Raw genomic sequence first — 57671 nt, 5'->3', positions numbered from 1 at the left:
TCGCCACCGCACTGATCACCTCCTCACTCGCCCCGCTGCTGCTCGGCGCCTGCCTCAACGGCCTCGCCACCGGCACCGCCGTCGCCACCGGGCTCGGCACCGTCAACGGCGGGGTGCCGCCCGAGCGGCGCGGCGAGGCGGTCTCCGCGTTCTTCGCGATCCTCTACACCATGCTGTCGGTGCCGGTGGTCGGCGTCGGCCTGCTCATCCGGGCCACCGACCTGCGGACCGCCGGGGTCGTGTTCAGCGCCGTGGTCGCCGCCCTGGCACTCGCCGTCGCAGCCGGGCTGGCCCGCCGGACCCCGGCCGCCCAGCCAGGCGGACAGCCGGGCGCCACCCCGGCAGCGGCCCCGACCGCAGCCCCGGAAGCCACCTCGAACCCCGCACGGAAGGCATGAGAGGATGACCCCGGCCGACCAGACCCCGCGTGAGGACCCCAGCACCATCACCAGCCAGCCCCGCCCCGCCACCACCGGCACCCGCGCCACCAGCGGCCGCCGCAGCGAGGCCGCACGCCTGGCCGTGCTGAACGCCGCCGACGACCTGCTCGTCGAGCACGGCTTCGAAGCCCTCACCATCGAGGGCATCGCGGCGGCGGCCGGGGTCGCCAAGCAGACCATCTACCGCTGGTGGAAGTCGAAGGTCGACATCCTCTTCGACAACCTCGTCCTGGACGCCGAGACCGCGCTCGCCTGGCCCGAACCCGCCGACCTGCGCGCCTACGTCCACCGGTACGCCCGTTTCCTCGCCGAGCAGCCGGCCGGCCAGGTCCTGCTCGCCCTGCTCGGGCACGCCCAACTCGACCGCCGTACGGCCGAGTTGTTGCACGACGGCTTCCTCGACGGGCTGCGCGCCCGGGACGTCACCCAGGTCCGCGAGCTCCTCGGCCTGGACGAGGAGGCCGCCGCCGTCCTCCTCGACGCCCTGCTCGCGCCGCTCTACCACCGCGTGCTCGTGCTGCGCCGCCCGCTCGACACCGACTTCGTCACCGCCGTGCTCGACACGACGCTCGACCAGCACCTGCCGCGCTGACCCTCCTCCCCTCTCCTTCCGGCCCGTGATCACCCCGGGCCCACCCCAGGAGTCACCATGTTCCGACTCAAGCGCCCCATGCACGACGTGGAGCTCAAATCCGTCGCCCCGCTCACCAGCACCCTCGTCCGGCTCACCCTGACCGGCCCGACCCTGTCCACCTTCGCCATCGAATTCCCTACCCAATGGGCGAAGTTGGCCATCCCCGGCGGCCACTCCCGGGCCTACACGCTGCGCCGCCACCGCCCCGACCGGGGCGAGCTGGACCTGGACGTCGTCCTGCACGGCAACGGCCCGCTCTCCCGCTGGGCCGCCACCGCCCGCCCCGGCGCGCCGGCCAAACTGAGTGCGCCCCGCGGCCACCGGCCCTCCTTCGACGGCGCCGCCCGCATCCTGCTGGCGGCCGACGAGAGCGGGATCCCGGCCGCCCTCACCATCCTCGAACAACTCCCGCCCGGCACACCGGTGGTGGCCCACTTCGAGATCGCCACCGCCGCCGACACCCTCCACCTCGCCACTCGCGCCGACGTCACGCCTGTCTGGCTGCCACGTGAAGGCGCCTTCGCCAAGGGCGAGTTGCTCGCCCGGTCGGTCAGCACCGTGGAGCTGCCGCCCGGGTCCGCGGCCTGGCTCGCCGCCGAGGCGACGGCCGTCGACACCGCGCGCCGCCACCTGCTCACGACGGGGGCGGTGTCCCGCGACCGGCTGCACGCGAAGGGCTACTGGCGGAGGGGCAAAGCCTCATGACCGCGTCGGTGTAGAGCTCGTTCGTCACCTCGCCCTCGTCGACGCCCAGTTCGCCGAGCACCCGGCGGACGGCCGCCAGCGCCCCGGCCAGTTCGGCCGCGCCGTCCGCCGCGGTCTCCACCTCCAGGAACACCCCGTCCAACCGCGGCACCCGGACCAGGGTCACCAGGAACCGCCACCCCTCGCGCTCCAGTTGGTAGTTCCGGCAGCGCTTCTCGAAGACCAGCCGGGGCGCTAGACCAAGGCCGCGCACGATCGCGTGCGCGGCCTCGGCGTCCGCCACCGCCGTCTCGTGCTCGGGCTTGGACCCGGAGGCCTGGTCCACCCGGGCCTCCTTGTAGGTGAGCAGCGCCCGCCGGCTCCCGTCCGCGGACACCACCTCGCGGATCCGCAACTCCCGGTCGCCGCCGAGCAGTCGACCGTCCGGCGCGTCGTAGTAGGTGTCCCGGTACACCTCCGCCCGCCCGGGCCCGCACGCGCTCTCCAGCCGCCGCAGCACCGCCCCGGGTTCCCGCACCCGCGCCTTCAGCTCCGCCTCGATCATCACTCCGCCCTTCCCGGACCGACCGGCGTGCATCATCCCGTATCCGGGGTGGGGGGGGGGAGGGCGGCGAGCGGGGGGACGGCGGCCGGCACTCGTCCGGCGGGTTGCGGTTCGCGGCCGCACCGGCCCGGGCGCGGTCCCGGACGGCGGGGGTGCCACCCCGAACGGCGGCCCGATCCCGCACGGCCCCGGCGCGGCCCCGGACGGCCGGGGCGGAGGGAACCGACCACCGCCCGCCGACGGCGGGTCAGTGTGCGGGCGGGGCCGGGGTGAGGCCGGTGCAGCCGCGCAGGCTGTCGCGGCGCTTGAGGGCGGCCTCGGCGGCGGCGCCGGTGACGGGAACGGGGACGCCCTTGTCGTCGATGGTCGCCGGGGTGAAGGCCTCGCCGGTCACCTTGCCGTCCCGGGTGAGGGTGAGGGTGGTGACGCCAGTCTCGTTGGAGAAGGCGTAGTTGGAGGTGCCGTACCAGAGGAAGTTGCCGAAGCCGTAGCCGACGTAGGTGTTGCCGAGCATGCCCGAGCCGACCATGGTGTGGGCGTGGGTGCCGACCACGGCGGTCGCGCCGGCGGTGGCGAGCTTCTTGGCGACGGCGGTCTGGGCGCTGGTCGGGCAGGCCTTCCCCTCCTCGCCCCAGTGCAGGTAGACGAGCACGACGGGCGCCTGCTGCTTGGCCGCCTCCACCGCCTTGACCAGCGCGGGGACGTCGAGCGCCGAGGCGATGCCCGGCTTGTTGGCGCCGGCCCGCCACTTCTGGTTGGTGATGTCCTCGACCTGGCTCGCGGCCACCACCGCGACCTTCACCCCCCGCACCGTGGTGACGTACGGGGCGTACGCCTCCTTGGCGTTGTGGCCGACGCCGATGACCGGGATGGGCGAGGAGTCCTTGGCGGCGAGGGTGTCGGCGAGGCCGTCGGCGCCGAAGTCGACGGCGTGGTTGTTGGCCATCGAGACGATGTCGACGCCGGAGTCCTTGAGCACCGAGAGCGCCTTGGGCGAGGTGCGGAAGGTGTACGTCTTCGCCTCGGGAGCGCCGCGCCCGGTGATCGCGGTCTCCAGGTTGAGCACGGACAGGTCGGCGTCGGCGAGCGTGCTGGAGATCGCGCCGAGCGCCTGCTCGGGCGGCTGGACGGTGAGCCGGGCCTCGGTGCGGCCCTCGAAGTGGACGTCCCCGGCGAACGCGACGGTGATGCTGCCGTCGGGCCGGGGCGCGGCCGGCGTGGTGGCCGGGGCCCCACCGGGCGCCGCGCCGGGGGTGGACGGCGGCGCCGCTGCGGCGGCGGACCCGGGATCGGCCGGGGCGGCGGAGCCCGGGGCGGCGGCCGGCGCCGGGTCGGGGTCGTCCGGTCCGCAGGCGGCGACCGTGGTCAGGCCCACGAACAGCGCGACGGCGGCCGCGGCACGGCGCATGAGTGTTCCCCCCGAGGTTGATACAAGAGCAGTCAGCCTACGCCACGGCTTCACCACTCCTCCGCCCAGGATCCACATCAATACGGACACAACACGACACAACCGCGCGGCCAGCACCGCCAGCCCCACCAGCCCTACCAGCACCGGCCACCCCGGTAGGACCTCCCGTCCCGGTCGCCGTCCGGACCCGGCCACGGCGTCCCCTCCGCCCCGCTGCGGGCGCGCGCAGCGGGGTGGAGGGGCAGGGTGGAGGAGGGGGTGGTGGCGCGGAGGTGTTCTCGCCGGAGGTGGTACGTCATGGGCAGCAACGAGCCCGTCCCGATGGTCGGCACCGGGCCCGTCCCGCGCCGGGTGCACCGGATCGTGGTCGGGATCGACGGTTCGGCGCCGTCGAAGGCCGCGTTGCGCTGGGCGGTCGGCCAGGCCGTCCTCACCGGGGCGTCGGTGCACGCGGTGGCGGCGTGGGAGTACCCCTCGCTGTACGGGTGGTTCGCGCCGACGGTGGACGACGGCTTCGAGCAGGCCGCCCGGCGCACCCTGACCGCCGAGGTGGACGAGGTGGTGGGCCGGGAACGGCCGGTGGAGATCGCGGAGAGCCTGGTGCTCGGCCACGCCGCCGAGGTACTGCTGGCGGCCTCCGAACAGGCCGACCTGCTGGTGGTGGGCAGCCGGGGCCGGGGCTCCTTCGCCCGGACCCTGCTCGGCTCGGTGAGCGCGCGCTGCGCGGTGCACGGCAGCTGTCCGGTGGTGATCGTCCGCGCCGACGGGACGGCCGTCCCGCCCGGCGCGCAGGCCGAGGCCGAGGCCGGCGCCGAGCCGGAGGCCGTCCGCACCAAGGACTGGCAGCTCAGCCTGCACGTGGTGGAGGACCGGGACACCACTCGGGTGCACGCCGTCCTGGACGCCGACGGCGACGTCCTGCACAGCGACGCCCTCGCCCGCCGCAACCCCCGCGACACCCCGTCAACGGCCGTCGGCGACGAGTTCGCGGTCGGCCGCGCCCTGGTCGACCTCGGCCACCAGTTGCTGCGCGCCGGCGTCCACGGCGCCACCGGCCCCGCCGAGGACTGACCACCCGGACAGTGGACCCGACTGAGCATCCGAGCCGAGCACCCGAACTGGGCACCCGAGCAGCGGACCGCCGGGCGACCGACCGGGCCTCCCGCCCGTGCGCCATGCTGGAGCGCCGACCCGCGACGCACCCCGGAGCCGCACCCGACCATGGACGAACCCGACAACCCCGACAGCCCTGACGACGCCACCCCCGACCACACCCCCGCCCCCACCGAGGACTTCACCCCCGCCCAGCGCGCCCGCGGCCGCGCGCTGCGCCGGGCCCAGCTGCCGTGGGCACTGGGCGGACGGCTGGCGGGCCTGGCGCTGTCCCTGCTGCTCGGCTTCACCCCGGCCGGCGCCCACCTGGTCACCGTCACCGGCGGCTGGTTCGGCGGCTCCCGCACCGCGCAGGTGCTGGCGGGCGCGGCCGCGCTGGTCGTGCTCGGCCAGGCGGTGCAGCTGCCGTTCGGCGCCGGGGTCAGGGTGGTCCGGTCCCGGTTCGGGCTGGTGACGCAGGGCTGGGCCCGTTGGGCGGTGGACGCGCTGCGGGCCCTGGCGCTGGGCCTGGCCCTCTTCCTGCCGCTCGCGCTCGGCCTGTTCGCGCTGACGGCCTGGTCGCCGCAGCACTGGTGGCTGCCCGCGGCGGGCGCGGCGGCGCTGCTCACGGCGGCGTTGTCGTTCCTGTACCCGCTGCTGGTCGAGCCGGTGTTCAACCGCTTCACCCCGATGGCGCCGGGCCCGCTGCGCACCGACCTGCTGGGGCTGGCCGAGCGGGACGGGGTGCGGGTGCGGGACGTCCTGGTGGCGGACGCGTCCCGGCGGACCACCGCGCTGAACGCGTACGTGTCGGGGCTGGGTGCGACCCGCCGGATCGTCGCGTACGACACGCTGCTGTCGACGGCCGAGCCGCGCGAGGTGGAGCTGGTGGTGGCGCACGAGCTGGGGCACGTCAAGCACCGGGACGTGCTGACCGGCACCCTGCTGGGGGCGCTGGGCGCGGCCGTGGCGGTGGCCGTGCTCGGCCTGCTGAGCACCTGGGAGCCGCTGCTGGCGGCGGCGGGGGCGACGGACGCGGCCGATCCGCGGGCGCTGCCGTTGCTGGCGGGGTGCGCGGCGCTGCTGGGCGCGCTGTCGGGGCCGGCGCAGTGCGCGGTGAGCCGCCGGATCGAGGCACGGGCGGACCGGCACGCGCTCGAACTCACCTCGGACCCCGAGCAGTTCATCGCGATGCAGCGCAGACTGGCACTGGCGAACGTGTCCGATGTCGACCCGCCCCGGCTGCTTGAGCTACTGTTCGCCACTCATCCGAGTGCGAGCCGCCGGATCGCCGCCGCCCGCGCCTGGCGGGCGCGGGGCTGATCACGCGGCGGTACTCGCACGGCAGTACTCGCGGGGGCGGCACTGACGGGGCGTCCCCGCGGGGCGGCACTCGCGGGGCCGACCGCGCGCGCGAACCATCCGGAGATCCGTTGTATAGTGCAACAAAATCCCGAGGAGGTAGGACCGCCGTGCCCGGCCGCGAGTCGTCCATCGACACCATCCAGCGCGAGCTGACCGCCTTCGCCCGCCGTGCCCGGCACAAGGCCTCCCAGCTGCACCCCGACCTCTCCCTGGTCACCTACAGCATCCTCGACCTCATCACCGAGCGCGGCGGCTGCCGGGCCGCCGACGTGGCCGCGCACTTCATGCTCGACAAGTCCACCGTCAGCCGCCAGGTCACCGCCCTGGAGAAGCTCGGCCTGCTGCGCCGCGAGGCCGACCCGGACGACCAGCGCGGCCAGATCCTGCGCGCCACCGAGGCCGGGCTGACCCTGCTGCGGGACGCCAACGAGCAGCGCCGGATCGCCTTCACCGCCCGCCTCTCCGACTGGTCCGACGAGGACATCGCCCGCTTCGCCGACTACCTCACCCGCTACGGCGCCGAGGGCTGACACCCGCGGCACGGCGGGCCCCCGCCCTCGGGGTGCGCCCCACCGCCCCCACGGTGTACAGAGGAGAGGTGCCACCTCGGCAGCGTCCCCGTGACCCACGCCCCCGCGACCGCCGCCGGCCGTGGCGGACCGACCGCCGCATGCTGACGGCACTGCCGCTCGCGCTGATCGCCGTCATCACGGTCGTCGACATCGTCTCCCCACCGCAGATCCACCTCGGCCCGCTGCTGATCGTCGCCCCCGCCCTGACCGCCTCCTTCGCCGGCGCGCGGGCCACTGCCGGGGTCGCCCTGCTGGCCCTCGCCGGGCTCACCGTCATCGGCCTGGCCCGGGACGGCCTCACCACCGCCAACCACGAGACCCAGCTGGGCGCGCAGATCGTCGTCTCGGTCCTGATCGTCGCCCTGCGAGTGCTGCGCGACCGGCACGAACGCGAACTCGCCCGGGTCCGCTCGGTGTCCGAGGCCGCCCAGCGGGTGCTGCTGCGCCCCCTGCCCGACCGGATCGGACCGCTGCACCTGGCCTCCGTCTACCTGGCCGCGGAGGCCGAGGCCCAGGTCGGCGGCGACCTGTACGCGGCCGCCCGCACCACCACCGGCACCCGGCTGCTGGTCGGCGACGTCCGCGGCAAGGGCCTGTCCTCGCTCGGCGACGCGGCGCTGCTGCTCGGCGCCTTCCGCGCCGCCGCCCACCTGCACGCCGACCTGCCCGCCCTCGCCGCCTACCTGGACGGCAGCGTCTGCTGGGACCTCGCCCAGCTCGGCGAGCAGGCCCGCAGGAACCGCCTGACCACCGGCGACGGGCCCGAGGAGGAGGCCGCGCCCGACGACGCCGGCGAGTCCTTCATCACCGCCGTCCTGCTCGACATCCCGGACGACGACTCCGTCGTGCGGCTGATCGACTGCGGCCACCCGCCCCCGCTGCTGCTGCGCCCCGACGGCATCACCACGCTCGCCGCCCGCCACCCGGCGCCGCCGCTCGGGCTCGGCGAACTGGCGCCCGCCCGGTACGAGGTGGAGGTCGTCCCGTTCCGCCCCGGCGACCGGCTGCTGATCTACACCGACGGCGTGATCGAGGCCCGCGACGCCCGCCGCCGCTTCTACCCGCTCGAGGAACGGGTCGCCGCCTGGCAGTCCGACCGCCCGGCCGTCCTGCTGCACCGCCTGCGCCGCGACCTGCTCGCCCACGTCGGCGGCCACCTGGACGACGACGCCGCGATGGTCGTGGTCGAACGCCTGCCGGCGGACGGGTGACGGCTAGCGGTGAGGCGCGGGCCGTCCTCGTCACGGCTCGTCCGGACGACCGACGCGCCACCGCCGTCACGGCTCGTCCTCACGGCTTGTACGGCAGCTGCGGCACGTCGAAGCAGGTGGTCGTCATCGACGGCACCTGGGTGACCCAGCCGCCCCTGCCGTCCTGCGCCGAGTCCTGCCAGCGGGCGGCGTTCAGGCAGGCCCGGGTGGGGCCGCTGGGCGGCGGCTGCGGGACGAAGGAGGCGGGCAGGATCAGGCCGTGCGCGTCGTACGGCTCGGCGCGGTTCATGAAGGCCTCCACGCAGGACCGGGTCAGCTCGGCGCCGCAGGAGTCCATCGCATCGGTCAGCCACTGCGCGCCCGCCCAGCCCTCCAGCTCCCAGGCCGACAGCTGCGGCCCCCGGTCCGGGTAGTAGCGGGCCATCGCGGTGCGGAAGTCGTGCACCGCCGGGTACTGCTCGTCCTCGTAGTTGAGGCTGGACGAGGTCGCCCACAGCACGTTGCGGCAGTTCGGCGAGGACTGGTAGTCGGTGCGCACCGCCTCCGACCAGTTCTGCACGTTCGTCACCTTCGCCGTCACCCGCGCGCCCGCCTCGTCCAGCGCCCGGCACAGGGCCGCGTTGCCCCGGGTGTCCATGGCGTCGAACAGCAGCTGCGAGCCGTCCGCGCGCACCGCCGCCGCGACCGCCTGGAAGTTCGGCAGCGCGAAGTCCACCGTCTGGAGCAGCACCCGGTAGCCCTCGGCCTCCAGCCCGGCCTTCAACTGCCCGGCGTAACGCGCCGAGTCGGCCTGGTTGTAGGCGACCACGGCGGCGCTGGTCGCCCCCAGTCGCTGCTTGAAGAACCGGAACACCTCGGTGCTCTGGTAGAGCGTGCCGTTCCAGCCGACCGCTCGCCCGTCGCGCGGAGCGCTGTTGCCGTAGATCTCGTACAGGTGCGGCCAGCGGTCGTACGCGGTGCCGATCGGCTGCCCGCCGACGTCCGGCACCGCCTTGCCGCTCACGTACGGGGCGCCCGCGTAGTCCAGGACGCTGCCGCTGACGAAGGCGAACACGTGCGCCTGGTCGATCAACCGGTGCACGCAGTCCTGGTTGCCGATGCCGCTGCCGCCGTCGTCGCAGGTGACCAGCCGGACGGTGCGGCCGTGCAGGCCGCCGCGGTCGTTGAGGGCCTGGAAGAAGGCCAGCGCGCCGTAGCGCGGGCCGCTGAACACCTCGCTGCCGACCGGGCTGGTCAGCGAGGTGACGATGCCGATCCGGATCTCACCGGCCGTGACGCCGGTGTCCGAGGCCGGGTTGCCGCCGGCGGGCGCGCTGGAGGCGGGTGTGGCGGAAGCGGGCGTGCCGGCAGGGCGACGGCTGCCGAACGCGCTGTCCGGCAGCCGGGTGCCGCAGCCCGCGAGGGCCAGCAGCAGCACCAGCACGAGCAACGGCACGAGGACCGGCACCGGCACCGCCGACGGGAGTGCCGACGGGAGCGGCGCCGACCACCCGCGGCCGGGCCGCCGACCCGCGGGGGTGTCGGCGGCCCGGCGCAGCGGTCCGGCCGTCAGCTGCATCCGGGGATCGGGGTGCCGCTGGCGCCGCCGGCCTGGGTGAGCAGGCCGCACAGGGTCGAGCGGGACACCTTCCAGGTGCCGTTCTCCAGGACGGCCTGGCCGGTCGCGGCCGGCTCGACCACGGTGCCCTGGAGGGAGAGCGAGTAGGTGACGGTGGCGTCGGTCGGCGAGGTGAACATGACGTCGGTGACCTTCGCCTGCACCTGGCCGACCCGCGGGTCCTGCGAGAAGCCCTGGAGCACCGGGAGCAGCGCGTCGCCGCCCTGGAGCACCTTGGCCTTGTCGGCGATCGGGGTGCTGGGGTCGAAGAACTTCTCCCAGTTGGTGGTGATCTCCGTCTTGGCGGCCGCCGGGTCGGCGGGCGCGGTGCCGGTGGCGCTGGCGCCGCCCGTGGCCGTCGCACTGGCGGCGGCGCTGGAGGCTGCGCTCGCGGCGGCGCTGGCGGCACTGCTGACGACGCTGGCGGCCGAGGAGGCCGTGGAGCTGGACTTGCTGCTGCTGCACGCGGCCGCCGTGCCCGCCAGCAGCAGGGCGAGCAGCACGCTCACCGTCCGCAGGACCGGGCCGCCGCCCTTGGGGGTGCCGCTCTGCGTCACGTGCATGGTGTTCCCTCTCGACTGCGCCGTCCGGGGCCGTCCGGGCCGGTCTCCCGGTCTTCCGGATGCTGTTCCAGGCCGATCCTGGAAACGTCTCAAGTGACACCATGAAGGCGGATCCATGGACGAATCGCAATCCGGCGGAGAAATCACCCGCGACGCCGCGAAGGGTTCCCCCGTCCGGCGCGGAGCCCGCCTGCTGCGGACCGCCCGGGGTGGACGCGACCGGGCCGGGCGTGACTGGGCCGGGCGTGACTGGGCCGGCTGGATCCTCACCGCCGCCGGGGCGGTGCTGTGCGTGCTCGGCTGGTACGGGGTCTCCGGCGAGCACTTCGTCGAGCAGCAGGTCCCCTACCTGGCCTCCTCGACCATCCCGGGCGCGGCGCTGCTGCTGGCCGGCGTGCTCCTGGTCGCCCTGCGCCCGCCGCCGCCGGCCGGGCGCGACGGTCTGACCGACCAGCGGGTGGCACGGCTGTACGAGCTGCTGGTCGAGCCCGACGGGCCGACCGCCGATCCGGCCGGAGCCGCGACGGGGGCCACGGGGTGGCGGGCCGTCCCCGAGGGGACGCACTACCACCGGCCCGACTGCCCGCTGGTCGCCGGGAAGGCGCAGGCCGAGCCGGTCGACGCCGAGGCCGTCCGGGCCCGGGGACTGACCGCCTGTCCGGTCTGCGAACCGCCGCCGCCGTCGTCGCCCTCGCCCGATCAGGGGGCGGGGCGCGGCACGCAGCCCGAGTCACCCACCCGTCCGGGCGAATCCGCCCCGCCGAACGGGTGACCGCACCGTGACCGTCACCATGGCCGGCCCCATGACCGGCGCCGTGACCGCCCTGGCCGGGGTGACCGCCCTGGCCGCCGGGGTGGGCGCCGCCGCCCCCGACTCCCTCACCGTCGACCTCGCCCTCGCCGGGCTCACCGTCGGCAGCGCCGCCGCGCTCAGCGGCATCGGCCTCGTCGTCTGCTACCGCGCCACCGGCGTCCTCAACATCGCCCAGGGCGCCCAGGCGATGGCCATCGCCTACCTGCTGCGCGACCTCGTCGTCGTCCGGCACTGGCCGGTCTGGCCCGCCGTCGCCTGCTGCCTGCTGCTGGTCGCCCCCGCGCTCGGCGTGCTCCTCGACGTCCTCGTCTACCGCCCCCTGCAACGGCGCGGCGCCGGGCCAACCGAGACCATGGTCGCCGGGCTCGGCGTGTTCGTGCTGCTCATCGGCGTGGCCGTGCTCCTGTGGGGCGGCGCGCCGCTGGCCGGCGCCCCCTCCCCGCTCGGCGGCACACCCCTCCGCCTCCCCGGCGGGCACACCCTGCGGCCCGACACCGTCGCCCAGCTCGCCGCCATCCTCGTCCTCGGCCTCACCGTCGCCGCCGTCACCCGCTGGACCCGGTTCGGCCTCCAGCTACGCGCCGTCGTCGACGACCGCCGCCTCGCCGCCCTGGCCGGCGTCGACGCCGACCGGGTCTCCGCCGTCGGCTGGGCCTTCGGCAGCTTCACCGCCGGGCTCGTCGGCGTCGCCCTCGCGCCGTACCTGCTGCTCGACCCGTACGGGCTGCCGCTGCTCGTCATGGAGACCATGGCCGTCGCCGTCGCGGCGCGGCTGCGCAGCATCCCGGTCGCCGTCGTCACCGGCCTCGGCCTCGGCATCGCCCAGGCCGAACTCACCCGGCTCCGCCCGTCCGGGCAGCTCCTGCCGCTCGTCCAAGCCGTGCAGTCCAACCTGTTCGTGATCGCCCTGCTCGCCACCGCCCTGCTCGCCGGGCCCCACATCGGGGGCCCGCACCCCGTCGCCGGTGAACGGGCCGACGCGCCGCGGCTGACCGCCCGCCGTACCGGGCGGGGCGGGCGTCTGGCCGGTGCCGTCTGCCTGGTCCTGCTCCTGCTGCCGCTCGGCTTCCGCGGCAACGACCTGCGCAGCGCCCTGTTCGTCCCCGCGCTCGCGCTCGTCCTGCTGTCCGTCGTCGTGGTCACCGGCTACGGCGGGCAGATCTCCCTCGGCCAGGCCGGATACGCGGGCCTCGGCTCGCTCGGCACCGCCCTCCTCATGTCCGGACGGATCCCCGGCATCCCGCCACTGCCCGCCGTCCCCGCCCTGCTGCTCGCCGTCCTCGCCACCGCCCCGCTCGGCCTGCTCACCGGCTGGCCCGCCATCCGGCGCCGCGGCCTCGCCCTCGCCCTGGTCACCTTCGCGGTGGGGACGGCGATGAGCCGCTTCGTCTTCCAACAGCCGTACGCCACCAGCGGGCTCACCCTCGACCGCCCGTCCTTCCTCGCCGGCGACCGCGCCTACTACCTCGCCGAACTCCTGCTCCTCGGCCTCGGCCTGCTCGCCGTCCGCGGCCTCCACCGGGGCCGCCGCGGCCGGGCCCTCACCGCCATGCGCGACCACGAGGCCGGCGCGGTCGCCGCCGGCGTCGACGTCCCCGGGCTCAAGCTGTTCGCCTTCGTGGCCGGCGCCGCACTCGCCGCCCTCGGCGGCGGCCTCATGGGCCTCGCCGGGCGGGCCTTCGACGCCGCCTCCTTCGACCCCGTCCGGGGCCTGCTCTGGTTCGCGGCCGTCGTCGTCGCCGGCGCCGACAGCGCCCTCGGCGCCGTCCTCGCCGCCGCCCTCCTGATCGGCCTCGACGCGGGCACCGTCGCCGGGGTCTCCGCCGTCGCCGTCGGCGCCCTCGCCGCCACCATCGGCCGCCTCCCCGGCGGCCTCGCCGCCCTCACCACCCGCCGCCCGGCCCCACGGCCCGTCCCCCCGCTCCCCCCGTCCCACCTCACCCCGGCCGGCCACCGCACCCGCACCCTCATCGCCGCCCGCCGCACCCGCACCCGTACTCCCGCTTCCGGGGACCGGCCGTGACCACCCCAGCGTCCCCAGCGTCCCCAGCGCTCCCCGCCCGCCTCACCTCCCACGGCAACAGCGTCCCGGGCCCGACCACCCGGCCCACCGCCACTCCCGGGACCCAGCCATGACCACCCCAGCGCCCCCAGCGCCCCCCACCCGCCTCACCGCCCGCGGCATCATCCGCCGCTACGGCGGCATCGAGGCCGTCGGCGGGGTCGACCTGGTCGCGCCGCCCGGGCGGATCACCGCGCTGATCGGGCCGAACGGGGCCGGCAAGAGCACCCTCTTCGACTGCCTCGCCGGCACCGTCCGCCCCGACGCCGGCCGGGTCCTGCTCGGCGGTCGGGACGTCACCCGGCTCGCCGCACACCGCCGGGTCAGGCTCGGCCTCGCCCGGACCTTCCAGCAGATCGCCGTCTTCCCCACCCTCTCGGTCGCCGACAACGTCCGTGTCGGCGCCGAACAACAACCCGGCCGCCCCGACCCCCGGGTCGTCACCGAGCAAACCGCCCGCGCCCTGGGCCTGTTCGGCCTCCAGGACATCGCCGCCGAACCGGCCGGCGCCCAACCCACCGGCGTGCTCCGCCTGGTGGAACTCGCCCGCGCCCTGGCCGGCCGGCCACGGGTGCTGCTCCTCGACGAACCGGCGGCAGGCCTCGACGCCACCCAGACCGCCCGCCTGGTCACCGTCCTACGCGGCCTCGCCGAACGCGGTATGGCCCTGCTCCTGGTCGAGCACGACGCCGAACTGGTCGCCGAACTCGCGGACTCCGTCTACGCGATGGCCAACGGCAAGGTCGTCGCCAGCGGCCCGACGACCACCGTCCTCGCCAACCCCCGCATCACCCAAGCCTGGGGCGGATCGACATGACCCGGATGCGCCGCCTGGTACCCCAACTCCGGGCCTCCCGAAGGGCGATGGACATGGAGGTCACGCCGCCGACGCCTCGGGCACTCCCCGCCGCGCACCCGCTGGCGGGGCGCGGCGGGCCAAGGCTTCTGGTCCCGGCGCTGGGAATCCGGCGAAAGGGGGAGCCGGCGCTGCTGGGCGCGGCCGCGGGTGGGGTGGTGGGGGCGAAGGTCGCGCGGTGGAGGGCGCGGCCTCGGGTGGGGGTGGGGTGATGGGGGTGGAGGTTGCACTGCGGGGGGTGCGGGTGCGGTACGGGCCGTTGGAGGCGTTGCACGGGGTGGACCTGGTGGTGCCGACGGGGGCGGTGACGGTGCTGTTGGGGCGGAACGGGGCGGGGCGGACGAGTGTGTTGCACGCGGTGGCCGGGGTGGTGCGGTTGTCGGGTGGGCGGGTGGTGTGGCGGGGGCGGGATGTGACCGGGCTGTCGGTGCATCAGCGGGTGCGAGCGGGGTTGGCGCTGGTGCCGGCGGAGCGGGGGGTGTTCGGGTCGTTGACCGTGGCCGAGAACCTGGGGCTGGGTGGTGGGCGGGGGGCCCGGCCGGGGGCTGCGGTGGCGGTGTTTCCGGAGTTGGCCGCGCTGTTGCCGCGCCGGGCCGGGGAGTTGTCCGGTGGCCAGCAGCAACTGGTGGCGGTGGGGCGGGCGTTGGCGGCGGATCCAGGGTTGCTGTTGCTGGACGAGCCGGAGCGGGGTCTGGCCCCGGCGGTGGCCGCCCGGCTGCACGCCGCGCTGCTGGCGCGGGCCGCCACGGGCCGCACGGTGGTGCTGACCGCGCAGGTGTTGCCTCGGGCGCTGGCCGGGGAGGTGTTCGTGCACATGCTGCACCGGGGGGAGGTCGGCTTCTCCGGGGAGCCGGGCGAGCCGGTCCCGGGAGAAAGCGGGAGCGGCGGCGGCACAGGCGGGACCGGGGCGTCCGGGTGACGGCCCCGGCTCGGCGGTCACTGCGCCAGGTAGCCGCCGTCCACCGGGAGGACGGCGCCGGTGATGAAGGAGGCGTCGTCGGAGGCGAGGAAGAGGACGGCGGCGGCGACCTCGGCCGGGGCGCCGAGGCGGCCCATGGGGTGGAGCTTCTCGATCGCGGCGAGGTACTCCGGCCCGCCGGGTTCGTCGCGCAGGCGGATGACCCGTTCGGTGGTGATGGTGCCGGGCGCGACGGCGTTGACCCGGATGCCGCGGTCGGCCCATTCGACGGCGAGGTGCTTGGTCAGGCCGGAGGCGACGAACTTGGCGGGCCCGTACACGGCCTGGCCGCGCTGGCCGGCCTCCCCGGAGATGGAGGAGACGCAGACAACGGCGCCGCCGGGCGGGTCCTGGGCGGTCATGGCCTGGATGGCGTACTTGCAGGTGAGGAACATGCCGCGGCCGTCGACGGCCATGACCTGGTCCCAGTCCGCGGCGGTGGCCTCGGTGATCTCCATGAGGGGGAGGACGCCGGCGTTGGCCACCAGGACGTCGAGGCGGCCGTGGCGTTCGACGGCGGCGTCGATCATCCGGCGGGCGTCCTCGTCGCGGGCGACGTCGCCGACCACGGTGCTGACGGCGTGCGGGAGTCGGCCGGCGAGCCGGTGCAGGCCGTCCGCGTCGAGGTCGGTGGCGATGACCGACGCGCCTTCGCGGGCGAAGCGTTCGGTGACGGCGCGGCCGATGCCGCTGGCCGCGCCCGTCACCACGCAGGACCGTCCGGCGAGTCGGCCGTCCGTGGTCCCCGTCCCCGTGCTGTTCGCAGTCGCCATGGCGCCCGACTGTAACCGGCCGTATGCCGTATTCCCGGACATGACGCCCGTTCGGGTGACCTGGGCTCCGCCGAACGGAGCACGATCCGTCAGACGGTGAGCACGATCTTGCCGCGCAGGTGCCCGTGCTCGCTGAGCCGGTGCGCCTCGGCGGCCTCCGCCAGCGGGAGCACCCGGTGCAGCGGCAGCCGCAGGGTGCCCGCCTCGTGCAGGGCCAGCGCGGCGGCGTAGGCGCGCTGGTGGTACGGGACGGTCTCCGCGCCGCCGGTGAACCGGACGCCGTGCTCGGCGGCGCCCACGAAGTCGGCGATGGTGAGCACCTTGTCCGGGCTGCCGGTCAGCTCGACGGAGAGCGGCAGCACCCCGCCCTGGCCGGCCGCGTCGAGCGCCCGGTCGATGCCGCCGGGCGCGGCCGCCCGGATCCGCTCGGCCAGCCCGGCCCCGTAGGTGACCGGGCTGGCGCCGAGGTCGCGCAGGTGCGGGTGGTTGGCCTCGCTCGCGGTGCCGACGACCGTGATCCCGCGGGCCCGGGCGAACTGGAGCAGCACGGTGCCGACGCCGCCGGCCGCGCCGTGCACGAGCAGGGTCTGGCCGGCTTCGACGCCGAGCAGGTCCAGCGCCCGCTCGGCGGTCTCGGCGGCGACCGGGATCGCCGCGGCCTCCTCCCAGCCGAGCGAGGCCGGCTTGCGGGCCAGGTGCTCGGCCGCCACCAGCGCCTGTTCGGCGTAGGCGCCGCCCATGACCGCGGCGAACACCTCGTCGCCGGGTGCCAGGCCGGTGACGTCCGGGCCGACCTCCTCGACCACGCCGGCCAGCTCGTAGCCGGTCACGGCCGGGAAGGTGACCGGGAACATCCCGGCCATGGCGCCGCTGCGCACCTTGTGGTCCAGCGGGTTGACGCCGACGGTGCGGACCGCGACCCGGACCTGGCCGGGGCCGGGTGCGGGCAGCTCGATGTCGACGGGGTGCAGCACGTCCGCGCCGCCGTACGCGGAGAAGGCGATCGCCTTGGTCATGGGAATGTCCTTGCCGTTTCCGGGGGTTGGTTTCTTCCGACGGCTCCATCGTGGGGTGTCGGCGAACACCGGCGAGCCCTCCTTTCGGACGGTTCGACCTGTCCGAAAGGCCAGGCACCCGCGCAGGTCCCGGAACTAGGCTGAACGGCATGGAGGAGAGGGAGGAGATGGAGAAGGCCGTGGACACCGTGGAAAGCGCGGAGACCGGCGAGACCGGGTACGGGCAGTGGCAGGACGCCTGGGGCCGGCCGCAGGACGCACTGGCGCGGGCGGTCGAGGTGCTGCGCGCGCCCCGGCCGACCCTCCTGCACCGGGTCTCCGAGGTGCTCGCCACCCTCGTGCCGCACGTGGCGGTCGCCCAGCTCAGCGGCGTCTGCACGTACTCCCCCGCGAACGCGTACGGTCCGCCCGGGCTGGCCGGGCAGGTCGGCAGCCTGGAGCTGGCCCGGCTCGCCGAGACCGCCGCCGTGACCACCGCGACCGGGCGGCCCTGGCAGGGCGAGGCCGAGCTGGCGGGCGAGCGCCGCCCGGTGGTGGTGGCCGCGGCCAGCGTCACGGCCGCGGCGGAGACTGCGTCGGGGACCGCGACGGAGACCGCGGAGCACCACGACGGCGGCACCGCCGTGCTGGTGCTGGTGCTGCGCGGTGCCGACCCGGTGCCGGACGGCGCGCTCGCCGTGCTCCAGCGGTTCTGGGAGCTGGTCACCCTCCACTCGCACCACCGCTCGACCGACGCCGCGCCCAAGCACGCGGCCGCCTCCCGCGCCTCGGCCGGCGCCCGGGCCCGTGCGATCGCCGAGTTCACCGGCACGCACAGCGCGGCGCTCACCGCGATCCTGGCGCCGCTGCGCTCCCCCGCCCTGGACGACGCCACCGCCCGGGCCGCCGCCACCGAGCTGGCCGTCACCGCCCTGCTGAACGTGCGCAAGGGCGCCGAGCTCGACCGCGCGCTGAGCGAGGAGCCCGCCGACACCGCGTTCGCCCGGCTCGCGGACGAGCTGCGCCCGCTGCTGCGGCACTCCCCGGTGCGGCTGGACCTGGCACCCCCGGCGGAGGCGGCCCGGTCCGTCCCGGCGGACACCGCCCACACCGCCCGGGACGCCGTCCGGGCGGCCGTCCTGGTCATGCTGGCGCAGGACGGCCTGGCCCGGCTGCACGTGAGCTGGCGGTTCACCGGGGCCGGCGACACGCTGCGGGCGGTGGTGCGGGACGACGGCCCGGGCCTGCTCGCCGCCGACGCGCTCGCCGTCCACCGCACCGCGGACCGGATCGCCGCGCTCGGCGGCCGCTGCGCCGTCGAGGCGGTCCCCGGCTGGGGCACCACGGTGACCGTCGACCTGCCGCTGACCGTGCCCGAACCGGCCTTCGCCACCGACCCGTTGGACGGTCTGCAGCCGCGCGAGCTGGAGGTGCTGAACCAGTTGGCGTCGGGCCGGCGCAACCGCGAGATCGCCGAGGCGCTGCACATCAGCGAGTCGACGGTGAAGTTCCACGTGGCCAACATCCTGGCGAAGCTGGGCGTGGGCTCGCGCGGGGAGGCGGCGGCGCTGGCCCACCGGGCGGGGATGCCGGGCACGGCGGGGCTGCGGGTGGCGTCGTGACCGGCGGCGCCGAAGAAGACAAGGGAGGCAGCGGAAGCAGCGGCGACGCCTGGGACCCGGCCGCGCCCGGCGTGCTGCGCCTGCCCTCCGGGCGGCTGGTGCGCGGCCGCGGCCTGCGCCGCCCGCTGCCGCCCGGGCCGCGGCCCGCTTTCGGGCTGTACCTGCTGGGCCGTCCGCCGGAGCCCGTCGCGTGGCCGAGCCGGTGGCTGCGCTGGCCCGACTTCCGGCTGCCGGCCGACCGGGCCGACGCGGCGGACGCCTTCCGCGAGGCCTGGGAGCGTTCGGCCGTCGAACGCGTCGAGGTGGCCTGCGCGGGCGGACGAGGCCGCACCGGTACCGCGCTCGCCCGCCTCGCCGTGCTGGACGGCGTCCCGGCCGCCGAGGCGGTCGCGTACGTGCGGGCGCACTACGACCGGCACGCGGTGGAGACGCCCTGGCAACGGCGGTACGCGGAGCGGCCGGAGGGGCGGCCGGTGCGGCGGCCGGTGCAGCCGCCGGAGGAACGGCCGGAGGAGCGGCTACCCTAGCCCGCATGGGTGGGGATCCTCGGCCTGTGACGACGAACCGGGCCCAGAACGTGGAGGTCCACGGGGACCTGTACCAGGCCGGGACGATCGTCCAGCGGGCGGAGCAACCTCCGGTCACCGCCGAGTCGGTGGCGGCCGCGTGCGCGGCGTACGCGCGGCGCGTCCGGGAGACGTACGGCCGGCTGGACCTGGAGGTGCTCACCCCGCTCTCGGAGCAGGGCGAGCACCCGGTGGTGGAGCTGCGCGAGGTGTTCGTCACCCCGCAGGTGCGGGAGGACCCGCCGCCGGTCGAGCTCCCCCGCGAGCTGCTCCAACGCCTGGCCGCCACGGGCGAGTCGGAGGGTCTGCCGCCGGGCCTGCGGCGGGCCACCGTCGACCGGCTGCGGGCCGAGTACCTCAGTCGGCCGACCGAGGACGTCCTGACCGTCCTGGCCGGTCCGCGTGGCGAACGCGCCGTGCTGCTGGGCGATCCCGGCTCCGGCAAGTCCACCCTGGCCCGCTACCTCGCCCTCACCCTCACCCACGCCTCGACCCACACCCTCACCCACGCCTCGACCCACACGGACGCCCACGCCGACCCCCACGCCCGCGCCCACGCCGACGCCCACGCCGACGTCACCGGCCCGCTGGCACCGCTGGCCGGCCGGCTGCCGCTGGTCGTCGAGCTGCGCCAGTACGCCGAGGAGCGGTGGCGCGGGCGCACCTTCGAGGAGTTCCTCGACCACCTGCACCACACCACCGGGATGTCCGTCCCCGGCCCGGAGCTGCACCGGCTCCTCACCGAGGGGCGGGCGGTGGTGATCTTCGACGGTCTCGACGAGCTCTTCGACCCGGGCGTGCGCACCGCCACCGCCACCGGCATCGCCGCCTTCGCCGCCCGCTACGACCGGGTCCGCACCATCGTCACCTCGCGCGTCATCGGCTACCAGCGCGGCCCGCTCGGCGCGGCGGGCTTCACCCACCTGATGCTCCAGGACCTCGACCCCGGCCGGATCGCCACCTTCGCCTGCCGCTGGTACCGGATCGCCTGCCCGGCCGACCCGCAGCTGGCCGCCCGGCTCGTCGAGCGGATCACCGGCGCCGTGGCAGCCTCCCGCCCGATCCGCGAACTCGCGGGCAATCCCCTGCTGTTGACCATCCTCGCCATCATCGGGCGGCGCCAGACCCTGCCGCGCGACCGGCAGGGCGTCTACGAGCACGCCGTCCGGGTGCTCGTCGCCCACTGGGACCGCGACACCAAGCACCTGCGCCCGGCCGTCACGGCGTCCGTCGCCGAGGCGCTGGACCTGCTCGACGACCGCGAACGCCTGGAGCTGCTGCGCCTGTTGGCCCGCCGCATGCAGGAGGGCACCGGCGGCATCGCGGGCAACCACATCCACGCCGACGAGCTGGAGGCCGTCTTCCGGGACTACTTCGGCCAGTTCGGGCTACCGGTGCACCAGTCGCTGGCCGCCGCCCGGGCCCTGCGCGACCAGCTGCGCGAACGCAACTTCATCCTGGCCCGCTACGGCGGCGAGGTGTACGGCTTCGTGCACCGGGCGTTCCTGGAGCACCTCGCGGCGGCGGACGTCGTCCACCGGTACACGGTGCGGCGGGAATGGACGCCGGAGGAGCTGATCACCGGGGTGTTCGCGCGCCGGGCCGGGGACCCGGCCTGGCACGAGGTGCTGCTGCTGGTGGTCAACCAGCTGAGCGAGCCGGATGCGGCCCGGGCGATCGACCACCTGCTGGACCGGCACCAACTGGCCCCCGAGGAACCGGACATGCTGGTGCTGGCGCTGCGCGCGCTGGCCGAGGTGCGCAAGATCGGGCTACTCACGGCGCAGAGCGACCGGGCGGTCGACGGGGTGGTCTCCTTCCTCACCCGGCTGCACAGCCACCCCGGCAACAAGCCGCTGCTGGCCGCGCTGCCCGCACTGGCCGGCTTCGGGGCCGGCTGGTCCGGGCGGGAGCGGTACCTGCGCTGGTACCACCTGCGCGGCCAGTTCCTGCCGGCCGCCGAGGAGGCCACCTCGATCGCCTGCACGCTCCACCACGACGTCGGGCGCGCCGTCGCGCTCGCCCGGTACGCGCTCAAGTCGGGCACCCGGGCCGCGGCCGTCTCCGCCCTGGCCGACCGGTGGAGCACCGACCCCGACGTGCTGCCGCTGCTGCTGCAACTGGTCGACGACGGTGTCGCCTCCGTGCGCTACGCCGTGGTCGAGGAGCTGGCGAGCCGCTGGCCCGAGCACCCGGCGGTGCTGCCGCTGCTGATCCGGCGCACCGTCCAGAGCTCCGACGGCTTCCTGCGGACCGTCACGCTGAACGTCCTGGCGCAGCGGTGGCCGAACCACCCGGACGTCTTCGCCGTCCTGCGCGACCTCGCCGTCCACGAGCGCGACAGCCTCCCCCGGGCGGCGGCGCTGACCGGGCTCGCCACGTACTGGCACACCCATCCGGAGGTGCTGCCGCTGATCCTGGAGCGGGCCACCGCCGACGAGGCGTCCAGCGTGCGGGCCGCCGCGCTCACCCAGCTCGGCCAGCGCTGGCAGGAGCACCCGCCGGTGCTGCCGCTGCTGCGCGAGCGCGCGGTCGCGGACCTGGCCGAGTACCCGCGCGAGATCGCGCTGGGCGTGCTGGTCCGGCGCTGGCCCGAGCGGGAGGACGTGCTGACGCTGGCCGCCACCCTGGCGATCGACGGCCCGGCCACCGTGCGGGCCGCGGCGCTGCGCAACCTCGCCCGCTACTGGCTGCACCACCCGCAGGTGCTCCCGCTGCTCCTCGACCGCGCGGTCCACGATCCGGCCGACTTCCCCCGGCAGCAGGCGCTCCGCCAGCTGGCCGCCGATCTGGGCGAACACCCGGACGTGTTGGCCCTGTTGCGCGACCGCGCGGTCAACGACCCCAGCCCGAACGTCCGTTCCACCGTCCTCGAGCAGCTGGCCCGGGTACGGGCGGCGCGGCCGCCGCAGCCACCGGTGCTGCCGCTGCTCCTGGACCGCGCCGCCGCCGACCCGGACGACTCCGCCCGGGGCACCGCGATCCGCGAGCTGGCCGATCACTGGGGCGAACTCCCGGACGTCATACGGCTGTTGCAGGACCGCGCGGCCCACGACCGGGGCGAGTCGACGCGCCGGCACGCCCTCCAGGCGCTCGCCGACCGGCAGCCCGACGACCCGAGCACCGTCGCCCTGCTGCACCGCGCCGCCACCGACCCGTGGTCCACCCGGCTGCGGACGATCGCGCTGAACCTGCTGGCCGAACACGCCGGACGGCACCCGGAGACGGTCCGCTTCCTGCTCGACCGCGCCGCCACGGACCCCGACCACGAGGTCCGCTGCGAGGCCCTGAGCGGCCACGCGGTGCTCGCGGCCGACGAGGACGCCCGGGCAGCCGTCCGGGCCCGCGCCGCCACCGACCCCAGTCCGCTGGTCCGCCGCCAGGCCCTGACCATGCTGGCCTGGCAGTGGCCCACCCATCGGGAGACCGCGACCGCCCTGCAACGCGCCGCCGACGAGGACCCGGAGGCCCGGGAGGCCGCCGAGGCGGCGCTGCGGACGGTCGAGCTCCTCGTCGACTGACCCACCCCGCTACCATGCGCGAATGATCGAACTCCTCCTGGTCGACGCGGCGGACGGGCAGCCGTTCGGCCGCTCCGAGCTACCGGCCGAGCAGCTCCCCGACTCCTTCGCACCGCACATGCAGCTCGACCTCGGAGACGGGGTGTGGGAGGTGGTGAGCGCGGAGCCCGCCGACCGCAGTGGCTACCTGGCCGCCGGGCGGCTGGTGTTGACGCTGCGCCGAGTGCCCTCGGTGGACCCGCAGGACGTCGGCTTCACCCTGCCGACGCTCTGCGCGGAGTTGCCGCCGCTGTCGCCCCCGGACGACACGGCGGACGACCTGGTGCTGCACGAGGACGAGTGGCGGCAGGCCGAGCTGGTGGAGCGCGGGCGGCGGGCCGAGGTCGAGGCGGAGCTGACGCAGATCCGGCAGGTCTTCGCGGAGCACTCCCGGACCGTCGGGGAGGGCGAGGCGGCGCTACGGGTGTTCGAGCAGCTGCACCTGCGGGAGCGGCCGGCGGAGCCGCTCCTCGGGGCGCTGACCCGGCAGCGGCTCTTCGAACTGCTCCCGGCCGGCCGGGAGTTCACCGGGGTCGCGCTGCGGGACGGACAGGGCCGGGTGGCCGACTCGTTCGCCGCCGAGGTCGGGCCGGTGACGGTGTACGGGCGGTGCACCGACGGCGTGGTCACCGCGCTGGGCGTCACCCCCGCGGCCGCCGCCACGGTGCCGGGCGTGCCCGGACTGGCCGAGCTGATGCGGGAGTTCGACCTGCTGCTGGTCGCCTGGTGCTCGCTGCGCTGCGAGGAGCCGCCCGCGTAGCGGCGGGGGGAGCGGCGGTCGCGGCGGTTCACGTGGCGGCCTCAGTCCTCCCGGACGAGCGTGAACCCCGCCCGCTCCCCGACCATGGCGCAGCGCAGCGGCGCCCCCGCCTCCTCGGGCCGCCAGCCGGCGTCGAGGCCGGCGCGGACCAGGTCGGCGGTCAGGGAGGGGGTGACCGGGTCCAGCTGGAAGAGTTCGCCGACCCGGTCGGCGGGGGCGGTCAGCAGTTCGCCGAAGTGCAGCCAGGGGTCGTCGAACTCCCGGGTGACGACGAGCTGTCGACCCGGGCGGCCCGGCCCGTCGAGCCAGATGCGGACGGCGACGTGCCCGCAGTCGACGTGCCGGACGACCCAGCGGTAGTCACGGTCGTCGACGCGGATCCTGCGCGGTGTCCTCAGTGCCACCCGGCGACGATACGCCCGACGAGGGGGCGCCCGACGACGGGGCGCCCGGAACGCCGTGGGCGAGCAGACGCTCGCGGTCGCGCCAGGCCTGCTCCCACTGGCGGGTCAGGCCCGGGTAGATGACCAGGTACCGGAAGGGCGCGATGAGGGCCATGTAGATCCGCCCGAACCGGCCGTTGGGCTTGACCAGGACGGCCATCCGCAGCTCGTACCCGCCGCTGCCGTTCGGCGCCCACCCCAGGTGCATCAGGGTGTGCACGGTCCGGTTGGCCAGTTCGCCGACGGCCTCGTCGGCGAGCTCGTACACCGGGGTGAGCGGCATGCCGGGGTCGGCGACGCCGTCCACGGTGTCGCGCAGTTCGCCCGGGAGGCGGTCGCGCAGCGACTCGACGCGGGCGCCGAGGCCGGTGGCGGGGTCGTCCCAGCCGAACAGGGCGCCGAGCTTCCAGCGGACCGCGAACAGGAACCGGGCCGCCGGGCCCTGCTCGGCCATCCGCGCCCCGGCGCGCAGCGCGGCGTACATCACGCGGAAGTCGTCCGGCCCGGCACCGGGGGTGCGGTAGGACCAGACGTCCTCGATCCGGAAGTCGCGGGTGTACTCGTGCACCCGCCACGGCTGGTCGGTGTGGGTCGTTCGTGGCAGCCTCATGGCCCCGCCCCCTTATATACGCTGGCGTACAACAATCAGGCTAGACCGGATATACGGCCCCGTATATTCGATTCGAGGCACGAGTGAGGTGGGTCACACCGTGGGCGCTGCTCGCACACCGCGCGACAGATGGGTCGAGGAAGGACTCCGGGCCCTGGCCGAGGGCGGCCCGGACGCCGTCCGGGTCGAGGCGCTGGCCAAACGGCTCGGCGTGACCAAGGGCGGGTTCTACGGATACTTCGCCGACCGCGACGCCCTGCTCACGGCGCTGCTCGACACCTGGGAACGGGAGAGCACCGACGAGGTGATCGACCAGGTCGAACGCGAGGGCGGCGACCCGAAGGAGAAGGCCCGGCGGGCCGGCATGCTCACCTTCTCCGACGACCGGCTGCTCCCCATCGACCTCGCCGTCCGCGACTGGGCCCGGCGCGACGAGGCGGTCGCGGAACGGCTGCGCCGGGTCGACAACCGGCGGATGGACCTGCTGCGGGAGACGATCGGCACCTTCTGCGACGACCCCGACGAGGTCGAGGCCCGCAGCCTGATCGCGTTCTGCGTCGCCATCGGCCACCACTCGCTCGCCGCCGACCACGGCGGCCGCACCCGCGCCGAGGTCCTCGACCGCGCCGCCGGCCTCGTCCTCGACCGCCGCCCGCCCGGCCGCTAGCCGCGCGGGCGGGGGCGCGGGCACAGGCGCACACCACCACAGCACCCCGCCGCCCGCCCGGCCCACCGCCGCCCGCCGGTTGATCGAACCCCGGCGGCCGCCTACTGTCTGGTGGCGGTCTGGATGCAGGACAAGCTGGAGGATGACGGGGTCGTGGCCGAGGAAGCACAGCCGGGTCGGCTGGTCGGACGTCGTTACCGACTCGTCGAGAGGCTGGGGGCCGGCGGGTTCGGCCGGGTCTGGAAGGCCCACGACGAGCTGCTCGGCATCGACGTGGCCGTGAAGGAGCTGTGGCTGCCGCCCGCGATCTCCGTCGAGGAGCGGGCCGAGCGGCTCGCCCGGGCCGAGCGGGAGGCGCGCAACGCCGCGCGGCTGCGCGACCGGCCGCACATCGTGGCGGTGCACGACGTGGTCGTCGAGGACGGCGCGCCGTGGACGGTCATGCAGCTGGTGTCGGGCAGTTCGCTGGGCGACCACCTGGCGGCCCACGGCCCGCTGTCGGTCGAGCAGGCGGCCGTGGTCGCCCGTGGCCTGCTGAAAGCGCTGGCGGCCGCGCACGCCGCCGGGATCGTCCACCGGGACGTCAAGCCCGCGAACGTCCTGCTGTCCGCCGACGGCGACGTCCTGCTGGCCGACTTCGGGATCGCGGTGAACCAGGCCGACACGGCGCTCACCGCGACCGGGGCGTTCATCGGCTCGGTGGAGTACATCGCCCCCGAGCGGGCCCGGGGCGCGGACGGCGCCGCCGGCGACCTGTTCTCGCTCGGCGCGACGCTCTACCAGGCGTTGGAGGGGTTCTCCCCGTTCCGCCGGGACACCCCGACCGCCTCGCTCACCGCCGTACTGTTCGACGAGGCCCCGCCGCCGCGGCGCGCGGGCCGGCTGGCCCCGCTGGTGACGGCGCTGCTCGACAAGGACCCGCAGCGGCGGCCCACCACCGAGCAGGCGCTGGCGCTGCTGGAGGAGCCGCCCGCGACCGTGGCCGCGCCCCCGGCCGCCACCCTGCGCGAGTACCCGGCGACCCCCGCGACCCTGCCGACCCCCGCGACCCTGCCGACCGCCCCGGCACCGGTCCCCTCCCCCGCACCCGCCCCCACGCCGGAACCCGCAGCGGCCACCGCCCCCACCCCCGTCGGCACCCGCTCCCCCCGCCGCACCAAGGCCGTGGCCATCGGCGCGGCCGTCGTGCTGGTCGTGGCCGGGGTCGTCGGCGTGCTCGTGAAGACGCTCCCCGACGACACCGCCGACAACGGCGGCGGCAGCAGCGCCGACTCCACCCACGCGAACGCCGCCGCCTCGGACACCGAGACGTCCGCCCCGCCCTCCCACTCGGCGGTGGCGGACCTGCCGGACCCGTGCGACGTCCCGCGCGAGACCTCCGCCGAGTTCCAGCTCGTCCAGGACGGCCAGGGCAGCCACACCACTGCCCAGGAGCGCCGCTGCGACTGGTCGACGGGGCAGAGCACCGGCCTCCCGTACCACTCCGCCATCGTGGTGACCCGCCCGGGCTCCTACACCATCGACCCCAAGGCGCACGCGTTCCGGGTCGCCTCGGCGGTCGACGGCCACGAGCAGTTCGCCAGCTTCAGCAACCCGGACATGGCCATCTGCTACGTCTGGTGGCCCACCTCGTTCGGCCACGTCATGATCAGCATGTCGGGCGACAAGGGCACGGACGCCGGCCGCCTCTGCGCCAGCGCCGAGGAGTGGGCGGCCGACGCGTACCAGAGCCTGCCGCACTAGGGCAGGCCCTGACGGCGGCCCGTCAGAGCTCCCACCGCAGGCCGTGCGCCCACTGCTCGACGGTGAGCCAGGCGATGCCGGGGTGGTCGCGGTGCAGGGTGTCGGTGTCGATGTCGAGACCGGTCTCCTGGAAGTAGCGGAACATCGCGGCGAGGTCGTGGGAGTACCCCTCGACGACCGGCAGCGGGACCTCCTCGTGCCGGACGGCGCGGCCGCTCGCGGCGGTGATGGCGGCGGCGATCCGTTCGCCGGTGCACCACTGGGAGGCGATGTCCAGGCGGCGGCCCGCGTACGCGGCGGGCCGGGTGAGGACATGGGCGGCGAAGGCGCCGATGGTCTCGGCGGCGATCACGGGCACCGGCATGCCGGGCGGCATCGGCAGGTGGAGGACGCCGTCGCGGAGGGACTCGAGCGTCCACTCGTTGGCGTAGTTCTCCAGGAAGGCGGCCGGGCCGAGGACGGTCCACGGCAGGTCGAGGCCGGCGAGGTGGCGTTCGATCCGGCGCTTGCTCTCGAAGTGCGGGATGCCGGTGGGGCGGTCGGCGTTGGCGGCGGAGGTGTAGACGACGTGCCGGACGGTGCCGGCGGCGGCCGCCGCGTCGAGCAGGGCGACGCCCTGGCGCACCTCCGCCTCGAAGCCGGTGCCGAACGGGGTGGACATGGCGAACAGCGCGCCGGCGCCGTCGAGGGCGGCGGCCAGCGAGGCGGGGTCGTCGAAGTCGGCGCGGACGGTCTCGGCGCCGAGCTCGGCGAGGGCGACGGCGGCCGGGGCGGCGGGGTCGCGGGTGAGGGCCCGGACGGGGCGGCCGGCGAGCAGCAGGGCGCGGGCGGTGGCGCCGCCCTGGGCGCCGGTGGCACCGGTGACGGCTATGGGACGGTCAGTTATCTGCGTCATGCAGTCAAGGTAGGGAGAATCTCCTGCGTGACGCAACTGTTTATCGGGGAGCCCGCTACCCTGACCGCATGCCCGACCGCGCGCCCGACCGCATGACCCGTGACGAACTGATGGCGCGGCTGTGGCCGGCCTCGCGCCGCTACCTGGCCTCGTACGTCCTGTTCAACCAGGCCGTCGCCGACCACCTCGGCATGCACCCGACCGACGTGCAGTGCCTCAACCTGCTCACCCTGGAGGACGGCCCGGTCACCACCGGCCGGATCGCCGAGCTCACCGGCCTCACCAGCGGCTCCGCCACCCGGCTCGTCGACCGGCTGGAGAAGGCCGGTCTGGTCGCCCGTCAGCGCGACGAGGCCGACCGGCGCCGCGTCCTGGTCGCCGTCCTCCCCGAGGCCCTGGACCGCTTCGGCCGGGTCTGGCGCACGCTCGGCGACGACTGGGCGGCCGTCTTCACCGAGGACACCGAGGACGAACTCGCCTTCCTGCTGCGGCACATGCTCCGCACCGTCGAGCTGAGCCACCGCCAGATGGCACGCCTGGCCGCCGGCCTGCCGACCGCGGAGTAACGGCGGGCCACTAGGCAACGACAGGCCGCGGAGCGGGAAGTCGGCCGATCCGACCTCCCACTCCGCGACGGCCGACACCTACCGCAGGTGCCGGGCGAGGAAGCGGGCCGAGCACGCCAACTCGAAGTCGGGGACGTCCAGGTGGCCACCGGGGTTGGCGTGCAGGGTCTTCTCGCGGGTGGCCAGGGCGTCGAACAGGTCGAGGGCCGCCCCGCGCGGGACGAGGGCGTCGTCCCACTGCACCAGGAACTCGACCGGGACGGTGATCCGACCGGCCGGCCCGGTCAGCGACTCGTGGCCCGCCAGGCCGAACACGGCGGCGGCGATGCGCGGTTCGGCCGCCACCAGCGGGACGCCGATCACGCTGCCCAGCGACAGGCCCCAGTAGCCGACCGGGCCGTCCGCGCCGAGCCCGCGCAGACCGTCCAGCACCGCCCGCCACTCGGGCACGGCCTGCGCCGCGAGCTCGGCGGTGTGCCGGGCGACCTCCGGGCTGACGGGCTCGCCGGTCGCGATCAGCTCCGCTATCGCGGTGGCGAACTGCTCGTCCTGCGCGCTCTTCGGCCGCTCCCCGTGCCCGGGCGCGTCGATGGCCGCGGCCGCGAAGCCGTACGTCTCCACCAGGTGGTGGGCGCGGGCCAGCACGCCGGGGCCGGTCCGGTGCTGGCCGCCACCGTGGCCGAGCAGTACCAACGGGCGGCCGCCGGGCCCGCCGGCGGGTGACCAGAGCACGGCGGGGACGCCGTCGACGGTGAAGTGACGCTCCGAAGGGCCGGACACTGAACTTCCTCCTCTTCCGGGCTGTCGCACTCACCCCGCCCTGCGGCTCGTCGGTGGGGTGACGACGGATCCGACGGAAGGAACAGCCCCGTGCTGACGAACATCATGGACGTGCCGGCCGGGCCGATCTGTTGGTGGACGGACAACCTTGACCAACGTCACACATTTTTCACACGGAGGCCACCCAACACCAAGTGACGACCAATGACGCTCGGTCAACCCGCTCTGAGCAGGGATGCTACGGACACGGAGAATCAACCGTCAGGTGACATTGTGTCGGCGAGGTGTGGGGTCACCGTCCAAGCGGCGAACGGACTTTCACTCCAATCACACCGTATGACTAATATCGCCTCGTCCAAGCCCGTCCCCGGACGGCCCCGCCCCGACAGGCCGGCCACCAGCCCTAGGAGTCTGCTCTGCGCGCGCGTGCGAATCGGCGTCCCCCGACGCCGAAGGCCCCCCGCAGGCGGCCACGCCTGTCCCTGCGGCGGGCACTGCTCGCCCTCGCCGTCGTCCCCGGCCTCGCCCTCGCCGGCCTGTGGGCCGTCACCAGCGGCGAGGACGTCCTGGAGTTCCAGCGCCGGGCGGGGCAGGCCCTGCTCGGGCAGAACATCGGCCGCCCGACCGACACCGTCTACTACAACCTCCAGGAAGAGCGCCGGCTCAGCGCCGAGGCGCTCGCCCGGCCCGGCACCACCACCGACCAGCTGCGCCGCCAACGGCAGTCGACCGACGACGCGGTGCGCCGGTTCCGGACCGTGTCCGGCGAGACCGCCGACCGCGCCCCCGCCGAGGTCCGCACCGCCGTCGCCCAGGCCCGGCAGGCGATGGACCGGCTCGCCGAGGAACGCGCCGCCGTCGACCGCGGCGCGATCGACCAGCAGTCCCTCTACACCTACTACACCGACCTGATCGCGGTCGACCTGCGCCTGTTCACCGCGCTCGGCCACGTCGACGACGGCGAGGTCACCCGGGCCTCCACCACCCTGGTGAACGCCTTCTGGGCGAAGGAGATGCTGGCCCGCGAGGACGCCCTGCTGGCCCGCGGCTGGCCCAGCGGGCGGCTCTCCGCGGCCGACTACCAGCAGGTGCAGCTGGCGATCGGGGCCCAGGACCACCTCTTCACCGTCCAGGTCGCGCCGAACGTCCCGGCCGGGGAGGCCGGCGCCTGGCACGACCTGATGACCGGCCCGGCCTGGCAGGCCAAGACGGCCGTCGACCAGGCACTCGTCATGCCCGCCGCCGACCCGAGCGGCACCGTCAAGCTGCCACCCGCCCAGGACCAGTGGCGCCAGGCCGTCGACCAGCTCAACCCGCAGCTGGTGCAGGCGATCGAAACCCGCGCCGACGGGGTCGTCGACGCCGGCGAGAGCGGCGTCCGCGCCCTCCGCACCGAGGTCGCGCTGACCGGCGGCATCGGCCTGATCGCCGTCCTCGCGGCGGCCGTCGCCTCCTGGCGGCTCAGCCGCTCGCTGCGCCGCCGGATCGGGGAACTGCACGGCCGGGCCGAGGAGATGCAGCGCACCCTGCCCGAGCTGGTCGACCGGCTCGGGCGCGGCGAACGGGTGGACGCCGGCGCCGAGGCGCCGGCCGGTACGGCCGCCCCGTACGGCAACGCCGCCGCCGACGACGAACTGGCCCGCCTCGGCGAGGCGCTCGACCTCGCCCGCGCCTCCGCCGTCGCGGCCGCCGTCCGGCAGGCCGAGCAGCACCGCGGCTTCGAACGCCTCCTCCAGCGCATCGCCCGCCGCACCCAGCTGCTGATCGGCCGCCAGCTGCGCAAGCTGGACGAGCTGGAGCGCCGGCACGAGGACCCGGACATCCTGGAGGGGCTGTTCGACCTCGACCACCTCACCGCCCGGCTGCGCCGCTACGAGGAGAACCTCGTCATCATGGCCGGCGGCCAGCCGCAGCGGCGCTGGCGCAAGCCCGTCCCGCTGCTGGACGTGCTGCGCGCCGCCCAGGGCGAGGTGCAGGACTACCGCCGGATCGTGCTGGACGTCGAGGGCCACCCGTGGCTGTCCGAGCGGGCCGTCGGCCCGGTCGCGCACGTGCTCGCCGAGCTGATGGAGAACGCCACCACCTTCTCCAGGCCGCCGACGCCGGTCGAGGTGCGGGCCGCCATGGTCGGGCGCGGGCTCGCGGTGGAGATCGAGGACCGCGGCCTCGGCATGGACCCCGAGCAGTACGACGCCGCCAACGAACTGATGCGCCGCCCGCCCAGGACGGACGTGCTGACCCGGGCGGACGACATCCGCCTCGGCTTCCACGTGGTCGCCCGGCTGGCCGCCAACAGCGGACTGAGGATCGAGTTCCGGCCGTCGGCCTTCGGCGGCACCCGGGTGGTCGTGCTCGTCCCGGCCGAGCTGGTCATCGACGGGGATGCCGGACTGCCGGACGTCACCCCGGCCGCCGCCGCGTCCGCGCCCGCCGGGCCGATCCCGCTGGTGCGGCGCTCGCGCAAGGCGCTGCTCACCGCGTCCAGCGAGGCGCCGGAGCGGGAGCCGCAGCCGGCGCCGGTCGCGCCGGTCGAGTCCTTCGGGCCCACCCGGGCCGGGGAGCCCCGGGAGCGGCCGGCGACCGGCTCCGCCCCCGCCGTGGAACCCACCGCCGGACCCGCCGTGAAACCCGCCGTCGCACCCGTCCACCCCGAGCAGCCGATCCAGCACAGCTCCCCCTCCGACCACGGGCCCGCGCACGACTCCCCCGCCTACCCGGACATCGCCTACGCCCTGGTCACCGACGCCGAGGCGCCGTACGCCGACGAGCAGTACCGCCCGGCCGACCACTACCGGCTGGCCGAGCGGCGCCGGCGCCACGAGTGCGCCTCCGCCGAGCCGCCGAGCCCGGCCGACGGCACCCAGCCGCCGCTGCCGCAGCGGATCCGCCAGGCCAGCCTGGCCGCCGAACTGCGCGTCCCGCCGCCGCCCCGGCAGCAGTGGGTCGAGCGCCCGGGCCCCGCCGACGCCACCGGCAGTGGCTCCGGCGGCCCGTTCCAGCGCCCGGTGCAGCGCTCCTGCGCGGCGATCGGCGCCTTCCAGCGCCAGTCCCGCGCCGCCCGCGCCCAGGACGGCGGCGAGCAGCCGCAGCCCCGGACCGCGACCCCGCCGGCACCCCCCACCGCACCCGCCGGCGCCCCGACACCCGCGCCCGCCCGGTCCCCCTGGGCCGGGCCGGACGCGGACCCCCGAACCACACGAACGGATGGCCAGCCATGAACCGCACGATCGCCCCCCACCAGGACCTGGACTGGCTGCTGGACGGACTCGTCGACTCGGTGCCCGGCACCAGGAACGCCGTCCTGCTCTCCGACGACGGGCTGGTCGTCAGCCACTCGCGCTCCATCGTCCGGGACGACGCCGAACGGCTGGCCGCCGTCGCCACCGGCCAGCAGAGCCTCGCCCGGGGCGTCGGCCAGATGTTCGACGGCGGGCCGGTGCACCAGGTGATCGTCGAGCTCGCCGAGTGCTGGCTGTTCATCATCGCCGCCGCCCAGGGCACCCACCTGGCCGTGATCGCCTCCCAGGAGGTCGACGCCGAGGTCATGTCGGTCGCCATGCACACCCTGGTGCAGCAGCTCGGCCAGAAGCTGGCCACCCCGGCCCGGCACGAGGCCCCCGCCGCCCCGGCCCCCGCCGCTCCCCCGTTCGACGCCTTCGCCGCCCGCAGGCCCGTGGGCAACGGGCGGAGCTGAGCAGGCGGGGTCGCACCGGCCGGGCGCGCGTTCGGACCGGCCGGGTCAACTTGTGCCGACACCCGGCGACATAACAGACTGTCAGTCGCCCGAGCCGAGGCGACCGATGGGGGCCGCGTGGTACCGCTGTTCCGCATGCTCGACCTGCACGAGGCCGTGGAACGCGAGCGGCAACGGCCCGGGGACCGGCTCTTCGTCTCCGACTACAACGGCGGCCACCCCTTCGTCGCCGACTACCTGGGCCCGCTCGCCGACACCCCGCCGTACCGGCTCGGCGACGTCACCCGGTACTCGGCGATCGACGAGGACCAGGCGCTGCGCGCCAAGATCGCCCGCCTGCACGGGACGTACGACGAGGAGGAGGTCGCGCCCGGCCGTGTGCTGCCGGGCGGCGGCTCCAGCAGCCTGCTCGGCACCTTCTGCACCTGGCTGCACCTGACCGGCGTCCGGCGGGTGCACTACCTGCCGCCCGTCTACTACAAGTTCGCCTACTTCTTCCGGCAGTTCGGCATCGAACCGGTCCGGATCACCGACCGGCACGCGCACCAGCACGACTTCGACCCCGAACTGCCGGACGAGCGCACCGTCCTGCTGCTCACCGACCCGCTCTGGTACACCGGCCGGCCCGTGCCGACCGGGCTGGTCAAGCGGATCGCCGAGTGGCAACTGGCCACCGGTTCGCTGGTGTTCGTCGACGGCACCTTCCAGTACCTGCGCTGGGACGCCGGCCGCCGGGAGGAGACCGCCGCGCTGCCCGCCGGGCAGACCCTTCGGATGGTCTGCCCCACCAAGTACCTGTCCATCCACGGCTACCGCTGCGCCCACCTGCTCGTCCCCGAGCAGCTCCGCGGCACCCTCGCCGACCTGCACCTCAACCTGCACGGGGACGTCACCGTCGCCGACCGGCTGTTCGCCCACCGCGCCGCCGACCTGATGCTGTACGGCGAGGGCAACCGGCGGCTGGTCGAGTACATCGGCGCCAACTACCGACGGCTGCTCCACAGCGGGGCGTTGACGGCCAGCGCCCCGGTCGAGACCGGCTACTTCCTGTTCGCCCGCACCGCCGCCCCCGCCCACCGGCTGCTCGCCCTGGACCAGCGGCACTTCGAACTCACCGACCACCCGGGCTTCGTCCGCATCAACCTGCTCAACGAGCCCGCGCTGAACGGCCTTCGGGAGCTCGCGGCGGCCCGGCCCACCCCGTGATCTCGCGTCGGCGCTCCCACACCGCCGCCGAGATCCGGGCCACCAGCCGCGCCGCCGGGTCCGTCCGGTCCGCCCCGGAGGCCAGCGGGCCGGTGTAGCAGACGGCGATCAGGTACGGCGGGCAGTCCTGCGGCCGGACCAGGCCCACGCTGTGCCGGGCCCCCGGGACCCAGCCGTTCTTGAAGGCGATCCGGGTGCCCGGCGGCAGCCCGGCCGCCAGGTCGACCCGGAAGGCGTTGCGCTCCAGCAGCGCCAGCAGCTCGGGCTCGTCGTGCAGCGAGCGCAGCAGCCGGACCAGGTCCCGGGCGCTGACCCGGTTGAGCACGCCGGCGTCGCGCGCCGCGTAGTCCTCGATGCCGCGCGGGCTGGCGCTGCGGGTCGCACCGGCCCGCCGCCACACCTCGGCCACGGCGGCCGGGTCGATCCGCGCCAGGCAGAGGTTGGTGGCGAGGTTGGAGGAGTGGGTGATCATCCGTTCGGCGAGCAGCCGCAGCGGTGCGGCCCGGCCGAGCAGCTCCCAGGGCACCGGGTCACTGTCCCAGTCCGGGTCGTTGCCGAACTCGCCGCCGACGACCGAGGTGAAGCGGTTCACCACCGGCACGTCGACGTCCAGCGGCACCCCGCTGCGGTGCAGCGCCGCCAGCACCGCCACCTTCATCGTGCTCGCCGCATCGTGCAGTTCGTCGGGCGCGCGGACGAACACCGGCTCCGCCTCGCCCGCCCAGGGGGCCACCACCACAGACAGCATGCCGAGCTGCGTTCCCGGCCCCGCACGACGGCAAACCCGGGCGGTTGTGGGCCGGTGGGCGGGATTCGACCACCCGTCCGGCGCAGGGCCGTGCGCCGCGCCGGGGCCAGCCGGACGGGCGTTCCTAGCCTGCCGGGGAGAGTCCCCGTCCTTCAGCGAGAGGTAGTGCCCGTGCCCGCCGCCCTCCCCCGTTCCGCCCGTACCGGGCCAGGCTGCCGCCGGTGGCCGGCCCTGCTGCTCGCCGCACTGATCGGCCTGCCGCTGGCCGCCCCGCCGGCCCACGCCGCCGTGGGCGACGTCGTCGAGTACCCGCTGCCCGCCCCGAACGCCGGGCCGGTCGGCATCGCCACCGGGCCGGACGGCAACCTCTGGGTCGCCGAGAACGGGGCCGGGCGGATCGCGCGGATCACCCCGGCCGGCGCCGTCACCGAGTACCCGCTGGCCGATGCCAACAGCTACCCGGACACCATCACCCAGGGCCCGGACGGCGCCCTCTGGTTCACCGAGACCGGCAGCAACCTGATCGGGCGGATCACCACCGCCGGTGCGATCACCGAGTACCCGCTGCCCACCGCGAACGCCGGCGTGCTGGGCATCGCCGCCGGGCCGGACGGCAACCTGTGGTTCGCCGAGGACGGCGTCGACAAGATCGGCCGGATCACCCTGACGGGCCAGGTCACCGAGTACCCGCTGCCGCAGGCGGACAGCTTCCCCTACCGGATCTCCCCCGGGCCCGACGGCAACCTCTGGTTCACCGAGGTCTTCGGCAACCGGATCGGCCGGATCACCACCGCCGGTGCGGTCACCGAGTACCCGCTGCCCACCGCGGACGCCTTCCCCGACGGCATCGCCTACGGCCCGGACGGCAACCTCTGGTTCGCCGAGGCCGCCGCGATCGGCCGGATCACCCCGGGCGGCGCCATCACCGAGTACCCGGTGCCGGATCCGAACAGCGGGCCGACGGGCATCACCACCGGCCCGGACGGCAACCTGTGGTTCGCCGAGTCCAACAGCGACCGGATCGGCCGGATCACCCCGGCGGGCGCGGTCACCGAGTACCCCCTACCCGGCAGCGGCGGCAAGGTGCCGTTCTACCTCGCCGCCGGCGCGGACGCGGGCATCTGGTTCACCGAGCTGATCGGCAACCAGGTCGGCCGGCTCGACCCGGCCGCCACCCCCGCCGCCGACCTCGTGCCCCAGCTCGCCGCCCCCGGCACCGCCCGCCCCGGCCGCTTCTTCACCTACACCGTGACCGTCGCCAACCACGGCCCCGCCGTCGCCGACGACGTGACCGTCAGGCTGACCCGCCCGCTCGTCCTGCCCGCCGTCTCCGTCACACCCCCGGCCCAGGAACGCACCCCCAGCAGCCTCACCTGGCACCTCGGCGACCTCCCGGCCGGCGCCCAGCGCACCCTCCAGGTCCGCGTCGTCGCCACCCGCCCCGGCACGGCCACCGCCACCGCCCAGGTCACCTCCAGCACTCCCGACCCGAACCCCGCCGGCAACACCGTCACCGCCACCACTCACATCACGCTCGGCTGATCCCCGACGATTCGCCGTGCTCCCGGAAACACGCGACCCCATGGCCGGAAACCTCGGCCATGGGGTCGCTGTGGTGGCGTGCGGTCAGCTGCTGCTCGGGCGCGGGGCCGGGAGCGTGGCCGAGCCCGTCACCAGGGGCCATTCGCGGTGGAAGGGCGGCAGCGGGTACTTGCCCTCCAGGACCGGAGTGCCGAAGACCTTCAGGTGGGCGAGCAGCGCGCCGTTCAGGTCGACGCCGCCGACCAGGGACCAACTGCCCTGGGCCTGCGGCGGGTTGCCCGAGGTGTCGACGCTCAGCGAGCCCTCGGCCTGGGCCCGCAGGTAGGGGGCGACGGTGGCCTCGACACCCACGGTGTCGTAGAGGCCGATGTTGACCTCGGCGCCGAGCGAGGTGCGGACGCCCGCCTTGCCGGTCACCTTCGCGCGGACCGGGGAGACCTTGGTGTCGGCGGCGTCGGTGACGGCGTTCCAGCCCTTGCCGCCGGTGTAGTCGGCCCGCACGGCCCAGGTGCCGGCGGCCTCCTGCTCGGCCTCCAGGTGGACCTGGCCGTCGGCGCCGACCTCCAGGTAGCAGGTGAGGCCGAGGTTGACCACGACGGGCAGCCCGGCGACGGTCAGCACCGGGCTGGCCTGGAGCTTGGCGAACGGCAGCCGGACGGGCGCCGCGCCGGTGCTGCGGGCGAGGTCGCCGGTGACCTTCCACTGGGCGTGCGCGCCGAGGTCGAAGCCGATCGAGGCGGTGCGCGGGCTGCCGGCGGCGGCGCCGTGGTAGGCGAAGTGGACGGCGGGGTGGAGCTGGAGGGAGCCGGAGGCGTCCACGCTGGCGCCTTCGGGCAGCGGGATGGGCGCCTTGACGTCGACCTCCAGGGTGCCGGAGGCGTCGGCCTTGACCCCGTTGCCGTCCACACCCACGGTCGCCTTGAGGTCCTTGACCAGCGGCGTCACCTTGATGCCGTGCGGGTCGACGGGGACCTGCCCGTCCGCCTCGGTGCCGCCGAGGAGCTCGGCGAGGGTGGCGGGGCGGGTGGTGAGGTTGAGGGTGTTGCCCGCGCCGGGGTGAACGCCGGTGACGGCGACCAGTGCGCCCTGAGGGGCGGCGGCGGTGGGCGGGCTGGCGATCAGCTGCCCGGGCTGGACGGCGGCGGGCGCCGCGGTGGCGGACGGCGAGGCGGTCGCCGTCGCCGTCGCCGTGGCGGAGGCCGAGGCGGACGCGGTCGGCGCCGGGGTGACCGGGCCGGCCGCCCCCGACAGGACGGCCGTACCGGACGCCGGGTCGTAGGCGGTGAGCTGGAGGTTCTTCGTGGCCGCCGTGACCGCGCCGCCGTCCTTGCCCGGGGCGCCGATGGCGGCCTGCTGGGCACCGGCCGGGGCGGCGGTGACCGGCGCGCCGGCGGCGGCGGAGGGCCGCCCGGTGGTCGGCGCGGCGGCGGGGGTCGTGGTGCGGGCGCGGGGCGCGGCGGTCGGTTGGGCGGCGGCCGGGCTGCCCCCGGCCGTCGCGAGCGCGACCGGGGTGGCGGCCGGGTCGGCGCTGCCGACGGCCTGCGGGCTGGTGCCGGGAGTGGTCGGCCCGCACGCGGCGACCCCGGCGAGGAGGAGGGTGAGGACGGCGGGGCGCACGGCCCTGCCTATGGAACTCTTGAACACGCGGCGTCATGTTACTGACGAGGAATAAGTTTGTCGAAAAGAGGTCAACTCCCGTTAACCTCCGGGCCACCCACAGTGCCCAGCCGGGACGCCGGCAGCTCCTCGGTCGGCAGCGGACCCACGGCGCCCTCCGCCGCGAGTTCGGCGAGGTAGCGGGCCCGCGGGATCGGCACCGCGCCGAGGGTGCGGACGTGCGGGCCGTCCCACTGGGCGTCCAGGAGCCGGCCGCCGGCCGCGCCGAAGCGGGCCGCGAGATCGGCGACGGCGACCCGGGCCGCGTCCGGGCGGCGGTGGAACATCGAGTCGAGGCTGAGGACGGGCCCGGCCGCGACGCCGAACACGCCGCCGATCAGCTCCTCCCCCTCCCACACCTCCGCGCTGTGGGCGGCGCCGAGCGCGTGCAGCCGCACCAGACCTTCGCGCAACTCCTGGCTCAGCCAGGCGGGTTGGCGCCCCTGGGCGCAGCCGGCGAGCACCGCGCCGAAGGCCCGGTCGGCGCTGGTCCGCCAGGTCAGCCGGTTGCGCAGCCGCCGGGCGAGGCGGCTGCCGAGGCGGACGCCGTCGGGGGCGATCACCGGCCGGGGGTCGGGCGACCACCAGGCCAGCGCGTACGGGTCGTACAGGGCGCCGGAGTACGGGCCGTCGGCGTACGGGTCACCGGCGTACGGGTCACCGGCCGGTTCGCCCCCCGGCAGCAGCACCACCCGCCCGGCCCGGACCTCGTCCTCCCAGCGCACCTCGTTGAACGCGCTGGCGACCTCGTCGGCCGCCGGCATCGGGAAGAGCCCGCAGCGGTACGCGGCCAGCAGCTGCTCCGGCCCGAGCCCGGCCCCGAATGCCACCGGCCCGTCCCCGGGCCCGCGTTGGACGTCCAGGCCGTCGAAGACGTTCGCCGCGTCCATGGCGTTCACGCCCGCAGCACCCCCACCGGCGGCCCGAGGTACCCCTCGGCGGCCAGCTGCCCGATGTAGAGGTCGAGCAGCTCGGCGTCGACGGCGGGCAGCACGATGCCGCTGCCGGTGAGCGCCTCGTCGGTGTTGGCGCGGTCGAACAGCGGGAAGGTGGGCCGGAAGTACATCTCGCTGATGGACAGGTCCGTCCCGGGGGCGCGGTCGACGAACAGCGGGACGAACGGGGTGATCGGGTGGGTGGGGTGCCCGGCCGCGTACCGGACCAGGCCCTGCACCCACTCCCCGTACGGGAGTTCGGCCACCGGGTAGCCGTGCGCGCGCAGCCGGTCGGCGAGGTCCGCGAGGACGGCGGGGCGCGGCGAGGTGAGGTGGTAGACCTCGCCGTTGGCCGGGGCGTGGGCGGCGATGTGGGCGACAGCGCGCCCGAAGCGGTCGGCCGGGACGAAGTCGAGCAGCAGCCGGACGTCCGGACAGGTGCCGCTGTCCGCCAGGTACTTGACCAGCGCGCAGATCTCCGTCCCGGTGTTCATCACCCCGGTGGCGAGGTCCCCGGTGACGTCGTTGGTGCGCAGGACGGTGACGGGCAGCCCGGCGGCGGCCGCGTTGTGCAGCAGCTGCTCGGCGACCCACTTGCTCTCGACGTAGCCGACGGCGAGCTTCTCCGGGTAGGCCAGCGGGGTGCGTTCGGTGACCTCGCCGATGCCGGCCGGGCCGAAGCCGGCGAGGACGGCGAGGGTGGACAGGTAGTGCACCGGGATGCCCCGGGTGTGTCCGGCGAGCCGGACGATCTCGCGGGTGCCGTCCACGTTGGGCCGGCGCAGCTGGTGGTACGGGTAGATGAAGTTGACCTGCCCGCCGAGGTGGTGGACGGCGTCCAGATTGCCGGCCAGCCACTCGAAGTGACGCTGCGTCAGGCCGAGCAGCGGTTCGGCGAGGTCGCCGACCAGCGGCACCACCCGGTTGTCGGCGAGGTCGTGGCGCAGGAACCGCTGCTGGGCGGCGCGCAGGCGTTCCAGGGCGTGCTCCTCGTCGGGCGCCCGGACGAGGCAGTGGATGCGGGCCCGGGTGGTGGCGAGCAGGGCGTGCAGCAGGTGGGCGCCGCAGAAGCCGGTGGCGCCGGTGAGCAGGATCTCGGCGGGGTCGGCGCGGCAGGGCGCCGGGCTCCAGGACTGCCGTACGGGGTGGCCGACTTCGGCCTCGGCGGCCCAGTCGACGGCGGCCTCGCCGGTGCCCGCGCCGTCGGAGCGGGCGGACTGCACGGCGGCGGCGAAGGCGCGCAGGGTGGCGTCGCGCAGCAGGGCGCGGGTGAGGGTGCGGATCCGGGTGACGTCGATGCCGAACATGATCCGGGCGCGGGCGAGCATCTCCATGGCGAGCAGCGAGTTGCCGCCGAGGTCGAAGAAGTCGTCGGGGGCCTCGACGTCCTCGACGCCGAGGAGTTCGGCCCACAGGTGTCCGACCGCGGCCTCGACGACGCCGCCCTCGCCGGGCGGGGAGCCGGCGAGGCCGTCCTGGCCCGTCGCGCCCTGGCCCGCGGCCTCGGCGGCCGGCTCCGGTGGGTGGGGGCGCTTGCTGTCGCGCCGCTGCAACTGCGGTTCGGCGTGCGGCAGGACGCGGCGGTCGATCTTCCCGGCCGGGGTGAGCGGCATGTTCTCCAGCAGCACGAACTCGGCGGGGAGCATGTAGTCCGGCAGCCGTTCGGCGAGGTAGGCGCGGATCCGGTCACGCCGGGCGCCGGCGTCGGTGTTCGCCCGGTCGGCGAGCGTGTAGTAGGCGGTGAGCGCCCGGGTGCCGTCGGGGGCGGTGCCGTCGGCGGCGACCCGGGCCTGCCGGACGTCGGGGTGGGCGGCGAGGACGGCCTCGATCTCCGCCGGGTCGACCCGGTAGCCGCGCACCTTCACCTGGTCGTCGAAGCGGCCGAGGATCTCCAGTTGCCCGTCCGCCCGCCAGCGCCCGGCGTCACCGGTGCGGTACATCCGCTCGCCGGGCACCGGGGCGTACGGGTCGGGCAGGAAGGACTCGGCGGTGAGGCCGGGGGCGCGCCAGTAGCCCCGGGCGAGGCCGGGGCCGCCGAGGTAGATCTCGCCGCGCTCGCCGGGCCGGACGGGGCTGAGCCGGGCGTCCAGGACGTGCACCCGCACGCCGGGCAGCGGCCGGCCGATCGGCACCGGCGCGGCCGTGCCGGCCGCCGCCCCGCTGTCCAGCAGGGCGGGGGTGATCTCGCCGAGGGTGGAGGTGACGGCGGCCTCGGTGACCCCGTAGGCGTTGACCAGCCGGACGCCGGGCAGCCGGTCCAGGCAGTCGCGGCAGTCGTCGGCGTGCACGACGTCCCCGCCGACGACGATCAGCCGCAGTTTCTCGGGGCCGGGGCCGCCGACGGGCAGCAGCGCGAGCACGTGGTGCCAGTAGGCGGGGGTGAGGTCGGCGACGGCGAGGCCGAGTCCGGGCAGCCGGTGGACGAGCTCGGTGGGCGCCCAGGTGCGGCTGCCGCCGAGGACGAGGGTGGCGCCGGCGAGCAGGGAGGCGAATACCTGCTCCAGGGAGGTGTCGAAGGCGAGCGCGGCGAGTTGCAGGACGCGTTCGCCGGGGGCGAGGCCGTAGGCGTGGATGACCCGGTCGAGGGTGAAGACCAGGGAACGGTGGGTGACCGGCACGCCCTTGGGGAAGCCGGTGGTGCCGGAGGTGTAGATCAGGTACGCGAGGTCGTCGGGCGCGGCCTCGGGCGTCGGCTCCAGGGGGAGGGCCGCCGCCAGCAGCGCGTCCACGCGCAGTGACGCGACCCCCGGGAACGCCGTACCGTGACCGTCCGTGATCGCGACCCGCGCCCCGCACCCCTCGACGAGCTGGGCGAGCCGCCGCGCCGGGTACGTCGGGTCCAGCGGCAGGAAGGCCCCGCCGGCCTTGAGCACGCCCAGCCAGGCCACCACGAGGTCCGGCCCCCGTTCCAGGCAGACCGGCACCACCTGCTCGCCGCCGACCCCGCGGGCGCGCAGCGCGGCGGCCAGCCGGTCGCTGCGCAGGTCGAGCTCGCGGTAACTGAGCGTGGTCTCGTCGGTGAGGACGGCGACCGCCTCGGGGTCGTGCGCCGCGCGGGCCCGGAACAGCCCGTGCACGGTGCCCGTGAAGCCCGCGGGCACCCGCCCGGCGCGTGCGCGCTCGCCCGGGTAGCCGAGGCCGGGCGGGCGCCATTCGCGGTCCACGTAGGCCCGGCAGTCGGCGCGGCCGGCCGGCCCGAACACCAGGTCCCAACCACCCGGAACGGTTAAGTCGCCCGGCCAGATCGCGTACTGACCGTTCTCGTTGAGAACCACGGCGTGACGCCCGGAGTTCACGTCCGGCCGTGCGCCCTGTGCGCTGTCGGCTGCGTCGTCCACCGGCTTGACCTCGTGCTGTGGCGGCAGAATGCTGGGAGGTGCGACATTTCCGACTATACGCACTCACGGAACTCACGGAACATTGGGAACGTCCGACCGAACCCCGGCCGAACGTCCTCGGCCGTGCGCACCACCTGCGCACCGAACGCGTGCGCACCGCGTGGCGCACCACGTGTCGCGGAGGAGGTAGCCTCGTTGACACGTCGGCGACAACGCCTGATGGTCTGTTACCTGTTGTGGATGGTGCTGTTCACCGGCATCTACTACACGAACCCGGCACAGCGGATCATCTGGTGGACGGGCATCGGTCTCGGCGGCGTGGCCGCCATCGTGGTCGGCGTCCGCCTCAACCGCCCCGCGCACGCGCTGTTCTGGTACCTGCTGGCCCTCGCCAACCTGAGCTTCACCGCCGGCGAGGTGGTGCAGGCCATCCAGTTGCAGATCCTGCACCTGAACAACCCCTTCCCGTCCGTCGCGGACGGCTTCTACCTCGCCGAGTTCGTGCTGTACGCGGCCGGCGTGCTCGGCTTCATCCGCTGGCGGACGGCCCGTCAGGACCGCGCCGGGCTGCTCGACGCGCTGATCCTCACCATGGGCCTGGCGCTGCTCGCCTGGATCTACCTGATCCTCCCGTACGCCCGCAACCCGGACCTCACCTGGTTCCAGAAGGCCGTCTCGATCGCCTACCCGCTCGGCGACGTCGTCGTCCTCGCCCTGCTGCTGCGCCTGTTGACCCCGCGCGGCGGCAACAGCCGTTCGCTGCAACTGCTCACCGTCGGCACGGTCGGCATCCTGGTCTCCGACACCCTGTACGGGCTGATCCAGCTGCACGGCAACTGGCACATCGGCACCCCCGTCGAACTCGGCTGGGCCGCCTTCTACACGGCCTGGGGCGCGGCCGCGCTGCACCCGTCGATGGTGGAGCTGACCAGACCCATCCCCACCCAGCAGCCCGACCTGGGCACCGCCCGGCTGATCCTGCTCACCCTGGCCTCGCTGATCGCCCCGGCGATCCTGATCATCGAGTCGCTGGCCGGCAACACCAGCAACGCGGGCGTGATCGGCGCCTTCTCGGCCATCCTCTACCTCCTGGTGCTGGCCCGGCTGGCGGTCGTCGTGGTGGCCCGCCGGCAGGCGATCTCGCGCGAGCGGGCGCTGCGCGAGGCCGGCAGCCGGCTCACCGCGGCCTTCACCGTCGAGGAGGTCGCGGACGCCGTCCAGGCCGCCGCCTCCACCCTGATGCCCGCCGAGCCCGGGCACGTCGCCCTGCTCACCGTCTCGGAGGCCGGCGGGGCGCACGTCCGCCACGCCCAGCGCGGCACCCCGCAGCCCCGCCGGGACCCGTCCCCCGACTCGGACGAGGTGCTGGCGCTCGCCGCCCACCGCCAGACCCGGTTACTGCGCGTCGACGACATCGGCACCGATCTGGCGACCCGCCTCAACGGCATGCCCTGCGCGCTGCTGTGCCCGCTCACCCTCGCCGAGCGCCCCTCCGGCGACCCGCTGATCGGCGCGCTCATCGTCACCGGCACCGAGCAGGAGCTGACCAGCCTGTGGAGCTCGCTGGAGATCCTGGCCGCCCAGGCCGCGCTGGCCGTCGAACGGGTGGTGCTGAGCCAGGAGGTCAACCGGCGCAACAGCGAGCTGTACTTCCGCACCCTGGTGCAGAGCGCCAGCGACGTCATCCTGATCCTGGACGCGGACGACGGCGTCCGCTACGCCTCCTCCTCCGCCCAGCGGGTGCTCGGCTACCCCAGCCTGGACGGCACGCTGGTCACCGACCTCGTCCCGCCCGAGGACAGCCGGGCCGTCGGCAAGTCGCTGGCCCGGATGCGCGGCCCCGCCACCGGGCCGGCGCCGGGCGTCGACGGGGGGCGCGCCCAGCCGCGCGAGCACTGGCGGCTGCTGCGGCACGACCGCACCCCGATCGAGGCCGAGGTCCGGTTCAACGACCTGCGCGGCGACCCGACCGTCGGGGGCCTGGTGCTCACCCTGCGTGACGTCACCGAGCAGCGCCAGATGGAGCGCGAGCTCACCCACCGGGCCTTCCACGACTCGCTGACCGGCCTGGCCAACCGGGTGCTGTTCCAGGACCGGGTCGGCCACGCGCTGTCGCGCGGCGAGCGCAGCGGCGCCGTCACCGGGGTGCTCTTCATCGACCTCGACGACTTCAAGGTGGTCAACGACACCCAGGGCCACGCGGTCGGCGACGAGCTGCTGGTCGCGGTCTCGCTGCGGATCTCCACCGCGCTGCGCACCTCGGACACCGCGGCCCGGCTCGGCGGCGACGAGTTCGCGGTGCTGGTCGAGGACGCGCTGCGCCCGGCGGACGTGGACGCGATCGCGGACGGCGTGCTGGCGGTGTTCGGCGAACCGTTCAAGCTCAGCGCCGGCGCGGTGCGGGTGACGGCCAGCATCGGCGTCGCCACCACCGAGGACAGTGTGGACGCGGCCGAACTGCTCACCCACGCCGACCTGGCGCTCTACTCCGCCAAGGCGGCCGGCCGCCGGCAGTGGTGCCACTACCAGCCGGCGCTCCAGGCCGGGCTGGTGGAGCGGCACGAGCTGAACGAGAACCTGGACTCGGCGATCGCCGAGTCCGCCTTCCAGCTGTACTACCAGCCGATCGTCGACCTGCGCTCGGGCGATCTGGTCGCCTTCGAGGCGCTGGTCCGCTGGCCGCACGACCGGCGCGGGATGGTGCTGCCCGACGAGTTCATCGCCCTCGCCGAGGAGAGCGGCCAGATCGTCCCGCTCGGCGCCTGGGTCCTCGAACGCGCCGCCCAGGAGGCCGCCGCCTGGCACGCCGCGAGCAGCGCCGCCCGCGCGGCCGCCGGCCGGCCCCCGCTACGGGTCAACGTCAACGTCTCCGCCCGCCAGTTCCGCGACGCGGGCTTCGTCGACGTCGTCCGCGGCGCCCTCGGCAGCTCCGGCATCGACCCGCACGCCCTCGTCCTGGAACTCACCGAGTCCGTCCTGATGCGCCGCGACGACCGCGTGCACGCCGACATGCACACCCTCGGCGAACTCGGCGTCGGCATCGCCATCGACGACTTCGGCACCGGCTACTCCTCGCTCTCCTACCTGCGCGAGTTCCCCATCTCCATCCTCAAGATCGACAAGTCCTTCATCGACGGCCTCGGCCACTCCCAGCAGCAGTACGCCCTGGTCGAGGGCATCGCCCGGATCGCCGACACCCTCGGCGTCCAGGTCATCGCCGAGGGCATCGAGAACCCCGAACAGCGCGACCTCCTCACCGCGATGGGCTGCCCCCTCGGCCAGGGCTACCTCTTCGCCCACCCGATGACCGCCGCCCAGGCCCGCACCCTGGTCCGGGACACCAGCTACCTGCCCGCGTGAGCCGGCCGCGGGCCGGTCAGCCGGGGAACCGGCTCCGGATCGCCCGCAGCCGGCGCACGTCGGAGTGCTCGCCCCAGCCGCGCCCCTGACACGCGAGGAGCAGGGCGTCGGCCGCCCCGGTCAGCGCCGGCGCCGCGGCCTCCGCCGTCCGGGAGCCCGCCGTGACCGCGACGCCCCCGCCGTCGACCCCCGCGAGATCGACCCAGAACGGCCCGTCGAAGAACCTCACCCGGCGCCGCCGCCCCGGGCCGGCACCCACCTCGGCGAAGGCGTCCAGCAGTTCGGCGACGAACGCCACCGGCAGGTCGTGCCAGCCCCGCTCGGGGAACGCCTCCCCCTCGGTCTCGACCCACACACCGCCCCAGATCGCCCCGGCACCGGCGCACTCCAGCGATTCCGCGTCCCAGCGGACATCGAACACCACAGCTCCCTCACCTCCAGACCGGATAGGCGGTCTCGATCTCCCGGGTCTCCTTGTTGACCCACATCTCGATCTCCAGGCCCTCCGCCTTCCCACGGAGGAACACCCGCGGCCCCTGCGAAGGACCGGCCATCGTAGCCCCCTTGTACGCCTTGCGCACCGTGGACTCGATCTTCTTCGGCGACCACTCGTCGGGGAACTTCGTCTTGATGTTGCTCTGCTGGTACCTGGTTCCCCCCGCCGTGTGCCCGTCGAGGATGTGCTCCATCTTGACGTTGATGTTCCGCCACCCCGGCAGGTTGACCGGCTTGACCGGGCAGGCCTCGCTGTTGTTGTGGACGAGCACCGGGGTCGCGCCGGCCAGCACGTAGTACGTGTGGAGGTCGGCGACGGTGAGATCGTAGGCCGTCCGCGGCGCGGTGTCGTAGCCGGCGGTCGCCACGACGGTCGCGGTGGTGCCGTCGGCCGTCAGGACCTGGTGGCCGACCGGGAGTTCGGCGGCGTCGACCCACCGCCGGGCGGTCAGGTCCCAGAACGGGTGGTGGGCCGTGACGGTCAGCTTCGGCAGGTCCGCACCGGCCGCCGCCGTCAGGGTCAGGTCGGTGAAGTGCCGGTCGTCCGGGGTGACGATGGTGGCGGTGACGGCCTTCGACGCGTGCTCGCCGGTCTGCGGGTCGGTGGACGCGACCTGATCGGCCACGGCGACCTGTTCGATCGGCTTGGTCGAACCGTCGGCCAGCAGGACCAGCGTCCCGGCCGGGAAGCTGTGGGTCGAGCAGCCCCGGACCAGCCCTTCCAGCAGCTCCCCCGCCTTCGGCCCGAAGGCCTTGGCCAGTTGGCCGACGAGCGTCACCGCCCCCTCACCCACCAGGGCCGAGCCCGCGCCGTCGACGGCCCCGGTCAACGGACTCTGCTGCTTGTTCTTCGGGCTCATCAGGTTGTGCGCGGCCGTGCCCGCCGCACCGGCCGCGGCGCCGCAGCCGGCCACGCCGGCGACCAGGGAGGCACCGCCGGTCTCGGGGGCGGCCAGACCGGCCGCGGTGTAGCAGCCGAAGTAGGTGACGCCGCTGACGACGGCCCCGGCGATGTCGGCCCGGTGGTCCCAGAGGCAGCCGAGCAGGCGCTTCAGGCAGCCGGGCTTCTTCTTGGGCTGGCTGCCGCCGTGCCCGTTGCCGTTGCTGACGGTGGTGGCGATCTTCGCCTGGGTCTTGCGGGAGTTGTCCCAGTAGTCCGCGGTCGAGGTCTGCTGGGCGCACTCCAGGGTGACGCAGAAGCTCGCCGGGGCCATCACCGGTTCGGGGGCGCGCGGGCTGTAGTGGCCGTGGCCGCAGCCGCCCTGCCAGCAGTCGTCGACGATCAGGCCGGTGGGGTCGCTCAGGTTGACCGGGTCGTTGTCGCTGTACGCGTAGCCGTTCCACTGCTGCGGGTTGGCGACGTCGAGCAGCGGGTCGGGGTTGAGGAACCGCCCGGTGCGCGGGTCGTACTCGCGGGCGCCGAGGTTGGTCAGACCGGTGGTGTCGTCCTTGAGTCCGCCGACGAAGCCCTTCTGACCGGCCCAGGCACCCGGGTCCGGCTGGGTGCCCCGGGGGTTGCCGAAGGGGTCGACCGGCCGGCGGGTGACGGCCATCCCCTCGGTGGTGTTGATCTGGAGGTTGGCGGTGCCGTGCGGGTCGCTCGCCTGGACGAGCAGGGTGCCGCCGCCGATGGCCGCGGTGACGCGGGTGAGCGCGAGCCCGCCCGGCGCCCCGAAGTAGCGGGTGTTGGTGGTGGCCCCGCTCGCGGTGTCGAGGGTGAGCTGGTCGGTGGCCAGGCTGAGGGTGGTCTGGCCGGGGTTGCGGCGGATCAGCAGGTCGCCGTCGGCGTCGTACAGGTAGGAGGTGGCACCGGGCTTGCCGGTCTGGGCGTCCGAGGCGAGCTTGTCCTCGCCGTTCCAGGTGAGGCTGGTGGTGCCCGAGGTGTCGGTGATCGCGGTGGTGTTGCCGGCCGCGTCGTACTGGTAGCCGACGGTCCTGGTACCGGCCGCCGAGCTGGTGGTGGAGGTCGTCAGCGCGTGCGGTCCGCCGGTGCCGCCACCCGAACTGGGCGCGGTGGTCGGGGTGTTGACGGACTTGGCGGCGCCGAAGGCCTGGGTGGTGGTGACGTCGTTCGCGGTGTTGCCGGTGACGTCGTGCTGGACCAGGCCGGTCCGGTTGCCGGTGGCGTCGTAGCCGTAGCTCTGCCAGTACGGGCTGGGCCCGCCCACGCTCTTCCCGCCGCCCGCCGTGGTGGCGGGCCCGTTCGCGTTGTCGCAGCCGCCGATGCCGGGCACGGTGGTGGAGCTGCCGCTGCCGTGCTTGACGCCGGAACTGTCCGTCCAGTCGGCGGTGGTGTGGGTGGCGCCGGTGTCCGTCCAGGCCTGGGTGAGCCGGCCCAGGTAGTCGTAGCTGAAGCACTGGGTGTCGGTGGCCTGGGCGTCCTGGACGGTGGAGACCGAGGTCAGCCGGCCCGAGGCGGTGTAGGTGTAACCGGCCTGGTCGACCGCGACGTTGCCGTTCTGCCGGTCGAGGAAGGAGTTGATGACCCGTCCGGTGGCCCAGTCGTACTGCGTGGTGTTGACGGTCTGGAGCCCCGGCGGCCCGACCACGGTGCGCACCGGCCGGGACAGCGCGTCGTAGCTGACGTCGGCGACGAGGGTGTCGTCCGCGGTGTTGGCGGTCTGGAGCAGCCCGGTGTCGGTGTAGGAGTAGTACACCGTCTCGGCGGGCAGGCCGCCGGCCGCCGGGAGGTCCGTCGTCTTCAGCGTGCCGATGTACGGGTAGTAGGTGTTGGTGGTGGTGAACGTCCCGGCGAGCGCCCCCTCGCCGGCGGGGATGGTGACCGAGCTGCCGAGCGGACGGTCCATCGCGTCGTAGCCGGTGACGGCCTTGGTGTAGGCGGTGCCGTTCGCGCCGCCCACGTAGCGGGTCGACGAGGTCGGCAGGCCCTTGGCCAGGGTGTCGAAGGTCCAGGCGGCGAGCTGGTTGGCCGGGGCCACCGAGCCGCTGTACAGGCCGGTCTTGCGGCCGATCAGGTCGTAGGTGTACGCGAGCGTGCTGCCGCGGGCGTCGGTGGTGTGGTCGATCCGGGAGTTGGCGTCGTAGAAGGTCCGGCTGGTGCCGGTGTCCGGGTCGGTCACGGAGGTGGGCCGGCCGCGCTGGTCGTAGGTGTAGCGCCAGGTGTTGCCGGAGGAGTCGGTGCGCGTGGCGGGCTGGCCGCCCGGCGTGTACGTGAAGGTGGAGACGTCCGCGTCGGCGGGGTTGCCGGTCGGGGTCGCCGTCCGGTACTGCCAGCTGGCGACGACCCGACCGCGGGCGTCGGTGATGCTGGTGCCGGCCGTGGCGCCGTCCGGGGGCGTGGTGTCGACCCGCTCGGCGCCCGGGTAGGAGCTGAGCGTGGCCCACTGGAGGTTGCCGTAGGAGCGCGACTCGGTGCGGACGACCCGGCCGAGACCGTCGTAGGTGTTCCAGGTCTGCGACGGGACCTGGGAGTCCTCCGGGAGGTAGATGCTGCTGTTCGGGGCGGTGGTGGCCTCGTAGTAGGGCGCGGAGGTCTTGATCGCCCAGCCGTGCGAGTCGTACACGGTGTCGGTGATCAGGCGGCCGGTCTGGCGGGCGTCGCTGGTGCGCTGGGTCTGGCGCAGCCGGCCGAGGCCGTCGTAGAGGTCGCGCTGGCCGGAGTAGGCGTTGCCGGTGCGCTTGAGCCACTCGGTGGTGATCACGGAGGGGCCGTTGACGCCGTTCACGTCGTAGCTGAAGCGGCGGCTCGGGGACAGGTTGGTGGGCCGCTCCGGGGTCCAGACGGCGGTGAGCCGGCCGAGGCCGTCGTACTGCTGGGTGGTGGTGCGCCCGTTGAGGTCGGTGGAGGCGGTCGTGACGCCGCGGCCGGGGTCGACGGTGATGGTCGTGGTCCAGCCGGCGCCCATCGGGCTGGTGGTCGCGACGCTGCCGGCGAGTTCCCCGCCGGCGGGGGTGAAGGCGGTGCTTGTCGGGGCCGGGGTGACGGAGGCGCCGGTCAGCTGTCCGCCGTTGGCGTCGTAGGTGGAGCCGTCGGTGGCGGTGGAGCCGGTGATCCGGCCGTAGGCGTCGCGCGTGGTGGTGCCGTTGAGGGCGTAGACCGGGTTGGCGCCGTCGTAGCGGTCCAGGATCTGGGAGCTGGTGGCGTCCCCGACGTCCCCGGCCTGCTTGTAGGGCTTGCCGTCGTAGAACGTCCGGCTGGCGGAGACGGTGTTGCCGGGGCCCGGGTCGACGCCGCACGGCCCGCTGGTCACGGCGGTCTGCGCGATCAGCTGGCTGAGCAGCGGGTTGCTGCTGGTCGCGTAGGTGTTGGTCGTGCAGGTCGCGGGGGTGGCGGCGGTACCGTCGCCCTGGTCGGCGACCGAGAGCACCCGGTTGCCGTTGGCGGGGTCGCTGGTGGCGACGCTGGTGGTGGTGCGCCAGGAGCCGTCGCTCAGCTTGGACTTGGTGATGCTGGTGACCTTGGCGGCCGGGTAGCGGGCGAGCAGGTCGGGCATGCCGCCGGACTGCTTGTGGGTGGCGGTCGTGGTCTGGGCCTCGGACACCGTGCCGCTGATCTTCAGCACCTGGCCGCCGGCCTGGTCGAAGCCCTCGGTGGCGACGACGCCGCCGGCCAGCCAGTCGCTGTCGGTGACGGTGCCGCCGAGCGGGCTGGCCACCTGCACGCTGCGCTTGGTCTTGTTGTCGGCGAGGTAGTCGCCGTCCATGCCGCGCAGGTAGGTGATGGTCTGCTGGGTCTTCGGGGCCTCGCCGGGGTAGGCGCTGCCGGTGGTCGTGGTCACTGACTGGTAGCCGCGGAAGTTGTCCCAGGTGCGGGTCTTGGGGTCGGTGAACTCGGCGTCGTTGCGGTGCCAGGCGGCGCCGCCGTTGTAGGTGTAGGTGGCGGTCTTGGTGACGGCGACGCCGGTCACCGCGTCCTGCTCGCTGACGCTGGTGACGAGCGGCTTGTCGAACCAGTCGTCCACCGGGTCGGTGACGCCGGGCTTGTACCACTTGACCGGCATGCAGGCCATGGTGTTGCCGTCGGCGGACGCGGGCATCCGGTGGTTCACCCGGGAGCACTCGGCGGTGGAGTAGTTGACGAGGATCCGGCCACCGGTCTCGGTGGTGATCTGGGAGATGCGCGGGCGGATGAACTTGGGCTGCGGCGGGTCCAGTCCGTCGATGCGGTTGGCGATCGGCATCGGGCTGAACGAGACGGCCGGGAGCTTGGCCTCGGCGCGCCCGTCACTGCCGGTGCGGGTGACGGAGTCGAGCCAGAGGGTCTTGGCGGTGCCGTCACCGGGGTCGAAGAAGGACTGTCCGAGGTCCCACTTGTCGACGGTGACGGGCGCGCCGTTGACGGTGACCTGGGTGGTGATGGTGGTGAGGCGCTTGGTGCTGAAGAAGGTCGGGCTGGTGTTGAGGCAGCTGCCCGAGGCCGCGCAGGCCTGGTCGAGCGGCACGTCCGGCCAGGACGAGGCGTTCGCGGTGGTGCGGTCGCTCTCCGCGCAGGCGAACCCGGTGGTGGGGAGGCAGCGTTCGACGGTCGTGAAGACCGCTGCGGCGGCCGGCTTGAGGCCGCCCTTGGCCGCGATCTGCTCGGGCAGCCGCTGGCCGTAGGCGATCCTGCTCAGCGTGGCCTCGCGCTGGTAGGCGGTGAGGGTGCCGTTGCCGCCGTTCTGGCCGCCGCCGCGGTTGTAGGAGTTGGTCTCCGGGGCGTAGCTGTAGGTGGTGAGGTTCCGGTGGGTGTCGACGGCGTAGTCGAGCTGCCAGCGCCAGCCCATGGTGCACCACGAACCGGCGCCGGTGGCGGCCGAGTTGCAGGGGTCACCGCTGTTCGGCGAGTAGACCGGGACGGTGAGCGCGGAGTTGCTGGCCGGGTCCGTGCCGTCGCCGCCGGGCAGGTGGTTCAGGCCGAAGTAGTACTCCATGCCGTCGCGGGTGGAGACCTTCCAGTACTCGCCCGTGCTGGTGCCGTTGCCGGCGCCGGTGAGCTGCTCGACCTTCGAGCCGTCGTCGCCCTGGATGTGCCAGACGCCCGTGGCGTCGTCCCGGACGAGGGCGCCGGAGTGGCCCGCCAGCGCCAGGCTGGCGTTCTGGCCGCCCCAGCACAGGTCGCCGGATTTGGCGATGCCGGCCTTGTCGCAGGGCCGGTACGAGCGCTCGATGAAGCCGGGCTCGTAGCCCCAGCCGTCACCGATCCAGGAGGCCTGGCTGTTGGTGGCCGAGGTGCGGCCGTCGACGGCGGCGGAGTTGTAGTCCAGCGACACCGCCGGTGCGGCGCCGCCCAGCGCGGGCGGCAGGTGGATCGGGTACGAGTAGGTGAAGTTGCCGACGTTGGAGCCGGCGCTCCAGGCCATCGAGGGGTTGAGCGAGGTGGCCGCGTAGGTGCCGCCGGAACCGCCGGCGGCGGTGTCGGCGGCGAGGACCAGGGCGGCGGACTCGGCCGAGGCGACGGCGGCGGGCGCGGCGGCGCTGTCGGACGAGGGGGCGCTCTCGGCGGTGGGCGCGGCGGACTTGGCGGCCGGACCGGTCGCATCGGACGCCGCGGGAAGGGTGACGTCCGCGGTGATGGTCGCGGCCGCCGGGTCGACCGTGGCCTGGACCGGTGTCTGCTTCCGGCACTCGGGGAGGTTCGGCGTGGTGAGCGCGCAAGCCGGCAGGGCGACCAGCCGGGTGCGGTCGGCCCAGCCGGCGGCCTGCCAGGCCGAGAGGTCCAGCGACACCCGGACGTCCTGCTTCGCGCCGGGCCGGGCCGTCGGGCCGGCCGACACCGCAACCAGGGGCGCGTCGACGCCGGCCGACCGTCCGGCCGCCTTGTCCGTCACCGACACCCGGGCCTCGCGCACCGGCTCGGCGGAGTCCGGGGTCGGCGCCAGCCGGACGGGGAGTTCACCGGCCCGGGCGAAGGTCGCGCCGGAGGAGGCGGGTGCGGCACCGCCGGTGGCGGCGCGGGCGGCCTTCGCCTCCGCACTGTCGGGGCCGAGGGTGAGGACGGCGGTACCGGTCTTCAACGGCGGTCGCTTGACCGGCTCGGATCCGGTGGCGCCGTGCCCGGGCATCGGCGGCAGCGGGACGACCTTGAGGTCGGTGCCGGGTACCGATCCGGTGTCCGCACCCAGCGGCGTCTTCGGCGGGTTCCAGACCTTGGGGGCCTTCTGCTGGGTCGCCGCCCACGCCACGGCGGACGGTGCGCTCACCAGGCTCAGCACGACGGCCAGCGAGGTCGCCAGCCCGACGATCCGACCGCCGGTCCGCTGCCCCGCGGTCTGCTGCCCCGCCGGCTGTTGGCCCGCGGTCTGCTGCCCCGCCCGAAAACGGGCACGCCAAAGCGACATCTCCCTGCCCCCCAGTGCCATGGCACCCACCCCTGGAAACGCACGACCGTGCGTCGGACAGGTCGAGACCATAGATCCTGTGCGATCACCGGCACCAGAGCGGACCGGATCGGAGCCGAACTGTTGGGCAAGAATTTACTTTCGACCTGACGATCAATCAGGACATGTGGGCATAAGGCGAATTCGGTTTGACCGTGCCACCGGAGAGCCAGCATCGTTCCCACCCAAACACCCGTCCGAGGGGGGCGGGGAATCGGAGAGGGAACGCAACGCCCACGATGTTCACCACGAAATGGACACTTCCGAACACAAGGCCGCGAGGCGACTCAGCCCGTGCCATAAGCCGTGTCACGGCGCTCGCGACAGCCGGCGTCGTCGCGCTCGCACCGCTGGCCGCCGGGCCGGTGGCACACGCCGGCACGGCCCCGCCCTCGCACGGCCCCGCCACCCCGGCACCGCTGTCCTGGCAGGGATCAACCGCCGCGATGACCCCGGAGCAACGCGCCGTCACCGAGGCGGTGACGAAGGCCAAGGCCACCGGGAAGCCGGTCGTCGTCGACGCTCTCACCACCGCGCGCAGCCAGGCGGTGGCGAAGCCGGACGGGCGGCTGAGCGTCACCGAGTCCGCCCGGGAGGTCCGGGCGAAGAAGGGCGACGGGTGGGCCGACCTCGACCCGACGCTGCGCCGCAACCCGGACGGCACGCTGAGCCCGGCCGTCGCCTCGACCGGCCTGGTGCTGTCCGGCGGCGGCACCGGGCCGATGGCCACGCTGACCACCGAGGACGGCAAGAAGCTGGCCGTCACCGCCCCGTTCAGGCTTCCGGCGCCGACCCTGGACGGCTCCTCGGCCGTCTACCCCGGTGTGCTGCCCGACGTCGACCTCAAGGTCACCGCCCTGCCCGCCGGGGGCTGGCGCAACGTCCTGGTGGTCCGGACGGCGGCAGCCGCCGCGGACCCGGCGCTGAGAACGCTCCGCTTCGGCACCACCGCGAGCGGCCTGAAGGTGAGCGCCGACGCCAGCGGGAACATCAGCGTCGCCGACGAGGGCGGGAGGATCCGGTTCGGCGCCCCGCCGCCGCAGCAGTGGGACTCCGGGACCCTCGCCGCCGCGCCGACCGCGAAGTCCGCCGCCGCGGCGCCCTCCGCCGGCACCCCGGCGGCGCAGGCCACAGCCGGTAGCGCCTCGACGGCGGAGGCCCCGGGCAACGGCGCCAAGGTCGCCGCCATCGCCGCCAAGGTGACCGCCGCGGGCATCGAACTCTCCCCGGACCAGCAGGCCCTGGGCCAGGGCAGCGGCCCCTGGTACCTCGACCCCACCCTCGCCGCCACCAGCAGCACCGAGGGCTCGGTCGAGGTCCAGGAGAACCAGAAGGGCGCGCAGAACTACAACAAGCTCAGCGAGCTCGCCACCGGCTTCTGCGGCTACAGCGACTGCAACGGCAAGGGCCGGGAACGGGCCTACTTCCAGTTCTCCGTCAACTCCGCACTCTTCACCCAGCCGGCCGGCGCCCCCTACCGCCCGACCGTGTACGGCTCGACGCTCTACACCAATGTCAGCTACGCCTCCAGCCCGAGCACCCCGACCCCGCTGGCGGTCTACTGGGCGCCGAGCGGCATCGACACCGGGACCAACTGGTACAACCAGCCGTGCGGACAGAACGGTCTGACCCCGACCTGCCCGAAGGCCACCGACAGCCGACCGATCACCAACTACGGCCAGCTCACCTTCGACGTCACCGGCCCGATGCAGCAGGCGGCCCAGGCCGGCGGCGGCAAGTGGACCATCGTCATCGCCCCCGACGACGAGGGGAAGATGGAGTACCGGCACCGGATCTCCAGCAACCCCACCATCACCACCGACTACGACATCACCCCGAGCATCTGGTACCCGCACTACTGGCCGTACGCCGGCTTCGCGAGCACCAACCAGTACGTCGACTGCACCACCGGCGGCGCCCACCCCTGGGACAACCCCGGCTGGATCGGCAACAACCAGAACATCTACGTGGCCGCCAACAGCTGGTCGCCGGCCGGCTTCAACCTCTACACCGGCTTCCAGGTGTGGGACGACAACGACGGCAGCTTCGGCCTCCAGCCCGGCACCCCGGGTGGTAGCTACAACAGTCCCGGCTCGCCCGTGCCGCTCGGTTCGCTCTCCGACGGCCACCAGTACGGCCTCCTCGCCCGGGCCACCGACGGCACCCTGACCTCGGACGGCTCGGCCTGGTGCTACTTCCGGGTCGACCGCACCAACCCGCAGGTGGGCATCGGCTCCGCGGACTTCCCGCCCTCCGGCACCCCGAACGACAACCCGGCGAAGTACTCCGAGGACACCGGCACCTTCACCTTCGCCGGCCAGGACCCGGCACCCGGCAACGGCCTCCAGGCCTCCGGCGTCGCCTGCTTCCGCTACAGCTGGGACTCCACCCCCGTCACCGGCTGGCACTGCGGCGACCAGGACACCGTGCTCGCCGACGGCAACGGCAACGGCTCGAAGGGGCTCATGCCGCCGCACTGGGGCACCAACATCCTCTGGGTCTGGGCGCAGGACAACGCGGGCAACTACAGCCAGCCCGCCACGTACAGCTTCTACGCCCCCTGGAAGCCCGGCAGCCGCCCCGTCCTCGGGGACACCAACGGCGACAAGGTCCCGGACATCCTGCTGCCCGACGCCGCCGGCTCGCTGCGGATCGTCAACGGCAACACCGAGATCACCCGCTCCACCTCGGCCACCCCCGGCAGCGCCCCGCGCCGGGACGTCAACGACACCACCACCACGTGGAAGGACTACCAGGTCACCCACCGCGGCGCGCTCAACAAGTCCGGCTCGGTGGACCAGATCATCGCCCACAACACCGTCGACAAGACCCTGAAGCAGGACCTCTACCTGCTCAAGAACGACGGCACCGGCCGCTACGACGTCATCGCGCAGAGCTCGCTCGACCGTCCGACCACCACGGCCTGCGCCAACACCCCGACCGGCGCGGTCCCCTGCCCGGCCGCCCGCACCTTCGCCCCGACCTGGTCGGACGCCTCACAGATCATCGCCATCGGCACCCCCGAGGGCGAGCAGACCGGGCCGTCCGACACCCCGGCAGGCAAGCCGCTCATCCTGTCCAAGACCTCGCTGCTCAGTCTGGAGGGCGACCAGCTCTGGCTGCTCAGGCCGGGGCCGGGCGACAACACCCTGGACGACACCGCCCGGTTGATCCCCTCCGCGCCCGGCGCGTGGAGCAAGTACGACCTCATCAACCCGGGCAACGCCAACGGCCCGACCGTGACCGCCGACGGCAAGTCGCTACTGCAGACCACCGTCTGGGCCCGCAACCGGGACACCGGTGACATCCGCGCCTACCCCATCACCGGCGGCGCCACCCCCGACTACAGCGCGCTCACCAACCCGGACGGCGGCACCCTGATCCTGGCCGGCTCGGCCGCGGGCACCACCGGCGCCGCCTACCCGCAGATCGGCTCCTCCGGGGACCTCAACGGCGACGGCCTGGCCGACCTGTGGGCCGTCGGCACCGACGGCACCCTGAGGATCTGGCGCGGCGCCAACGGCAGTGACGTGCCGGGCCGGGTCACCGGGCTGACCGGCCCCGACACCATGGGCAACAGCAACGCCGCCGTCGAGATCCAGTCGGTCTGGCGGCCGGACATCTGCGCCGACGCCTGGGGCGGCCAGATCAAGGGCGGCATGGTCGCCGTCTACGGCTGCTACGGCGGCCCCAACCAGCAGTTCACCTTCGGCACCGACGGCACCGTCCGCCACCAGGGCCTCTGCCTGTCGACCACCGACACCGCCCTGCGCGACGGGCTGACGGTCAGCCTGGACACCTGCGACGGCCGGGTCGGCCAGAGCTGGGTCCGCCGCTCGGACGGCACCATCCGGACCGCGCAGTCCGGCTACTGCCTGGAGCTGCCCGGGTGGGGGGACAAGCCCGGCACCCAGTTCGGCATCTGGACCTGCCTGGGCAACCCCAACCAGGCCTGGAGCCTCCCGCCGGTCAACAACTGACGGGTGACAGGGGCCGTCGTGGGCAGCGCCGCTCGACTCCGGTGCGTGAGTAATCCGTTGCGAAATCGTCATCCGGGATGGGAAGATTAAAACTGACTGAGAGTGAGAGATTGTCCTTCGGCATCGAACGATCGATGCCGAACTTTGGCAACCTCTTGAGAGAGTTTTGATGTCACGACGGTCTCGGGCCTCGTCCGCATCTGCGGGCGGGGCCCTCTCCACGCGTCGAATGCGTTCCATATCGGCGCTCCTGACGCTCGGCCTGCTGGTGCAGGCCGGCGCGGCGGTGGACGCGATGGCAGCCGGTAGCCCGGCCGCCTCCGCTCCGAAGCCCCCCACGCCCCCCACCACTCCCGCCACCGCTCCCTCCACGGAGGCGCCCGACGAGGCGTCGGCGTTGCTCGCGGCCCGGCTGCAGAAGCGGCGGATCGAGGTCACCGGTGCCCGGACGGAGTTCACCACGCTGTGGGCGAACCCGGACGGCACGCTGACCTCGGACCGCTCGACCGGTCCGATCCGGATGAAGGTCGGCGAGGCCTGGGTGCCCGTCGACACCACGCTGGTGCAGACGCCCGACGGCAAGGTCGCGCCGAAGGCCCA

General features: G+C 74.6%; 40 protein-coding genes and 1 pseudogene (1 of these 41 running past the window's edge). 25 read left to right on the top strand and 16 right to left on the bottom strand.

Annotated features, from left to right (window positions below; translation table 11 throughout):
- The 3 genes in view from ABTY15_RS21335 to ABTY15_RS21325 are tightly spaced (at most 57 nt apart) and all read left to right on the top strand, a layout consistent with a single transcriptional unit that may run on beyond the window.
- A protein-coding gene (locus ABTY15_RS21335; protein ID WP_350595465.1) for an MFS transporter crosses the window boundary here: on the top strand, positions 1-398 show its 3' end. The gene continues 907 nt to the left of window position 1, outside the view; 398 of the gene's 1305 nt are visible here — the last part of the coding sequence; its start codon lies off the left edge, out of view; its stop codon occupies positions 396-398.
- A gap of 4 nt (positions 399-402) precedes the next feature.
- Positions 403-1032 (top strand): TetR/AcrR family transcriptional regulator, encoded by a 630-nt coding sequence (locus tag ABTY15_RS21330; RefSeq protein ID WP_350595456.1) that lies wholly within the window; start codon positions 403-405, stop codon positions 1030-1032.
- Between the two features lie 57 nt (positions 1033-1089).
- Positions 1090-1779, top strand: coding sequence for a siderophore-interacting protein (locus ABTY15_RS21325; protein WP_350595445.1), 690 nt, complete (start codon positions 1090-1092; stop codon positions 1777-1779).
- Here ABTY15_RS21325 and ABTY15_RS21320 read toward each other — a convergent pair.
- The gene (locus ABTY15_RS21320) at positions 1709-2323 is read right to left on the bottom strand and encodes a class IV adenylate cyclase (RefSeq protein WP_350595437.1); all 615 of its coding nucleotides are present in this window, start codon (positions 2321-2323) and stop codon (positions 1709-1711) included. The two genes, ABTY15_RS21325 and ABTY15_RS21320, sit on opposite strands and share 71 nt — an antisense overlap.
- 247 nt (positions 2324-2570) lie before the next feature.
- Positions 2571-3731 carry a CapA family protein gene (locus ABTY15_RS21315; RefSeq protein ID WP_350595430.1) on the bottom strand — a complete coding sequence of 387 codons (1161 nt, stop codon included), beginning with the start codon at positions 3729-3731 and terminating at the stop codon, positions 2571-2573.
- A 297-nt stretch (positions 3732-4028) separates the two neighbouring features.
- Here ABTY15_RS21315 and ABTY15_RS21310 point away from each other — a divergent pair, with 297 nt between their 5' ends.
- The 4 genes from ABTY15_RS21310 (at position 4029) to ABTY15_RS21295 (ending at position 7971) form a co-directional block, all read left to right on the top strand.
- The gene (locus ABTY15_RS21310) at positions 4029-4802 is read left to right on the top strand and encodes a universal stress protein (protein ID WP_350595421.1); all 774 of its coding nucleotides are present in this window, start codon (positions 4029-4031) and stop codon (positions 4800-4802) included.
- A gap of 150 nt (positions 4803-4952) precedes the next feature.
- The gene (locus tag ABTY15_RS21305) at positions 4953-6146 is read left to right on the top strand and encodes a M48 family metalloprotease (protein WP_350595413.1); all 1194 of its coding nucleotides are present in this window, start codon (positions 4953-4955) and stop codon (positions 6144-6146) included.
- Between the two features lie 149 nt (positions 6147-6295).
- The gene (locus ABTY15_RS21300) at positions 6296-6718 is read left to right on the top strand and encodes a MarR family winged helix-turn-helix transcriptional regulator (protein WP_350595408.1); all 423 of its coding nucleotides are present in this window, start codon (positions 6296-6298) and stop codon (positions 6716-6718) included.
- Between the two features lie 140 nt (positions 6719-6858).
- Positions 6859-7971 (top strand): PP2C family protein-serine/threonine phosphatase, encoded by a 1113-nt coding sequence (locus ABTY15_RS21295; protein WP_350595396.1) that lies wholly within the window; start codon positions 6859-6861, stop codon positions 7969-7971.
- 79 nt (positions 7972-8050) lie between these two features.
- Here ABTY15_RS21295 and ABTY15_RS21290 read toward each other — a convergent pair whose 3' ends face one another.
- Both ABTY15_RS21290 and ABTY15_RS21285 read right to left on the bottom strand, forming a co-directional pair.
- Positions 8051-9529 carry an ABC transporter substrate-binding protein gene (locus tag ABTY15_RS21290; RefSeq protein WP_350595390.1) on the bottom strand — a complete coding sequence of 493 codons (1479 nt, stop codon included), beginning with the start codon at positions 9527-9529 and terminating at the stop codon, positions 8051-8053.
- On the bottom strand, positions 9520-10131 hold the full coding sequence (locus tag ABTY15_RS21285; protein WP_350595382.1) for an MTB12 C-terminal domain-containing protein: 612 nt from the start codon (positions 10129-10131) through the stop codon (positions 9520-9522). The genes ABTY15_RS21290 and ABTY15_RS21285 overlap by 10 nt, the downstream gene beginning before the upstream one ends.
- A gap of 115 nt (positions 10132-10246) precedes the next feature.
- Between ABTY15_RS21285 and ABTY15_RS21280 the strand changes: the two genes are divergently transcribed.
- The 4 genes from ABTY15_RS21280 to ABTY15_RS21265 all read left to right on the top strand — a co-directional run bounded on the left by ABTY15_RS21280 (position 10247) and on the right by ABTY15_RS21265 (position 14782).
- Positions 10247-10903, top strand: coding sequence for a hypothetical protein (locus ABTY15_RS21280; RefSeq protein ID WP_350595375.1), 657 nt, complete (start codon positions 10247-10249; stop codon positions 10901-10903).
- 7 nt (positions 10904-10910) lie between these two features.
- Positions 10911-12968: an ABC transporter permease subunit gene (locus ABTY15_RS21275; protein ID WP_350595368.1), complete on the top strand. Its 2058-nt coding sequence runs from the start codon at positions 10911-10913 to the stop codon at positions 12966-12968.
- A 109-nt stretch (positions 12969-13077) separates the two neighbouring features.
- Positions 13078-13824 carry an ABC transporter ATP-binding protein gene (locus ABTY15_RS21270; RefSeq protein ID WP_350595362.1) on the top strand — a complete coding sequence of 249 codons (747 nt, stop codon included), beginning with the start codon at positions 13078-13080 and terminating at the stop codon, positions 13822-13824.
- A gap of 250 nt (positions 13825-14074) precedes the next feature.
- Complete coding sequence (locus tag ABTY15_RS21265; RefSeq protein WP_350595355.1) at positions 14075-14782, top strand: ATP-binding cassette domain-containing protein; 708 nt, start codon at positions 14075-14077, stop codon at positions 14780-14782.
- A 17-nt stretch (positions 14783-14799) separates the two neighbouring features.
- Here the strand turns inward: ABTY15_RS21265 and ABTY15_RS21260 are convergent, their stop codons facing one another.
- Both ABTY15_RS21260 and ABTY15_RS21255 read right to left on the bottom strand, forming a co-directional pair.
- Positions 14800-15594: an SDR family NAD(P)-dependent oxidoreductase gene (locus ABTY15_RS21260; protein WP_350595348.1), complete on the bottom strand. Its 795-nt coding sequence runs from the start codon at positions 15592-15594 to the stop codon at positions 14800-14802.
- Positions 15595-15683: 89 nt separating this feature from the next.
- Positions 15684-16610: an NADP-dependent oxidoreductase gene (locus ABTY15_RS21255; protein WP_350595344.1), complete on the bottom strand. Its 927-nt coding sequence runs from the start codon at positions 16608-16610 to the stop codon at positions 15684-15686.
- A gap of 149 nt (positions 16611-16759) precedes the next feature.
- Here ABTY15_RS21255 and ABTY15_RS21250 point away from each other — a divergent pair, with 149 nt between their 5' ends.
- The 4 genes from ABTY15_RS21250 to ABTY15_RS21235 are packed head-to-tail and all read left to right on the top strand — an operon-like array spanning position 16760 to position 23097.
- Complete coding sequence (locus ABTY15_RS21250; RefSeq protein ID WP_350595336.1) at positions 16760-18211, top strand: helix-turn-helix transcriptional regulator; 1452 nt, start codon at positions 16760-16762, stop codon at positions 18209-18211.
- Positions 18208-18738 (top strand): protein-tyrosine phosphatase family protein, encoded by a 531-nt coding sequence (locus tag ABTY15_RS21245; protein WP_350595329.1) that lies wholly within the window; start codon positions 18208-18210, stop codon positions 18736-18738. The genes ABTY15_RS21250 and ABTY15_RS21245 overlap by 4 nt, the downstream gene beginning before the upstream one ends.
- A 26-nt stretch (positions 18739-18764) precedes the next feature.
- Entirely contained in the window at positions 18765-22298 is a 3534-nt protein-coding gene (locus tag ABTY15_RS21240) for a HEAT repeat domain-containing protein (protein WP_350595325.1), read from the top strand.
- A 22-nt stretch (positions 22299-22320) separates the two neighbouring features.
- On the top strand, positions 22321-23097 hold the full coding sequence (locus ABTY15_RS21235) for a hypothetical protein (protein WP_350595317.1): 777 nt from the start codon (positions 22321-22323) through the stop codon (positions 23095-23097).
- A gap of 41 nt (positions 23098-23138) precedes the next feature.
- Here the strand turns inward: ABTY15_RS21235 and ABTY15_RS21230 are convergent, their stop codons facing one another.
- Positions 23139-23501, bottom strand: a complete 363-nt coding sequence (locus tag ABTY15_RS21230) for a hypothetical protein (RefSeq protein ID WP_350595313.1) — start codon at positions 23499-23501, stop codon at positions 23139-23141.
- Positions 23458-24150, bottom strand: a complete 693-nt coding sequence (locus tag ABTY15_RS21225) for a DUF2867 domain-containing protein (protein ID WP_350595308.1) — start codon at positions 24148-24150, stop codon at positions 23458-23460. The genes ABTY15_RS21230 and ABTY15_RS21225 overlap by 44 nt, the downstream gene beginning before the upstream one ends.
- 100 nt (positions 24151-24250) lie before the next feature.
- Between ABTY15_RS21225 and ABTY15_RS21220 the strand changes: the two genes are divergently transcribed.
- Both ABTY15_RS21220 and ABTY15_RS21215 read left to right on the top strand, forming a co-directional pair.
- Complete coding sequence (locus tag ABTY15_RS21220; RefSeq protein ID WP_350595298.1) at positions 24251-24817, top strand: TetR/AcrR family transcriptional regulator; 567 nt, start codon at positions 24251-24253, stop codon at positions 24815-24817.
- A gap of 153 nt (positions 24818-24970) precedes the next feature.
- Positions 24971-26560 carry a serine/threonine-protein kinase gene (locus ABTY15_RS21215; protein ID WP_350595293.1) on the top strand — a complete coding sequence of 530 codons (1590 nt, stop codon included), beginning with the start codon at positions 24971-24973 and terminating at the stop codon, positions 26558-26560.
- Between the two features lie 22 nt (positions 26561-26582).
- Here ABTY15_RS21215 and ABTY15_RS21210 read toward each other — a convergent pair whose 3' ends face one another.
- A complete protein-coding gene (locus tag ABTY15_RS21210; RefSeq protein WP_350595283.1) occupies positions 26583-27455 on the bottom strand; it encodes an NmrA family NAD(P)-binding protein in 873 nt (290 codons plus the stop codon).
- Positions 27456-27523: 68 nt separating this feature from the next.
- Here ABTY15_RS21210 and ABTY15_RS21205 point away from each other — a divergent pair, with 68 nt between their 5' ends.
- Positions 27524-28021 (top strand): MarR family winged helix-turn-helix transcriptional regulator, encoded by a 498-nt coding sequence (locus ABTY15_RS21205; protein WP_502893553.1) that lies wholly within the window; start codon positions 27524-27526, stop codon positions 28019-28021.
- 78 nt (positions 28022-28099) lie between these two features.
- Here ABTY15_RS21205 and ABTY15_RS21200 read toward each other — a convergent pair whose 3' ends face one another.
- Positions 28100-28801 (bottom strand): dienelactone hydrolase family protein, encoded by a 702-nt coding sequence (locus tag ABTY15_RS21200; protein WP_350595275.1) that lies wholly within the window; start codon positions 28799-28801, stop codon positions 28100-28102.
- 596 nt (positions 28802-29397) lie between these two features.
- Between ABTY15_RS21200 and ABTY15_RS21195 the strand changes: the two genes are divergently transcribed.
- From ABTY15_RS21195 to ABTY15_RS21185, 3 genes are all read left to right on the top strand, one after another.
- The gene (locus tag ABTY15_RS21195; RefSeq protein ID WP_502893555.1) at positions 29398-32019 is read left to right on the top strand and encodes a sensor histidine kinase; all 2622 of its coding nucleotides are present in this window, start codon (positions 29398-29400) and stop codon (positions 32017-32019) included.
- Positions 32016-32495: a roadblock/LC7 domain-containing protein gene (locus ABTY15_RS21190; protein WP_350595270.1), complete on the top strand. Its 480-nt coding sequence runs from the start codon at positions 32016-32018 to the stop codon at positions 32493-32495. Before ABTY15_RS21195 ends, ABTY15_RS21190 begins: the two co-directional genes overlap by 4 nt.
- Before the next feature lie 135 nt (positions 32496-32630).
- Positions 32631-33701 (top strand): aminotransferase class I/II-fold pyridoxal phosphate-dependent enzyme, encoded by a 1071-nt coding sequence (locus ABTY15_RS21185; protein WP_350595263.1) that lies wholly within the window; start codon positions 32631-32633, stop codon positions 33699-33701.
- Here the strand turns inward: ABTY15_RS21185 and ABTY15_RS21180 are convergent.
- On the bottom strand, positions 33643-34449 hold the full coding sequence (locus ABTY15_RS21180) for a serine hydrolase (protein WP_350595255.1): 807 nt from the start codon (positions 34447-34449) through the stop codon (positions 33643-33645). The genes ABTY15_RS21185 and ABTY15_RS21180 overlap by 59 nt on opposite strands.
- Positions 34450-34620: 171 nt before the next feature.
- On the opposite strand from ABTY15_RS21180, the gene ABTY15_RS21175 reads away from it, so the two are divergent.
- Positions 34621-35991: a virginiamycin B lyase family protein gene (locus ABTY15_RS21175; RefSeq protein ID WP_350595248.1), complete on the top strand. Its 1371-nt coding sequence runs from the start codon at positions 34621-34623 to the stop codon at positions 35989-35991.
- A gap of 84 nt (positions 35992-36075) precedes the next feature.
- Here the strand turns inward: ABTY15_RS21175 and ABTY15_RS21170 are convergent, their stop codons facing one another.
- From ABTY15_RS21170 to ABTY15_RS21160, 3 genes are read right to left on the bottom strand one after another with little or no spacing between them, the layout of a single operon-like run.
- Positions 36076-37635 (bottom strand): hypothetical protein, encoded by a 1560-nt coding sequence (locus tag ABTY15_RS21170; RefSeq protein WP_350595240.1) that lies wholly within the window; start codon positions 37633-37635, stop codon positions 36076-36078.
- Positions 37636-37679: 44 nt separating this feature from the next.
- The gene (locus ABTY15_RS21165; protein ID WP_350595656.1) at positions 37680-38537 is read right to left on the bottom strand and encodes a leucyl/phenylalanyl-tRNA--protein transferase; all 858 of its coding nucleotides are present in this window, start codon (positions 38535-38537) and stop codon (positions 37680-37682) included.
- A gap of 5 nt (positions 38538-38542) precedes the next feature.
- Entirely contained in the window at positions 38543-41920 is a 3378-nt protein-coding gene (locus ABTY15_RS21160; protein WP_350595231.1) for an amino acid adenylation domain-containing protein, read from the bottom strand.
- A gap of 195 nt (positions 41921-42115) precedes the next feature.
- Here ABTY15_RS21160 and ABTY15_RS21155 point away from each other — a divergent pair, with 195 nt between their 5' ends.
- Complete coding sequence (locus ABTY15_RS21155; protein ID WP_350595222.1) at positions 42116-45280, top strand: putative bifunctional diguanylate cyclase/phosphodiesterase; 3165 nt, start codon at positions 42116-42118, stop codon at positions 45278-45280.
- A gap of 16 nt (positions 45281-45296) precedes the next feature.
- On the opposite strand, the gene ABTY15_RS21150 is transcribed toward ABTY15_RS21155, so the two are convergent.
- Complete coding sequence (locus ABTY15_RS21150; protein WP_350595213.1) at positions 45297-45701, bottom strand: hypothetical protein; 405 nt, start codon at positions 45699-45701, stop codon at positions 45297-45299.
- Positions 45702-45711: 10 nt separating this feature from the next.
- A complete protein-coding gene (locus ABTY15_RS21145) occupies positions 45712-53052 on the bottom strand; it encodes a polymorphic toxin-type HINT domain-containing protein (protein ID WP_350595204.1) in 7341 nt (2446 codons plus the stop codon).
- A gap of 485 nt (positions 53053-53537) precedes the next feature.
- Here ABTY15_RS21145 and ABTY15_RS21140 point away from each other — a divergent pair, with 485 nt between their 5' ends.
- On the top strand, positions 53538-57071 hold the full coding sequence (locus tag ABTY15_RS21140) for a ricin-type beta-trefoil lectin domain protein (RefSeq protein ID WP_350595195.1): 3534 nt from the start codon (positions 53538-53540) through the stop codon (positions 57069-57071).
- A 229-nt stretch (positions 57072-57300) separates the two neighbouring features.
- Positions 57301-57671: pseudogene (locus ABTY15_RS21135) on the top strand (DNRLRE domain-containing protein); the annotation flags it as partial.

The organism is Kitasatospora sp. NPDC097643 (genome assembly GCF_040302625.1).
Lineage (GTDB): Bacteria > Actinomycetota > Actinomycetes > Streptomycetales > Streptomycetaceae > Kitasatospora.
This window is presented reverse-complemented; position numbering and strand designations above follow the sequence as displayed.

What these genes read in the sequence shown, in the direction of transcription:
- ABTY15_RS21205 (WP_502893553.1), top strand. Translation starts at nt 27,524, where the DNA reads ATGCCCGACCGCGCGCCCGACCGCATGACCCGTGACGAACTGATGGCG.
- ABTY15_RS21330 (WP_350595456.1), top strand. Translation starts at nt 403, where the DNA reads ATGACCCCGGCCGACCAGACCCCGCGTGAGGACCCCAGCACCATCACC.
- ABTY15_RS21185 (WP_350595263.1), top strand. Translation starts at nt 32,631, where the DNA reads ATGCTCGACCTGCACGAGGCCGTGGAACGCGAGCGGCAACGGCCCGGG.
- ABTY15_RS21290 (WP_350595390.1), bottom strand. Translation starts at nt 9,529, where the DNA reads ATGCAGCTGACGGCCGGACCGCTGCGCCGGGCCGCCGACACCCCCGCG.
- ABTY15_RS21145 (WP_350595204.1), bottom strand. Translation starts at nt 53,052, where the DNA reads ATGTCGCTTTGGCGTGCCCGTTTTCGGGCGGGGCAGCAGACCGCGGGC.
- ABTY15_RS21265 (WP_350595355.1), top strand. Translation starts at nt 14,075, where the DNA reads ATGGGGGTGGAGGTTGCACTGCGGGGGGTGCGGGTGCGGTACGGGCCG.
- ABTY15_RS21180 (WP_350595255.1), bottom strand. Translation starts at nt 34,449, where the DNA reads ATGCTGTCTGTGGTGGTGGCCCCCTGGGCGGGCGAGGCGGAGCCGGTG.
- ABTY15_RS21235 (WP_350595317.1), top strand. Translation starts at nt 22,321, where the DNA reads ATGATCGAACTCCTCCTGGTCGACGCGGCGGACGGGCAGCCGTTCGGC.
- ABTY15_RS21310 (WP_350595421.1), top strand. Translation starts at nt 4,029, where the DNA reads ATGGGCAGCAACGAGCCCGTCCCGATGGTCGGCACCGGGCCCGTCCCG.
- ABTY15_RS21315 (WP_350595430.1), bottom strand. Translation starts at nt 3,731, where the DNA reads ATGCGCCGTGCCGCGGCCGCCGTCGCGCTGTTCGTGGGCCTGACCACG.
- ABTY15_RS21325 (WP_350595445.1), top strand. Translation starts at nt 1,090, where the DNA reads ATGTTCCGACTCAAGCGCCCCATGCACGACGTGGAGCTCAAATCCGTC.
- ABTY15_RS21305 (WP_350595413.1), top strand. Translation starts at nt 4,953, where the DNA reads ATGGACGAACCCGACAACCCCGACAGCCCTGACGACGCCACCCCCGAC.
- ABTY15_RS21320 (WP_350595437.1), bottom strand. Translation starts at nt 2,323, where the DNA reads ATGATCGAGGCGGAGCTGAAGGCGCGGGTGCGGGAACCCGGGGCGGTG.
- ABTY15_RS21210 (WP_350595283.1), bottom strand. Translation starts at nt 27,455, where the DNA reads ATGACGCAGATAACTGACCGTCCCATAGCCGTCACCGGTGCCACCGGC.
- ABTY15_RS21260 (WP_350595348.1), bottom strand. Translation starts at nt 15,594, where the DNA reads ATGGCGACTGCGAACAGCACGGGGACGGGGACCACGGACGGCCGACTC.
- ABTY15_RS21250 (WP_350595336.1), top strand. Translation starts at nt 16,760, where the DNA reads ATGGAGGAGAGGGAGGAGATGGAGAAGGCCGTGGACACCGTGGAAAGC.
- ABTY15_RS21255 (WP_350595344.1), bottom strand. Translation starts at nt 16,610, where the DNA reads ATGACCAAGGCGATCGCCTTCTCCGCGTACGGCGGCGCGGACGTGCTG.
- ABTY15_RS21190 (WP_350595270.1), top strand. Translation starts at nt 32,016, where the DNA reads ATGAACCGCACGATCGCCCCCCACCAGGACCTGGACTGGCTGCTGGAC.
- ABTY15_RS21165 (WP_350595656.1), bottom strand. Translation starts at nt 38,537, where the DNA reads ATGGACGCGGCGAACGTCTTCGACGGCCTGGACGTCCAACGCGGGCCC.
- ABTY15_RS21285 (WP_350595382.1), bottom strand. Translation starts at nt 10,131, where the DNA reads ATGCACGTGACGCAGAGCGGCACCCCCAAGGGCGGCGGCCCGGTCCTG.
- ABTY15_RS21295 (WP_350595396.1), top strand. Translation starts at nt 6,859, where the DNA reads ATGCTGACGGCACTGCCGCTCGCGCTGATCGCCGTCATCACGGTCGTC.
- ABTY15_RS21225 (WP_350595308.1), bottom strand. Translation starts at nt 24,150, where the DNA reads ATGAGGCTGCCACGAACGACCCACACCGACCAGCCGTGGCGGGTGCAC.
- ABTY15_RS21280 (WP_350595375.1), top strand. Translation starts at nt 10,247, where the DNA reads ATGGACGAATCGCAATCCGGCGGAGAAATCACCCGCGACGCCGCGAAG.
- ABTY15_RS21270 (WP_350595362.1), top strand. Translation starts at nt 13,078, where the DNA reads ATGACCACCCCAGCGCCCCCAGCGCCCCCCACCCGCCTCACCGCCCGC.
- ABTY15_RS21140 (WP_350595195.1), top strand. Translation starts at nt 53,538, where the DNA reads ATGACCCCGGAGCAACGCGCCGTCACCGAGGCGGTGACGAAGGCCAAG.